At 28.0% G+C, this 57,671-nt stretch carries 57 protein-coding genes (2 of these 57 running past the window's edge); 16 read left to right on the top strand and 41 right to left on the bottom strand.

The features are described 5' to 3' along the window. From dcuC to H5J23_RS05420, 4 genes are all read left to right on the top strand, one after another. A protein-coding gene (dcuC, locus tag H5J23_RS05435) for a C4-dicarboxylate transporter DcuC (protein WP_185891247.1) crosses the window boundary here: on the top strand, positions 1–1,084 show its 3' portion. It extends 281 nt beyond the left edge of the window; 1,084 of the gene's 1,365 nt are visible here — the last part of the coding sequence; its start codon lies off the left edge, out of view; its stop codon occupies positions 1,082–1,084. Between the two features lie 23 nt (positions 1,085–1,107). Next, positions 1,108–2,202: a M20 family metallopeptidase gene (locus tag H5J23_RS05430; protein ID WP_185891245.1), complete on the top strand. Its 1,095-nt coding sequence runs from the start codon at positions 1,108–1,110 to the stop codon at positions 2,200–2,202. 69 nt (positions 2,203–2,271) lie between these two features. After that, the gene (locus H5J23_RS05425) at positions 2,272–2,898 is read left to right on the top strand and encodes an MBL fold metallo-hydrolase (protein WP_023049787.1); all 627 of its coding nucleotides are present in this window, start codon (positions 2,272–2,274) and stop codon (positions 2,896–2,898) included. A gap of 11 nt (positions 2,899–2,909) precedes the next feature. Continuing rightward, positions 2,910–3,854 carry an NAD(P)/FAD-dependent oxidoreductase gene (locus H5J23_RS05420; RefSeq protein WP_023049786.1) on the top strand — a complete coding sequence of 315 codons (945 nt, stop codon included), beginning with the start codon at positions 2,910–2,912 and terminating at the stop codon, positions 3,852–3,854. Between the two features lie 35 nt (positions 3,855–3,889). Here H5J23_RS05420 and H5J23_RS05415 read toward each other — a convergent pair whose 3' ends face one another. From H5J23_RS05415 to H5J23_RS05385, 7 genes are all read right to left on the bottom strand, one after another. Beyond that, entirely contained in the window at positions 3,890–6,001 is a 2,112-nt protein-coding gene (locus tag H5J23_RS05415; RefSeq protein ID WP_040406036.1) for a glutamine synthetase III, read from the bottom strand. Between the two features lie 116 nt (positions 6,002–6,117). Further along, a complete protein-coding gene (locus H5J23_RS05410) occupies positions 6,118–6,882 on the bottom strand; it encodes an IclR family transcriptional regulator (protein ID WP_023049784.1) in 765 nt (254 codons plus the stop codon). Positions 6,883–6,893: 11 nt separating this feature from the next. Continuing rightward, a complete protein-coding gene (locus H5J23_RS05405) occupies positions 6,894–7,739 on the bottom strand; it encodes a S1 RNA-binding domain-containing protein (protein WP_023049783.1) in 846 nt (281 codons plus the stop codon). Positions 7,740–7,760: 21 nt separating this feature from the next. Next, on the bottom strand, positions 7,761–9,002 hold the full coding sequence (locus H5J23_RS05400) for a hypothetical protein (RefSeq protein WP_185891243.1): 1,242 nt from the start codon (positions 9,000–9,002) through the stop codon (positions 7,761–7,763). A gap of 110 nt (positions 9,003–9,112) precedes the next feature. Beyond that, positions 9,113–10,129: an alanine:cation symporter family protein gene (locus tag H5J23_RS05395; protein ID WP_255494354.1), complete on the bottom strand. Its 1,017-nt coding sequence runs from the start codon at positions 10,127–10,129 to the stop codon at positions 9,113–9,115. Beyond that, complete coding sequence (locus tag H5J23_RS14210; RefSeq protein ID WP_185891242.1) at positions 10,089–10,649, bottom strand: alanine:cation symporter family protein; 561 nt, start codon at positions 10,647–10,649, stop codon at positions 10,089–10,091. Before H5J23_RS14210 ends, H5J23_RS05395 begins: the two co-directional genes overlap by 41 nt. Positions 10,650–10,748: 99 nt before the next feature. Beyond that, positions 10,749–12,125, bottom strand: coding sequence for a tyrosine phenol-lyase (locus tag H5J23_RS05385; protein ID WP_023052256.1), 1,377 nt, complete (start codon positions 12,123–12,125; stop codon positions 10,749–10,751). 428 nt (positions 12,126–12,553) lie between these two features. Between H5J23_RS05385 and H5J23_RS05380 the strand changes: the two genes are divergently transcribed. Together H5J23_RS05380 and H5J23_RS05375 are read left to right on the top strand one after the other, a co-directional pair. Then, positions 12,554–12,832 (top strand): LysO family transporter, encoded by a 279-nt coding sequence (locus tag H5J23_RS05380; protein ID WP_185891240.1) that lies wholly within the window; start codon positions 12,554–12,556, stop codon positions 12,830–12,832. After that, complete coding sequence (locus tag H5J23_RS05375) at positions 12,833–13,432, top strand: lysine exporter LysO family protein (RefSeq protein WP_185891237.1); 600 nt, start codon at positions 12,833–12,835, stop codon at positions 13,430–13,432. 23 nt (positions 13,433–13,455) lie between these two features. On the opposite strand, the gene H5J23_RS05370 is transcribed toward H5J23_RS05375, so the two are convergent. From H5J23_RS05370 to H5J23_RS05350, 5 genes are read right to left on the bottom strand one after another with little or no spacing between them, the layout of a single operon-like run. Continuing rightward, a complete protein-coding gene (locus H5J23_RS05370) occupies positions 13,456–14,976 on the bottom strand; it encodes a hypothetical protein (protein ID WP_023051102.1) in 1,521 nt (506 codons plus the stop codon). Between the two features lie 18 nt (positions 14,977–14,994). Next, positions 14,995–15,708 carry a diacylglycerol kinase gene (locus H5J23_RS05365; RefSeq protein WP_040407514.1) on the bottom strand — a complete coding sequence of 238 codons (714 nt, stop codon included), beginning with the start codon at positions 15,706–15,708 and terminating at the stop codon, positions 14,995–14,997. A gap of 10 nt (positions 15,709–15,718) precedes the next feature. Next, the gene (ybeY, locus tag H5J23_RS05360) at positions 15,719–16,183 is read right to left on the bottom strand and encodes an rRNA maturation RNase YbeY (protein WP_023051104.1); all 465 of its coding nucleotides are present in this window, start codon (positions 16,181–16,183) and stop codon (positions 15,719–15,721) included. A gap of 11 nt (positions 16,184–16,194) precedes the next feature. Further along, the gene (locus H5J23_RS05355) at positions 16,195–18,264 is read right to left on the bottom strand and encodes an HD family phosphohydrolase (RefSeq protein WP_023051105.1); all 2,070 of its coding nucleotides are present in this window, start codon (positions 18,262–18,264) and stop codon (positions 16,195–16,197) included. Positions 18,265–18,278: 14 nt separating this feature from the next. Next, positions 18,279–20,741 carry an ATP-dependent DNA helicase gene (locus tag H5J23_RS05350; RefSeq protein WP_023051106.1) on the bottom strand — a complete coding sequence of 821 codons (2,463 nt, stop codon included), beginning with the start codon at positions 20,739–20,741 and terminating at the stop codon, positions 18,279–18,281. A gap of 266 nt (positions 20,742–21,007) precedes the next feature. On the opposite strand from H5J23_RS05350, the gene rpsT reads away from it, so the two are divergent. Next, the gene (gene rpsT, locus H5J23_RS05345; protein WP_023051107.1) at positions 21,008–21,268 is read left to right on the top strand and encodes a 30S ribosomal protein S20; all 261 of its coding nucleotides are present in this window, start codon (positions 21,008–21,010) and stop codon (positions 21,266–21,268) included. A 64-nt stretch (positions 21,269–21,332) separates the two neighbouring features. Further along, positions 21,333–21,839: an HAD family hydrolase gene (locus H5J23_RS05340; RefSeq protein ID WP_023051108.1), complete on the top strand. Its 507-nt coding sequence runs from the start codon at positions 21,333–21,335 to the stop codon at positions 21,837–21,839. 14 nt (positions 21,840–21,853) lie between these two features. On the opposite strand, the gene H5J23_RS05335 is transcribed toward H5J23_RS05340, so the two are convergent. From H5J23_RS05335 to H5J23_RS05305, 7 genes are all read right to left on the bottom strand, one after another. After that, positions 21,854–22,963: a YibE/F family protein gene (locus H5J23_RS05335; RefSeq protein WP_185891235.1), complete on the bottom strand. Its 1,110-nt coding sequence runs from the start codon at positions 22,961–22,963 to the stop codon at positions 21,854–21,856. Positions 22,964–23,020: 57 nt separating this feature from the next. Beyond that, on the bottom strand, positions 23,021–23,281 hold the full coding sequence (rpsO, locus tag H5J23_RS05330) for a 30S ribosomal protein S15 (RefSeq protein WP_023051110.1): 261 nt from the start codon (positions 23,279–23,281) through the stop codon (positions 23,021–23,023). Positions 23,282–23,390: 109 nt separating this feature from the next. After that, a complete protein-coding gene (ftsH, locus tag H5J23_RS05325; protein ID WP_023051111.1) occupies positions 23,391–25,577 on the bottom strand; it encodes an ATP-dependent zinc metalloprotease FtsH in 2,187 nt (728 codons plus the stop codon). Next, positions 25,567–26,907, bottom strand: coding sequence for a tRNA lysidine(34) synthetase TilS (gene tilS / locus H5J23_RS05320; RefSeq protein WP_185891233.1), 1,341 nt, complete (start codon positions 26,905–26,907; stop codon positions 25,567–25,569). The genes ftsH and tilS overlap by 11 nt, the downstream gene beginning before the upstream one ends. Positions 26,908–26,990: 83 nt before the next feature. Continuing rightward, the gene (locus tag H5J23_RS05315; RefSeq protein ID WP_185891231.1) at positions 26,991–28,646 is read right to left on the bottom strand and encodes a B12-binding domain-containing radical SAM protein; all 1,656 of its coding nucleotides are present in this window, start codon (positions 28,644–28,646) and stop codon (positions 26,991–26,993) included. An 18-nt stretch (positions 28,647–28,664) separates the two neighbouring features. Continuing rightward, on the bottom strand, positions 28,665–29,621 hold the full coding sequence (gene mltG / locus H5J23_RS05310; protein ID WP_023050068.1) for an endolytic transglycosylase MltG: 957 nt from the start codon (positions 29,619–29,621) through the stop codon (positions 28,665–28,667). 75 nt (positions 29,622–29,696) lie between these two features. Next, positions 29,697–31,283 carry a DEAD/DEAH box helicase gene (locus H5J23_RS05305; RefSeq protein WP_185891230.1) on the bottom strand — a complete coding sequence of 529 codons (1,587 nt, stop codon included), beginning with the start codon at positions 31,281–31,283 and terminating at the stop codon, positions 29,697–29,699. Between the two features lie 211 nt (positions 31,284–31,494). Between H5J23_RS05305 and H5J23_RS05300 the strand changes: the two genes are divergently transcribed. Continuing rightward, positions 31,495–31,881: a PG0541 family transporter-associated protein gene (locus tag H5J23_RS05300; RefSeq protein ID WP_023050070.1), complete on the top strand. Its 387-nt coding sequence runs from the start codon at positions 31,495–31,497 to the stop codon at positions 31,879–31,881. Between the two features lie 42 nt (positions 31,882–31,923). Here H5J23_RS05300 and H5J23_RS05295 read toward each other — a convergent pair whose 3' ends face one another. The 6 genes from H5J23_RS05295 to H5J23_RS05270 all read right to left on the bottom strand — a co-directional run bounded on the left by H5J23_RS05295 (position 31,924) and on the right by H5J23_RS05270 (position 36,701). Then, positions 31,924–32,073 carry a hypothetical protein gene (locus tag H5J23_RS05295; protein WP_023050071.1) on the bottom strand — a complete coding sequence of 50 codons (150 nt, stop codon included), beginning with the start codon at positions 32,071–32,073 and terminating at the stop codon, positions 31,924–31,926. Positions 32,074–32,096: 23 nt separating this feature from the next. Beyond that, the gene (gene feoB, locus H5J23_RS05290; RefSeq protein ID WP_185891228.1) at positions 32,097–34,298 is read right to left on the bottom strand and encodes a ferrous iron transport protein B; all 2,202 of its coding nucleotides are present in this window, start codon (positions 34,296–34,298) and stop codon (positions 32,097–32,099) included. 10 nt (positions 34,299–34,308) lie between these two features. After that, entirely contained in the window at positions 34,309–34,536 is a 228-nt protein-coding gene (locus tag H5J23_RS05285; protein ID WP_023050073.1) for a ferrous iron transport protein A, read from the bottom strand. Positions 34,537–34,629: 93 nt separating this feature from the next. Then, complete coding sequence (locus H5J23_RS05280) at positions 34,630–34,851, bottom strand: FeoA family protein (protein WP_023050074.1); 222 nt, start codon at positions 34,849–34,851, stop codon at positions 34,630–34,632. A 97-nt stretch (positions 34,852–34,948) separates the two neighbouring features. Next, the gene (locus H5J23_RS05275; protein ID WP_257162814.1) at positions 34,949–35,893 is read right to left on the bottom strand and encodes an ATP-binding protein; all 945 of its coding nucleotides are present in this window, start codon (positions 35,891–35,893) and stop codon (positions 34,949–34,951) included. Position 35,894: 1 nt separating this feature from the next. Next, on the bottom strand, positions 35,895–36,701 hold the full coding sequence (locus H5J23_RS05270; protein WP_023050076.1) for an ATP-binding protein: 807 nt from the start codon (positions 36,699–36,701) through the stop codon (positions 35,895–35,897). Between the two features lie 119 nt (positions 36,702–36,820). Between H5J23_RS05270 and H5J23_RS05265 the strand changes: the two genes are divergently transcribed. After that, positions 36,821–37,174 carry a hypothetical protein gene (locus tag H5J23_RS05265; RefSeq protein ID WP_185891224.1) on the top strand — a complete coding sequence of 118 codons (354 nt, stop codon included), beginning with the start codon at positions 36,821–36,823 and terminating at the stop codon, positions 37,172–37,174. A 32-nt stretch (positions 37,175–37,206) separates the two neighbouring features. Here H5J23_RS05265 and H5J23_RS05260 read toward each other — a convergent pair whose 3' ends face one another. Then, the gene (locus tag H5J23_RS05260) at positions 37,207–37,467 is read right to left on the bottom strand and encodes a hypothetical protein (protein WP_023050078.1); all 261 of its coding nucleotides are present in this window, start codon (positions 37,465–37,467) and stop codon (positions 37,207–37,209) included. Between the two features lie 144 nt (positions 37,468–37,611). On the opposite strand from H5J23_RS05260, the gene H5J23_RS05255 reads away from it, so the two are divergent. Further along, positions 37,612–37,986, top strand: a complete 375-nt coding sequence (locus tag H5J23_RS05255) for a C-GCAxxG-C-C family (seleno)protein (RefSeq protein WP_185891222.1) — start codon at positions 37,612–37,614, stop codon at positions 37,984–37,986. 72 nt (positions 37,987–38,058) lie between these two features. Next, on the top strand, positions 38,059–39,276 hold the full coding sequence (locus H5J23_RS05250; protein ID WP_221892802.1) for an IS256 family transposase: 1,218 nt from the start codon (positions 38,059–38,061) through the stop codon (positions 39,274–39,276). A gap of 220 nt (positions 39,277–39,496) precedes the next feature. Here H5J23_RS05250 and H5J23_RS05245 read toward each other — a convergent pair whose 3' ends face one another. From H5J23_RS05245 to H5J23_RS05235, 3 genes are all read right to left on the bottom strand, one after another. Further along, a complete protein-coding gene (locus H5J23_RS05245) occupies positions 39,497–39,853 on the bottom strand; it encodes a hypothetical protein (RefSeq protein WP_185891219.1) in 357 nt (118 codons plus the stop codon). Positions 39,854–39,919: 66 nt separating this feature from the next. Further along, entirely contained in the window at positions 39,920–41,260 is a 1,341-nt protein-coding gene (locus tag H5J23_RS05240; RefSeq protein ID WP_185891217.1) for a deoxyribodipyrimidine photo-lyase, read from the bottom strand. A 23-nt stretch (positions 41,261–41,283) separates the two neighbouring features. Beyond that, a complete protein-coding gene (locus H5J23_RS05235) occupies positions 41,284–41,682 on the bottom strand; it encodes a thioesterase family protein (RefSeq protein ID WP_185891215.1) in 399 nt (132 codons plus the stop codon). 109 nt (positions 41,683–41,791) lie between these two features. Here H5J23_RS05235 and H5J23_RS05230 point away from each other — a divergent pair, with 109 nt between their 5' ends. Beyond that, the gene (locus H5J23_RS05230) at positions 41,792–43,453 is read left to right on the top strand and encodes a LytS/YhcK type 5TM receptor domain-containing protein (protein ID WP_023050083.1); all 1,662 of its coding nucleotides are present in this window, start codon (positions 41,792–41,794) and stop codon (positions 43,451–43,453) included. Next, on the top strand, positions 43,454–44,185 hold the full coding sequence (locus H5J23_RS05225; RefSeq protein ID WP_185891213.1) for a LytTR family DNA-binding domain-containing protein: 732 nt from the start codon (positions 43,454–43,456) through the stop codon (positions 44,183–44,185). It abuts the gene before it with no gap. Positions 44,186–44,214: 29 nt separating this feature from the next. Here the strand turns inward: H5J23_RS05225 and H5J23_RS05220 are convergent, their stop codons facing one another. The 6 genes from H5J23_RS05220 to H5J23_RS05195 form a co-directional block, all read right to left on the bottom strand. Further along, positions 44,215–45,612: a carbon starvation protein A gene (locus H5J23_RS05220; RefSeq protein ID WP_023050085.1), complete on the bottom strand. Its 1,398-nt coding sequence runs from the start codon at positions 45,610–45,612 to the stop codon at positions 44,215–44,217. Positions 45,613–45,724: 112 nt separating this feature from the next. Continuing rightward, positions 45,725–46,474, bottom strand: a complete 750-nt coding sequence (locus H5J23_RS05215; protein WP_185891211.1) for an EI24 domain-containing protein — start codon at positions 46,472–46,474, stop codon at positions 45,725–45,727. A 90-nt stretch (positions 46,475–46,564) separates the two neighbouring features. Further along, positions 46,565–47,197 (bottom strand): OmpA family protein, encoded by a 633-nt coding sequence (locus H5J23_RS05210; protein ID WP_023050087.1) that lies wholly within the window; start codon positions 47,195–47,197, stop codon positions 46,565–46,567. Positions 47,198–47,299: 102 nt separating this feature from the next. Then, complete coding sequence (nox, locus tag H5J23_RS05205) at positions 47,300–48,634, bottom strand: H2O-forming NADH oxidase (RefSeq protein WP_185891209.1); 1,335 nt, start codon at positions 48,632–48,634, stop codon at positions 47,300–47,302. Positions 48,635–48,792: 158 nt separating this feature from the next. After that, positions 48,793–50,340, bottom strand: coding sequence for a YfcC family protein (locus H5J23_RS05200; protein WP_255494352.1), 1,548 nt, complete (start codon positions 50,338–50,340; stop codon positions 48,793–48,795). Between the two features lie 28 nt (positions 50,341–50,368). Further along, a complete protein-coding gene (locus H5J23_RS05195; RefSeq protein WP_040406546.1) occupies positions 50,369–51,727 on the bottom strand; it encodes a Sapep family Mn(2+)-dependent dipeptidase in 1,359 nt (452 codons plus the stop codon). 112 nt (positions 51,728–51,839) lie between these two features. Between H5J23_RS05195 and H5J23_RS05190 the strand changes: the two genes are divergently transcribed. Further along, positions 51,840–52,637 (top strand): MerR family transcriptional regulator, encoded by a 798-nt coding sequence (locus tag H5J23_RS05190; RefSeq protein WP_185891207.1) that lies wholly within the window; start codon positions 51,840–51,842, stop codon positions 52,635–52,637. Between the two features lie 35 nt (positions 52,638–52,672). Here the strand turns inward: H5J23_RS05190 and H5J23_RS05185 are convergent, their stop codons facing one another. From H5J23_RS05185 to rbr, 4 genes are all read right to left on the bottom strand, one after another. Then, on the bottom strand, positions 52,673–53,473 hold the full coding sequence (locus tag H5J23_RS05185; RefSeq protein WP_185891205.1) for an MBL fold metallo-hydrolase: 801 nt from the start codon (positions 53,471–53,473) through the stop codon (positions 52,673–52,675). A gap of 80 nt (positions 53,474–53,553) precedes the next feature. After that, positions 53,554–54,420, bottom strand: a complete 867-nt coding sequence (locus H5J23_RS05180) for a DMT family transporter (protein WP_023050093.1) — start codon at positions 54,418–54,420, stop codon at positions 53,554–53,556. 12 nt (positions 54,421–54,432) lie between these two features. After that, a complete protein-coding gene (locus H5J23_RS05175) occupies positions 54,433–54,843 on the bottom strand; it encodes a DUF1499 domain-containing protein (protein WP_185891203.1) in 411 nt (136 codons plus the stop codon). A 104-nt stretch (positions 54,844–54,947) separates the two neighbouring features. Next, positions 54,948–55,526, bottom strand: a complete 579-nt coding sequence (gene rbr / locus H5J23_RS05170) for a rubrerythrin (RefSeq protein ID WP_023050095.1) — start codon at positions 55,524–55,526, stop codon at positions 54,948–54,950. 117 nt (positions 55,527–55,643) lie between these two features. Here rbr and H5J23_RS05165 point away from each other — a divergent pair, with 117 nt between their 5' ends. Next, a complete protein-coding gene (locus tag H5J23_RS05165) occupies positions 55,644–56,156 on the top strand; it encodes a nitroreductase family protein (RefSeq protein ID WP_023050096.1) in 513 nt (170 codons plus the stop codon). 29 nt (positions 56,157–56,185) lie between these two features. On the opposite strand, the gene H5J23_RS05160 is transcribed toward H5J23_RS05165, so the two are convergent. Both H5J23_RS05160 and H5J23_RS05155 read right to left on the bottom strand, forming a co-directional pair. Beyond that, a complete protein-coding gene (locus tag H5J23_RS05160) occupies positions 56,186–56,692 on the bottom strand; it encodes a pyridoxamine 5'-phosphate oxidase family protein (RefSeq protein ID WP_023050097.1) in 507 nt (168 codons plus the stop codon). A gap of 102 nt (positions 56,693–56,794) precedes the next feature. Beyond that, positions 56,795–57,671 carry the 3' portion of an ABC transporter ATP-binding protein gene (locus H5J23_RS05155; RefSeq protein WP_185891201.1) on the bottom strand. Its footprint extends 824 nt past the window's final position, so the window shows 877 of its 1,701 coding nt (coding positions 825–1,701); its start codon lies beyond the right edge, outside the window — the gene reads right to left on this strand; the stop codon is at positions 56,795–56,797.

Here is a 57,671-nt window from a genome sequence, read left to right as displayed (position 1 = left end):
CAGTAAAGCACTAGTTAAAATCACAACTAAACCTATGAAAAAATTAAATTCACCATATTTAGTTCTAGCTCTTACTTATATTCTTGGACAAATTTTAAATATTTTTATTCCGAGTGCTTCTGGTTTAGGAGTTTTATTAATGGTTACTGTTTATCCTATTCTTGTTTCTCTTGGTGCTAGTCCACTTTCTGCAACAGCTGTTATTGGAACTACTGCTTGCTTAGATTTGGGGCCTGCATCTGGAAATTCTGTTCTGGCTGCTAAAACAGCAAATTTAGATGCTGCTCTTTATTTTGTTAAATACCAACTTCCTGTTGCTATTTTTGTTATAATTGCAATTGCAATAACGCATTATTTCGTACAAAAAATTGGAGATAAAAATTCAACTTATGATGATTTTGGAGTAAAAACTAAAAGCTCTATAGATGAAGAGGATAGTAATGTTCCTAATTTCTATGCTATTTTTCCCATAATCCCACTTGTTGTTATTTTAGCATTTAGCTCTCTTTTCAAAAGTTCAATAAAAATGAATGTTGAAGTTGCTATGCTCTTAAGCATTATCGTTAGTATGGTTATTGAAGGAATCAGAAAAAAAACCTTTAAAAATACTATTAGTGAATTAAAAATAATTTTCAACTCTATGGGTTCACAATTTGCTGCAGTTATAACTCTAATAGTTGCTGGTCAATTTTTTGCTTATGGTTTAACTAAAGTTGGAGTTATTAATAGTATTATTGATTGGACTAAAAATGCTGGCTTAGGTGTTCAACCTATGATTTTAGTTATGACGGCGGTTATTTCAGCTTCGTCTGTTATTATGGGTTCTGGAAATGCTCCATTCTTTGCCTTTGCTGCTTTAGCACCAACTGTTGCAGCATCTGTTAATATTGACCCTGTTGTTATTGCCATGCCTATGCAACTTGCGTCTGGTATTGCAAGAAGTGTTTCACCTATTACTGCGGTTATTGTTGCTGTTTGTGGTATTTCAGGTGTTTCTCCATTTTTAGTTGTTAGAAGAACTTTTCTTCCTATGTTAGTTGGACTTGTTGTACTTCTCATCTCTAACATGGTTTTATTTGGTTAATATAAAATTTAAGGAGGATTTTTATGGATTTAAATACTTATTTAAAAAATTTAGAAATACTTGTTAATGTAGACTGTGGAAGCAATACTCCAGAGGGTTTACAATTTGTAACTAATTTTTTTCAAAAACTTTATAAAGATTGGATTGTTGAATATCATGAACTTAATGGAATAAATCCTGTTCTTGTTATTAAAAATAGAGATGTTGATAATTTTGATTTTCTTTTTATAGGTCACAATGACACTGTATTTCCTGAAGGAACTGCAGCTCAAAGACCATTTAAAATAGAGGGTGATATCGCAACTGGGCCTGGAGTTTATGATATGAAATCAGGACTTTTATCTATGTATGAGGTTGCAAAAGAATTTAAAGATAGCTCTTTAAATATATGTATAATAATAAATACAGATGAGGAAATTAGCTCTTTAATATCTAGAGAATTAATTACAGAAATGGGAAAAAAAACAAAATATGCTCTAGTTTTTGAACCCGCTAGAAAAAATGGAAATATGGTTTCAGAAAGAAAAGGGCTAATTAAGTATGAAATTACTTTTAATGGAAAAGCTACTCATGCTGGAATAGCTCCTCAAAATGGTATAAATGCTATTGTTGAAGCATCTCATTGGGTTTTAGAGATTTCAAAATTACAAAATTTAGAATTAGGGAACTCTATTAACGTTGGAATTATTAATGGTGGATTTGGAGTAAATACAATACCTGATAAAGCTATTATAAAATTTGAAGGGCGATCACATGATATAAATCATTTTGAAAATATAGAAAAAACCTTAAATAGATTAAAAGAAAATCCATATGTTGAAGGTATTAATGTTGAAATAAAAGAGATTGGTTATCGACCTCCTTTAGTTCTTAATCCTTTATCAAAGGAACTTTTAGATAAATTTGAAATAGTTAAAAAACAATTAAAAATTGATTCTAATTGGGAAAAAACTGGTGGTGGATCTGATGCTAATTTTTTAGGAATTCTCGGAGTTGGAGTTCTTGACGGAGTAGGACCTGTTGGTGGAAACTCTCATGAAGCTTCTGAATATTTAGTTATCTCATCTATTGAAAAACGTATTGAGATGGTAAAAGAAGTTTTAAAGATGTTTTTATAAATATTTTCATGGAAAAAAATACTAAAATAATGTATAATTATGAAAAAGAATATATTGGAGGTATTTTTAATGAAAATTAAAGCCTTTCCTTTGGGAAGCTATATGACGAACTGCTATTTGGTTTGGAATGACAACAACGAAGCTTCTCTTTTTGATTGTAGTGATTCTAGATTAGAAAATATTGTATCTTTTATAAAAGATCACAATTTAACTCTAAAAAATGTTATTCTTACTCATGGTCATGGTGATCATATTGGCGGAATAAATGAAATAAAACATCTTTTTCCTAATGTTCACATTTATATTGGAAAAGAGGAAGAGAAATTTTTAACTGATGCATCCTTAAACTTATCTTATGCTATTCAAGGATATGACTTTGCATATACAGGTGATTTTACTCCTATAAAAGAGGGAGATTCTATTTTTGGTTTTGAAGTTATTGATACTCCTGGTCATACAATTGGTTCTAAATGTTTTTATAACAAAGAGTCTAATTTTATGATTTCTGGGGATACACTATTCAGAAGAAGTTATGGTAGATATGATTTACCTACTGGTAACTTATCACAATTACAAAGAAGTTTAAAAAAGATTTGTGAAACTTATCCAGAAGATACTATAGTGTATAGCGCCCATACTGAACCTACTATTTTAGGCGAGGAAAAAAGAGTATTAAAATCCCAAGGAATGTTTTAGGAGGAATTAATATGGAAAACAAAGTTTATGATGTTGTTATTATCGGTGCTGGACCAGCTGGTCTGACTGCAGCACTTTATGCTGGAAGATCTAATCTTTCTGTTTTAGTTATTGAGAAGCCAAATACTGGAAGTCTTCTTATGGCCCATAAAATAGAAAACTATCCTGGTATTTTAGGATCACCTACTGGAAAAGATATCTATACTCTAATGAAAGAGCAAACACTTAAATACAATGTTGAATTTGTTAATGCTACATTTTTAGCATTTGATTTATTTGGAGAGCATAAAATTGTAAAAACAGATATTGAAAATTTCCTAGGAAAAACTGTTATAATTGCAAGTGGATGGGCAAAAAATGGATCTAAAAAACTTCCTGGAGAAGAAAAGTATCTAGGAAAAGGAGTTTCTTACTGTGCAACTTGTGATGGCGCTTTTACAAGAAATATGACTGTTTCTCTTTTTGGAAAAGGTAAAGAAATTGCTGAAGAAGCTCTATTTTTAACAAAGTATTCAAAAGAGATTCATATGTTTATAACTGATAACTGTGATGATAGTTGCGATAAGGCTCTTATGGAAACATTAAAAGCCAACGAAAAAGTTAAAATGTATTATTCAAGTGAACTAGTTGAAATTAAGGGAGATGAATTTGTTGAAGAGGTTATTGTTAAAATCAATGGTACTCATGAAACTTATCCTACTCAGTTTGCTTTCTTATACTTAGGAACAAAATCACTTAAAGAACTTTATGGTGAAGTGGCATCTCTAGATGAGCAAGGTTATATTATTACTAATGAAGCTATGCATACATCTATTGAAGGAATATATGCTGCTGGAGACGTTAGATCTAAACATATTAGACAAGTTACTACAGCTACATCAGATGGTACAATTGCTGCCTTAGAAGCGATTAAACATGTTTTAAAGAAACATAATTTAAAAGCACAATATAGTTAAAAAAAGTCAGAGTAAAACTCTGACTTTTCTATTTATTATAATTTAAATAGCATATCTTCGTAAGTTGGTACAGGCCAAACTTTCTTTTCAACTTGATGCTCTAGTAAATCAATAATATCTCTTAGACATTTAAGCAAAGGAATTATTTCTTTATTTAAATAAACTACTTTTTCATATAAATCTTCAATTTCATTAGCTACTACAAGTTGTGACTCTAATTGAGCTAAATAATCTTTCAAACGATTTTTTCCAGCTAATAGTTTTACTAAATGAGCTTTATCAGCCACTAAGAACTCATCATCTCCTAAAACTTCTCTTAATGACAAGATACTATTTGATATCTTAGCTGCATACTCCATTAAAGCTGGATATATCTCATTTCTAGCTATTCTAACCATTGAGCTTCCTTCGATATTAACTTGTTTAATATAACGCTCACAATAAACCATATATCTTGCCTCTAGCTCTTCTGGTGATAATACCTTGGCATTTTTAAATAACTCTACTATATTTTCTTGTTTATATATTCTCAATCCTTCTAGTGTATTTTTTAAATTTTTTAACCCTCTTTTTTCTGCTTCAATTTTCCAACTCTCATCATAACCATTTCCATTGAATATAATTCTTTTATGCTTTTCGTATCTATCTTTTATAAGTTCGATTATATCCTTTTTTAAATTCTTAGAATCTCTTCCTTCTAAATAATCGGCATACTCTTTTATTATAGTTCCAATAATTGTATTTATTATAAATGTTGGTGTCGATGCCGATGCACTTGAACCTGGCATTCTAAACTCAAATTTATTTCCTGTAAATGCAAAAGGTGATGTTCTATTTCTATCTGATATATCTTTTGGTATTTTTGTAAAGTTTTTTACACCAAACTCCATATTTTCTTGTGCTTCGTTTACAGGAACTATTTTTCCTATATTTTTTAATATTTCTTCTAACTCTTCCCCTATGAAAACCGAAATTATTGCAGGAGGTGCTTCGTGTCCACCTAATCTATGGTCATTTCCAGGAGTCGCACAAGAAGCTCTCAAGACATCTTCATATCTATCAATTCCCTCTAAAACTGCTGTTAAAAATACTAAAAACTGAAGATTATTTTTTGATAAAGAAGATGGATCTAATAAGTTTTCTCCCAAATTTGTTGATAATGACCAGTTGCAATGTTTTCCAGAACCATTAACTCCTTTAAATGGTTTCTCATGTAATAATGCACTTAATTTATGTCTATCTGCAACCTTTTTTATTATATCCATAGTCAATTGATTCTGATCAACAGCTACATTTGCTGTTGTAAACATCAATGCAATCTCAAACTGATTAGGAGCTACTTCATTATGTTTTGTTTTTGCCATTATCCCTATTTTCCATAATTCCGTATCTATCTCATTCATCACTTTTTCAACTTTTTCTTTTATACTTCCGTAGTAATGATCATTTAACTCTTGACCTTTTGGTGGTAAAGATCCAAATATTGTTCTACCTGAAAGCATTAAATCTTGACGTTTTTCCCAAAATTTCTTCTCTATTAAAAAATACTCTTGCTCTAATCCTAGAGTGTTTGTTATTGACGTTACATTTGATTTAGGGTCTAGTATCTTTTTTAATCTTAGTGCTTGCTCTGATATAAAGTCTATTGATCTTAATAAAGGTACTTTTTTATCTAATGCCATCTGGTTATATCCAATAAAAGCTGTTGGAATATATAATGATTTAGATAATCCCTCTCCTCTTAAAAACATTGGTGATTTACAATCCCACGCTGTGTATCCTCTTGCTTCAAAAGTTGATCTAACTCCTCCATTTGGAAATGATGATGTATCAGCTTCACCCTTTATAAGCTCCTTCCCAGAGAATTGCGAAACACAAGTACCATCAGACGACATAGAAATAAACGAATCATGCTTTTCAGCAGTCAATTCTGTCAATGGTTGAAACCAATGTGTAAAATGTGTAGCTCCATTTTCAGTAGCCCAATTTTTAACTGCATTTGCTATTGAGTCAGCAAGTTCTATAGATAACTCTTTCTCTCCATTTTGAACTTTTTTAAACTCTTTAAAATACGATTCTGGTATTCTGCTTTTTAATTTATCCTCTGTAAAGCAAAATTGTCCAAAAATTTCCAGCATGTTGTTCATAAATCCTCCCTTTTTTGTTCTACATTGTCGAACGTCATTCTTCAATAAAAAATTGTTATATTAACAATATACCATTTTTATTTTTTTGTCAATAGGAAAATAAAAAAGAGGAGTTTTCACTCCTCTCGTGCTCCTAATTCGAACGATATTTTTTTACTCATAGCAACCATCTTTGGTGCCAATTTAGGTAAAATATTCATTAATTTTTCTCTTGTTGCCATTATTGATGCTGTTCCAACAAAAACATTATTAACTTTAAAAATTGGAACCGATATACAATAAATTCCTAATTCAACCTCTGATCGCTCTAAAGAATATCCATCTTCTCTAATTTTATAAATCTCTTCTATCAATGTTTCTCTATCTATTATTGTACTATTTGTATATTTATATAATAGATTTTTACTAAATATTTTATCTATATTTACATCTTTAGAATATGCTAATGCTAACTTTCCAGAAGCTGATGCATTTAAAGGAATTTTAGTTATCGATGTACTAATTGTATAATACATCGAGTCAGATTGTACTCTATCAATTAATTTTAAATGCTCTCTCTTAAATAAAAATAAATTCACGGTCACTGAAAACTCTTCTGATATCTTTACTAAATATTTATGCCCAATATTCTTTATTAAAACATCCTCATTTACAATAAAGCTTTTTTCTATAAAGGCTGGTCCTAATGAATAGTTGCTATTTTTTTCATTTTGCTCTAAATACGAGTTTTTTAAAAGTGTTGATACAATTCCATGTGCAGTACTTTTACTTAAACCAACTTTTTCACTAATCTCTTTTAATGAAAGTTCATGCACATTTTCATTAAAACAGTTCATTATATCTATTGCTCTTTGGATAGATTGTATAGTTTTCCCTTCCATAAAATCCCCTTTTATTTTAATCTAAAGAATCCTTCTTCAGTTTTTTCAATTTTTCCCTCTTTTAAAAGTTTTCCTATAGCTCTTTTAAAAGCTTTTTTACTTATTCCAAAATACTCTTTTATAGCTTCTGGTGAACTATCGTCATTAAATCTAAAGTGCGTTTTTAATATCTTCATTTTTCCTAAAATACTTTCTGCATCTTTATCCATCTGAACAAAAGCTAACTCTCTCATTGCTAAGTCTAACTTTCCATCCTCTCTAACTCTGATAACTCTAGCTTGAATCTCTTCACCTACATAGAACTTTTTAAAACACTCACTATTTGGAATTAATCCAAAATATCTATTGTCCACTGCTACGAAAACACCAATTTCAGGATTAATTCTATATACTGTACCTTCTACAAAATCATTTTTTTGATAATCTTTATTTGGCATTAAAAAACTATATATTTTCATTGTCGCAGATAGTCTTCCTTTACTATCCTCATATATTCCAACTAAAACCTCATCTCCTGGTTTAACTTCTCCTACCATTTGGGCATGTGGTAATAGTAATTCTTTTTTTAGTCCCCAATCTAAGAATGCTCCCAATTTTTCATTTGTATCTGTTACATACAGCTTTCCTATTGTTCCAACTGTTAAAGCTGTTTTTCTTAAAGTTGCTGTTAATCTATCTTCCGAGTCTCTATATATCATTACATCTAGCTCATCACCAATATCTAAAACTTTACCCTCTAACTCATTGTTAGGCAGAAGAATATTATCTTTTGAGTCTCCTGTTCCTGCATCTAAATGTGCTCCTTTGCTGCTGAAGTTATTAATCTTCATTGTTTGTCTTTTTCCTACTTTTACCATTTTACCTTTCTCCTTACTATTTTACTCCAAATAGTTTCCAAATAAATTAAATTTCTCTTCCATTTTATGAGGATAGTTTTTATAATAATACTCAAAAAGTTTTATTACAGGTTTAAAATCCTCATAACTTTCTAATATTCTTAAATACTCTTTTTCTATACTAATTAAAGAGTAATAATCACTTTTTTCAAACATTTTAAATAATCTATTAATTATATCTATTACTTCTTTAAGAGGAACTTCTATTCCTTTTCCAATTATAAGTGCCTCTATATAAAAAGTTCTACTTTCATTTTTTTTCTCAAAGTACTCTGATAATTTCCCTAGGTTATATAATAGTTTAAATTTCTCTTCATTATTTTTAATAATTTTCTTTTCATAAATCTTATTTAATTTTAAATAAATATTTTTTAACTCATTATTTTTTTTAGAATTAATTAAAATTTTTCCTAAGCTATAGAGCGTATGTAATTTTTCCTCTAAAGTTACTGCTTTTTTCAAAATTAAAAAATATAATTCAATTCCTTTTTCTATATCAGACTCTATATAAATTTCTGCTAAAATATTCAGACAATTATTTTTTATAACTCTATTCTTTATAATTTTTAAATACTCATTTATTTCATTCTCTATATTTAAATAGTTTTTTTCTTTATCTTTATAAAGTGAAAACAGATATAGATAATATATTTTATCATTCCTCTTTAAAATTTGATTTGCTAAAATATCATCTTTATATTTATTAAACAGTAAAGATATTATCTCATACTTTTCATGTTTTGCACATAAATTTATAAAAATTTCAAATTCTTTTTCATATTTTTTAATTTCTGTAATTCTTTGAAAAAGTTTACTATACATTCTTCTAGCTTCATTTGTATTTTCTAGTTTTAAGTACATCTCTGCTAAATCAATTATATATTTAATTTGATCTATTTTTGACACCTTTAAAATTCCTTCTTCAACTAACCATTTATTATTTATTTCTCTATCTTTTATAACTTTATCTAAATATTTTTTAGCTTGTTCTTCAGAAGTTTCTATAAAGCTCTCATAAGTTATTGTAAGCTCTTCACCTAACTCTTCAACTATTCTCTTTAAGTTTTTATAAAAAATAACACTCATTTTTTTACTTAAAGATTTTCGACCACTTTCAACCATTCCTAAGTATGTCTTAGAAACTTTATCCCCTGTTATATCTTCTTGTTTAATTTTATAATGTTTTCTATATTTTAGTATCTTTTCTCCTGGCGATAAAAACATACTATTCCCCCTTAAAATAAAAAACTGTTTATTATAGAATATCAAATTTTACATATTTTTACAATAAAAAATACCTTAGATTAGTCCAAACTCTAATCTAAGGTATTACTTTACTCTTTTTCTAATAATACTGTTTTATTATTTTTAATATAAATTTCTTCATAATCATCTAAAGAATCTAATGCTATTTTAGACATTGGAACTATTGCAATGATATTAAATACTGTCATTAATGCCACTCCCAAGTCTCCTAATTCCCATACAAACAGATACTGAGCCATTCCACCTACAAACATCATAATTAATGCTAAAATTTTATATGCATCTTGAGCCTTCATTTTATCACCAAATAAAAATGCTACATTAGATCTTGCATAGAATAATATTCCTAAAAATGTACTAAAACTAAATAAGAATAATATTACTGCAACTAAAGGTGTTCCAATACTTCCTATATGATAATCCATACAACTTTGAAGTAAATCCATCCCCATTTTTCCATCTCTAATTGATTGTGGTGCTAAAAGCATTGTAAATGCCGTACAACTACAAACAACTAAAGTATCTATAAAAACACCTAAAGCTTGAATTAACCCTTGTTCTACAGGATGATCTACATCTGCTGCTGCCGCTGCACATGGAGCTGAACCACTTCCAGCTTCATTTGAAAACAAACCTCTTTTTACTCCCTGCATTAATACTGCTCCAAATCCTCCTGCAACTATTTGCCTAGCACCAAAAGCCTCTTCAAAAATTTCTAAAAACATTCCAGGAACTGAACCAATATTTTTAATCAATATAAAAAGTGTTAAAGAAAAATATAATATTGCCATTATTGGCACTAATTTATTTAAAACATCTGCTATTTTATCTTTTCTTCCTTTTCCAAATAAAACTATTGCTCCTAAAGCTGTCATTGCAATTGATGTATAAAGTGGTGATATTCCAAAAGCATTATTAAATGATTCTGAAACGGAGTTAGAAACTATTTGTGTTATTCCAACCCAAGTTATTAATCCAGAAATTGCAAATAAAATTCCACAAAGTCTAAAATTAGAAGATTTTTTATAGTATCTTTTTCCATTTTTAGATACAACATCTGAGTCTTTTTCCAAATTTTTTTTCAAATGGATCGTCCTCTCTAGATTCAGCAATAACCTCCATTCGATTCATAAAATAAGCTGGTCCACCTCTCCACCCACCAAACAAAGGATCTTTTTCTTTATAAATTTGAGCTAATGTACTCTCTATGAATGCAGTATTTGATCCTATTATAGCTGCTATCCACATCCAAAATATTGCTCCAGGTCCTCCAAAAGACACTGCAGCTACTACGCCAGCTAAATTCCCCATTCCCACTCTAGAAGCTGTAGCTATAAATAGAGCTTGTAATCCAGAAATAGCTTCCTTATCCTCTTTATTCTTACTTTTTAAAACTATCCTTATCATCTCTGGAAATAATCTAAAAGATAACATTCTAGTTTTAATACAATAATATATTCCTGTAGGAATTAACATTAAAACTAATAAACTTAAACCAATATTTGCTTCACCAACATTAAATAATATTATATCACCCCATAAAAACCCATTCAATGCACTAACTGCTGTTTTCAACGGTGATAATAATGAATCTATAAACCCCATCACATACCTCCTAATTTTATTTTAGTAGAAAGTTTTATGTAGGTATTTCTAGATTAAAATATCCTAAAGTTATCTTTAGGATATTTTAATTTTTATTATCTATTTCTGTGAAAATCTTCCTGTAAAAAATCTTAAACAAGCTGGTTCATACTCCCACTTTAATCCTTTTATTTGCTCTTTATTTTTGTACAGTTCTATTATTGTATCTGCTACATAATCTAAGTGAGCATATGTATAAACTCTTCTTGGAATTGTTAATCTTACTGTTTCTAATTTAGGATAATGATTTTTTCCTGTTTTTACATCCCTTCCTGCTGATATAATTCCTCTTTCCATTGTTCTAACACCAGAATGCTCATAAATAGATGCTGCTAAAGCTTGAGCAGGAAAATCATCTTGAGTTAAATGTGGTAAAAATGCTCTTGCATCTAAGAAAATTGCATGTCCTCCATAAGGTTTTACCATAGGTACCCCTGCTGCATCTAGCTTTTCTCCTAAATATCTTATTTGATTAACTCTATGACTTATATATTCATAGTTTACAGCCTCTCTAAGTCCAATTGCCATAGCTTCCATATCTCTTCCTGCCAATCCACCATAGCTAGGCATTCCTTCAAATTGAACTACTGTAGCTGTCGCTTGTAGATATAATTCATAATCATTCATACATAAGAATCCACCGATATTAGTTAAACAGTCTTTTTTTCCACTCATTGTACATCCATCACCATATGAAAACATCTCTTTTACAATATCTTTTATAGATTTATCTGCATATCCTTCTTCTCTTGCTTTTATAAAATAAGCATTTTCTATACAACGAGTTGCATCATACATAATCTTAATTCCATGTTTATGAGCTAGTTCTGAAACAGCTTTTATATTAGCCATTGATACCGGTTGTCCTCCAGCTAAGTTAACTGTAACTGCCAAACAAACATATGGTATTTTTTCTGCCCCCACTTCATCTATTAATGCTTGTAATTTCTTTAAATCTACATTACCTTTAAATGGTAAATCTATTTGAGAATTATGAGCTTCATCTATTATAATATCTCTGAAAGTCGCCCCATTTCTTTCTTGATGAAATCTTGTAGTAGTAAAATACATATTTCCTGGAACATAGTCCCCTGGCTTAATTGTTAATGTTGATAAAATATTTTCTGCTCCTCTTCCTTGGTGAGTTGGAACTACATATTTAAATCCAAAAAGTTCTTGTACTGTTTTTTCTAAATGGTAGAAGTTTCTACTTCCTGCATAAGCTTCGTCTCCCAACATTAACCCAGCCCACTGAGCATCACTCATGGCATTAGTTCCAGAGTCAGTAAGTAAGTCTATATAACATTCATCTGATTTTAATAAAAAAGTATTATATCCAGCTCTTTCAATAGCCTCTTTTCTCTCTTCTTTAGTCATAATAGCCATATTTTCAACCATTTTTATTTTATATGGTTCTGGTGCAAATCCTTTTGACATAATAATTCCTCCTCATTTATTTTTTCTTGTTGATAACATATATACTCTATTTTCTTTTTCATGTCAATAACTCTTATTTTAGAACATTTTTAGTTATTTGAAATATATTTTTCATTATAATCACAAGAAAATTCCTTTGATTATATTTAAAATAAACCTTTTTATGGTTATTTTATAAGAAAATAGTAATTCTCACTCTTTCTAATTTCACATAAAAATAATTATTCTTATTTATAATGATTTAATTTTTAAAAATAAAAAAAATTTATTTTTATTTTTTACATAAATTTTAATAAAAAAAATAAATTAATTTTATTTTTTTATTTTTTATTTTTTTCAAACCTTTTAAAGGTTTATTTTTTACAAAATTTGATTTTTATATAATCTTTATGGTAAACTCCTACTATATTTAATATCTAGGAGGAATTATGATAAGAATTTTATTATATATTTTCATTATAAGCTGTGGGTTTTTATTAAGTAAATACCAATTAATACCTTTAAAATTAAAAATGAAAACTGCTATTTTACAATCCTTTTCTCTTTTCTTTTTATTAGGAGTTATGGGTTATAAAATTGGTAGTGATAACAAAATTATAAAAGAATTTCCAAATCTTGGATTACAAGCTATTGTTATTGCATTATTCTCTATTTTAGGAAGTATTTTTATTACTAAATTTTTTTTTAGAAAAAGAGGTGACAAATAGATGCTGGGAATTTGTTTATCAATTATTTTGGGAGTTATTATAGGATTATTTTTTCAAACTCCATTTTTATCTAATTCATCAGATACTTTTATCGATTTAGGTCTCTGCTTACTTTTATTTTTCGTTGGAATCGATATTGGAGATAACTCTTCTGTATTTTCTAATTTAAAAAAATATGGTAAAAAAATATGGCTTCTTCCTATATCCACAATTTTAGGTTCTCTTTTAGGTGGAGTTGTCGGCTCTTTATTTCTTCCTATCTCTATTGGAGAAGGTCTTGCTGTTTCTTCTGGTCTTGGTTGGTACTCTCTATCAGCCATTGAATTAACAAAAATAAGTCCTGAACTTGGAAGTGTTGCCTTTTTAAGTAATGTTTTTAGAGAGGTTCTTGCAATTTTAACAATTCCTCTTATTGCTAAATCCATTGGAAGTTTCGAATCTATATCTACAGCTGGTGCTACAGCTATGGATACTCTTCTTCCAGTTATAAATAAAAGTAATAGTTCTGATATATCTGTTATTGCATTTTTTTCAGGCGTTGTTCTAACTACATCAGTGCCTGTATTAGTTCCACTAATTGTAAATATATTTAAATTATAAAAGGACATGAAATTCATGTCCTTTTAAAATAATATTAAATCATATATATCTTGTATTCTATATGGACTAGGAAGCTTTGTCTTCAAATTTTCCCAAACTTTCGAAAAAGTTTCTTGATCCATATCTTTTATTTGATTATATGCTTGAGATTTATATAAAATATCTTCTCCACATTTTTTTATTGCATTTAATATTTGAGATTTAATCTTTTTATAATTTTCATCTGTTATTAAAATTAAACTATAATAATCTGCTAATAACTCTCTTTCCACACAATATTCAAGTGTTAAGATTTTTCTTATAATTGTTCCTAAATAACCAATTGATAAATTTTTACTAAACATTCCACTTCTTTCACCTTCAACCTCAATAAAAGGTAAGAATATATCTTGGTAGTGGTAATCTTGAACTGATTTTGTAAAAAATAAAAAACTAGAAAAAATAGTTTTTTTCTTTATCTCTTTTCTTAAAAAACTTTTATCAACTTGATAAACAGCACCAACATGTGGGAAAAGAGAAACTGTCAAATCTTCAGAGTGACAAAAATTAACTATATTTTCTTCATAAACTTTATTAGCTTTAATTTTTCTAATAAAATAATCTGCTTGGAATAATTCATTAGTTAAATTATCTACTTTAAATAGTGCATTAAAAACCCTATTATTATCTAACAAAGTATTTTTTGTATCATTTGATAATTTACTTAATAAATTTTCAAATTTTGTACTCTTTACAAAATTTTTTATAAATCCCTCATCTATTTGAGGTGATATTTCAACATTACTTGTTATTAGTAGCGTATTACTATCTTTTATTACTTTCCCCTTTTTTAACTCTTTTAAAAAAAATGATAAATACTCATTTTTAAACTCAATAAAATATTGTTTCTCAATATCATCTAAATTTAATTTATCTAAAATTCTATCATAGTTAAAGAAATCTAGAAGGTTTATAATCCCATCTCTATTTATTCCTACAGCATTCCAAGTACATGTATATGGAATAAATCCTCTCTCCTTGTCAACCATAATACTTACAAACTGAGCAATTCCACCACCTAAAGAATGTCCTGTTATTGATATCTTTTCTTTAGGAATTTTAAACTCATCATAAATTTTATTAAACACTTCTAAACCATCATAAAATTGTACAGGTTTAACTCCTAAACCAATTTTTAAATCATTTTCTATAAAGTCTTTGTAAGCATCTTCTATAGGATATTTCTCACTACCTCTATAAGAAATAACATATTTATCATATTTAATATTTCTAAAAACTACACTATAAAATCCTGTTGAATCTCTTTCTAAATCAGAAGCTCTCTTACTTTCTACATAAAATATCTCCCAATTATGAAGAATATCTTTAAAAAAATCATAAAATAAATATCTTGTATTTGAATTTGAAAAATAAAATCCATCACTATCTAATTTTAATGAATCATTCTCTCTGTAAATTTGATCTAAATTTTTTTTATAATCCTCTTGAGAAAAATTACAATAAGAGAGTACACTAAGCAACAGATAGTCTTTAGCTCTTTGCATTATATACCTCCTAATATTTTAAACTTTTAATAGAGATAGAAAAAGATATGTAACACCCATTCCTATTGCGGCACCTATTACGGTTTCTAAAACTGTATGTATCTTACCTTCTACTCTTGATTGTAGAACTAAAATTAAAAGAAATAGAGAAAGATAAAATACTCTAACATCATGTGTTAAAAAAAATATTCCCATGAAAAGCGCTCCACCAAGAGCGCTATGTCCACTAGGAATTCCTCCTCTTAAAGGAGTTCCTTTTTTAAAAATACTTTTAATTGCTATTACTAATACTACTATAAATATTATTATAAATATTATTACATTTGCATAAGATTCTTTTAATAAATCAAAAAAATTATCAAACTCACCAGCTATTCTTTTATGAAATACTAAATATCCAACTATTAAAGCATTACTTGCTGCTATAAAAACAGCTCCTGCTCCAACATCTTTAGCTCTCTTTGCCAAAATATTATATTCTGGTGAAACTAAATCTACAAAACTTTCTATAGCAGTATTTAAGAGCTCTGCTGCTAAAACAAGGGACATACTAATTGATAACACAATTAACTCCATTCTGCTTACACCTAGAAAAATTGAAATCATTAAAACTAATATTGTACAAAAGGCATGAAATTTCATATTTCGTTCTGTTCTAATAGTTTCTATTATTCCTTCTATTGCTACATTAAAACTTTGTGTTACATCTTGTTTATTCCCCTTATCTTTCATCAGCCCCTCCTTAATCTCTTGTATGACCAAATTTTCCTAAAATCTCTTCTTCTCTAGCTCTCATCTCTTTTTTATCTTCTTCTTCTATATGATCATATCCTAAAAGATGTAGCATTCCATGAGTTAGAACATAAAAAAATTCTCTTCTAAATGAATGATTATATTCATTACATTGCTCTTCAACTCTCTCTAAAGATATTATTATATCTCCTAATGTATCATATGGCCCAATCATATAATCCTCTGTTTCATGATATGCAAAAGATATAACATCTGTAGGTCTATCTTTCTCTCTAAAATCTCTATTTATTCTTTGAATCTCTTCATTTCCAACTAAAGCTACAGATATATAAACTGGCTTTTCTGATTCAAACTCATCGTTTAAAACTTCATAAATATACTCTTTTACTTCTTCTTCATTTATAATTTCATTATATCCCTCTATTTCTAGAGAAAAATCTAATACTACTTCCATATTAACTCCTTTTATTTTTGTCCTGGATATTTTATTCTGACATGATGAATACTCATTAAAACTTTTGTGAAAGTTTTAATAATTATTTCTATCTCTTTAAATGTCAACGCTGCTTCAGATAATTGATTATCTTCTATTTTAGAATTAATAATTTTTCTTAACATATTTTCAATAGTTATTGGTGTTTTCTCATCTAATGACCTTACAGCTGCCTCTATTGAATCTGCTAGCATAATTATAGCCGATTCTTTACTTCTTGGAATTGGTCCTCCATATTTAAAATCCTCCTCTATAACAGTTGGATCTAATTGCTTTGCTTTATTATAAAAATATGCCAACATTGTTGTTCCTTGATGCTCAAACATAACATCTCTAATCTCTCTTGGAATTTTATACTCTCTTCCTAGTTCGTTACCATCCTTAGTATGTGATGTTATTATCAAAGTGCTTAAAAACGGAGATATTTTTGAATGAGGATTCTCTCCACCTTCTTGATTCTCTACATAAAATTTAGGTCTTTTCATCTTTCCTATATCATGATAATATGATGCCACTCTTGCAAAAATAGCATTTGCTCCTATTGCTTCCGCTGCCGCTTCTGATAAAGTTGCAACCATCATTGAGTGATGAAATGTTCCTGGAGCTTTCATAGATAAAAGCTTAAGTAAAGGATGAGATAAATCTCCTAATTCTAAAAGTCTAAATGTTGTTAAAATATTAAATGTTCTTTCAAAATATGGTAATACTGCTATCGCTAACATTCCTGAAAGTAATCCTGAAACAACAATCTCTCCACTTTGTAACACAATTAAGTTCTGCTCTCTTCCTATAAAATAAGTTAATAACAGATATAAGAAGAATTTTGTCACTGCTAATTTCATTCCTAAAGCAATCAATTCCTGCCTTGTTGTAACTTTCTCTATCAAATAAGATCCCATTAAACAAACCAAAAAAGTTACAATAATAAATATAGGATCATATCCTACAATTGGAAATAAAAATGTAATTGCCATGAGTGTTGCTAAAAAAGCAAAGTCTTTTGCAAAAAGTATTGCCATTAAAAAATACATTGTTTCAAAAGGAACAAAATATAAATGATCTGGTTTTGTAAATCTATAGGCTAAAAACCCTATTGTGTATATCAAAAATAGACTTCTGTATATACTCTTATTTAATATATTTTTTTTAAATTTATTAGCCAACAAGGGATAAAATATAACTGTTAAAATAATCGTGTACAAAAAGTTTGCCAAGGAAAAACCTAAACTTTTTTTATAAGAATAAATTCCAACAGCTTCTAAAAGCTTTGCTCTACTATCAGTTATAATATCTCCTTTTTTAACAAGTAAAGTTCCTGCTTTTATATCTAAAATTTGGTCATCTATTTGTGAAATTTTTTCAGCAATAGAGTTCTTAGTTTTAGTTTCATCGTATATATAGTTTGCTGTTAAAAAATTTTCAACAATTTTTTTGTCAAACTCTGGAAGCTCCAAAAATAATTCATCATTAGGAGGAGAAATTGTTAAACTTCCTTTTTCTCTTATAATACCCGTTGCATATGCCTTTGTTAAAAATCCAATAACTCTTTCTTTTGTTTCTAGTAATTCTTTTTTATTCAATTGGGTTAATTCTGTTATTAATTTAGGCGGTAATTGTTTTCCAATTATATCTTCAACTCTATCTAGGTATAACTTATTTTTCTTAAAGTTTTTCTTTAATATTTCATCAAAAAGATACTCAGCTCCTGATATATAAACAGTTCCCGCTTGTGGTACATATATATACTCTTTTTTAGAATTTTCCATAAGATTTTTTATAATATCTTGTTTTTTGTCTCTATCATTAAAAAGAATACTTTTAGGTGAATAAATATCATTTATTGCTACGTCACCCACATCATACTTTTGTCTATTTACTATATAGCCACTTTTTGAACTAATAACTATTAGCATTATCATTAAAATTAAATAAAAAATCTTCTCTTTTAAATGATGATCCTTAGTATATAATTCAGCATCGTCTGCGTTTTTCCTATTAATCTTAAAAGTTAAACTTAGACCAAATAGCTCAATTTTTTTCATATTAGTTACTCCTTTTAGGTTTTAGAAATATCTTTTAAAATCTCTTCTTTACTCAGTATTTTTATATTTTTAGTAGGGATAGCTTCTTTAAAATATTTTCCATAACTTTTTGTTATTACTCTATTATCTAATATTGTAACAATTCCTTTATCACTTTTGCTTCTAATCAATCTTCCAATTCCTTGTTTAAATTTGATTACAGACTCTGGAATTTGATACTCTACAAATGCATTCTTATTTTGTTGTGTTATATTTTCAATTATTGCTTCTGTTACTGGATCGCTTGGAACCTTAAATGGCAATTTTATTAAAACTACCGAACTTAATTGCTCTCCTTTTATATCTACACCTTCCCAAAAGGAATCTGTTCCAAATAAAACAGGATTTTTTATATTTTTATATAAATTTACGAGCTGTGTTCTCGGTGCTTGTCCTTGAATTAAAAGATTTAATCCAGCATTTTCTAATTCATCTTTTATCATATAATACATATAGTTTAAAGTACTATACGAAGTAAATAGTATAAAACATTTTCCTGAAGTTTTCAATATTAAATTTTTTAAAAAATCTTTAATACTATCAATAAATTTAGGGTCACTTGGATTCAATAAATCTTTAGGTAAATATACAGTCATTTGATTATTATAGTCAAATGGTGAATGAATAACTTTTTCTAAAGTTTTTTCTTTTAAACCTATACTTTCTTTAAAATAAGAAAAATCATTTCCTATTGCTATTGTTGCAGATGTAAAAATCATCTGTTTCAAATTTGCATATAGATTTTTATCTAATTCTCCATCTATTTTTAAAGGAGTTGCAACTAACTTAGAATTACTTTTTTTCCCATTTACTTCTGCCCAATATATAAATTTATCATCATCCAGTGAATTTATAAATTTTAAATTTTCAAAAAATCCATCTAATCTATCTATATATCTAGAGAAATCACTTATATACCCCTCTTTATCCTCAATATCTTTAATTTTACCTAAAATTGTTCTAACTTTTTTTAAGTAAGATGATAAATCAACAACAAACTCATCTTTTAAATTATCTAATTGATTATAAAAAACAGCTTTTTCAAACTCATTCTTTTTTAATCTATAAGTTATACTACTCATTTGTCCTTTAGAAAAAATTTCAATTATAAAATTAAAATATGCTCTACCTGAATTAAATAGATTTCGATGTCTTAATTTAATATCATTCTCTAAATCTGATTCAATTCCTTTTTTTCCATCATAATCACAACTTTTCAAATAATTTATAAAAACATCTAGACTTCCTGTTCCTCTTTTTTTAGATTTTTCCATTGTGTATATTTGATTCATAGTTTTCGTAAAACCATATTTAGAAATTTCATAAGAAAAATAATCTCTCGCTACTTTTTCTACATTATGTGCCTCATCAAATACTGCTAATTCATATTCTGGTAAAATTGAATACTCTGTATTAAAACCTATTTCTTTTCTTATTGCTAAATCAGAAAAATACATATGATGATTAGTTATTAGTATATCTGCTTTTTTCTTTTCATCTCTTGCTTTTAAAAAATAACATTCTGATTTAAATGCACATTTATTTCCTGCACACATATCACTTTCACTTTGGAAATGTTCCCAAATTGAATAGTCTACTTCAAATGGTAGCTCTGCCTTATCTCCAGTCTCAGTTTTACCACCCCATTTTAAAACCTCTTTAAATTGAGATTTTTGACTTTGACTATATTCTTCAAAATCAACAATATCTCCAGTAGCTACATTATGCAATTTTCTATTACATAAGTAATTTCCTCTTCCTTTAACTAAAACATAATTAAAATCACCTTGTATAACTTTTTTAGCTATAGGAATATCTTTATTTAAAAGTTGTTCTTGTAAATTTATTGTATTTGTACTTATTACAACTCTTTTTTTATTTTTTATACTCCACTCTATAGCAGGTATTAAATAACCTAATGTCTTTCCTGTTCCTGTTCCTGCCTCAACAATTACTTTTGTCTCTGTATTTAGTCCATTCTCGATAACCTCAGCCATCTCTAACTGCTCATTTCTATATTCAAACTCTTTAAATACATTTGCCAAAAGACCATTTTTTTCAAAATACGGTTTTATATCTATCTTTATATTTTTCTTTTGAATTAACTCCACTATAACATATATATCTGATACTTTATTATCTATGATATAAGACCCACCATCTAGTTTATTTGAGTATATAGCTGCAATCTCTACATCTGGATCTGATGGATATAAATGGCCTGATGGATGATTATGGATTATTACCTCACCTTTTCTCATTCCTTTTAATATAGCAGGTACTGAATACTTATTACCTCTTGCTAATACTTCGACTTCTGTTACTACTCCTTCTTCATCTGGAATCCCTCTGAAGAATACTTCGTTACCATCGACTTTTTCTATCTCTAGCCTCATTTTATCTCTAGCTTCTAAAGATATTTTATCTTCTATATTCATTCTTATCCTTTCTTTGTTTATTATATTCTCACTACAATATAATACTCTTTTTTTGAGAAAATATAAATTATTTTTTTATTTATCTTCTTTTTTCCTAATAAATATGTTAAAATATTCTAGGTCCATTGTAAATATTGTGTCTCTTTTTATGCTTACCTGTCAAATTAAAATACTTGTACTTCGTACGATATTCATATTGACATAAAGCGTTATTTATGTTATTATGTTATGAAAATTTTATTTAAAATTAAAGGGAGGTTTTTGATTTGGCACATTCAAAATCAGCAAAAAAGAGAGTTTTAGTAGCAGAGAGAAACAGAGAGAGAAATCAAGCTGTAAAATCTAGAGTAAAAACAATGCTTAAGAGAGTTTTAGTAGCAGTAGAAACTAAAGAGGTTGAAGCTGCAAACGCTGCTTTATCAGTAGCTTATAAAGAGTTAGATAAAGCTGTAAGCAAAGGAATTATGAAAAAGAATACAGCATCTAGAAGAAAAGCTAGATTAGCTGCAAAAGTTAACGCTTTATAATCGATGCTATTAAAGTAAAACTGGGGACATCCCCAGTTTTATTTTTTATTTTTGAGGAGGCTTTATGATTAAACTTATTGTTTTAGATGTTGACGGAACTCTTACTGATGGTAAGCTTTATGTAACAAATCTTGGTGATGAAATGAAAGCTTTTAATGTTAAAGATGGATTAGGAATTACCCAAGCTATTTCTCAAGGTAAAGAGATTGCTATCATCACAGGAAAAACATCTCAAATAGTTACTAAACGTTGTCAAGAACTTGGAATAAAAGAGATTCATCAAGGAATTAAAAATAAAATAGCAACTCTTGATTTAATATTAGAAAAATATTCTATTTCTTATGATAATGTTGCTTATATGGGTGATGATCTAATTGATTTGGCAGTTATGAAAAAATGTAAACTAGCAGGAGCACCTAAAGATTCAGTTGAAGAAATTCTTAATATTTCTGATTTTATTTCAACTAAAAATGGTGGAGATGGAGCTGTTAGAGAATTTATAGAATATATTTTAAAAAAAGAAAATTTATGGAATAATGTAGTTAACCACTTTGTTCCCACAGAACAATAAAAAATAGCTGAAATTCAGCTATTTTTTTTTGTAAATATAATACAGCATAAATAGGAAGTTATTGGCACTGCAACTAAAATTCCTATACTTCCTGCAAAAGCTCTTATAATATCAGCTGCTACTGATTCAAAATTTAAAATTCTAATTAAAGGAAATTGTTCTTTTTGTAAATATATGAATAAAGTTGATAATATTCCACTTCCTATATACGCTAATATTAGCGTATTTACCATTGTTCCTATAATATCTTCACCTATTCTCATTCCTGATTCAAAAATGTCTTTTTTAGTTATATCAGCGCTTCTCTTTCTTAATTCTGTAAGGGCTGAAGATATTGACATAGATACATCCATTACTGCTCCCATACTTCCTAAGATAACTCCAGCTGATATTATTTCTCTAATTTTTATTCCCTGAAGTAATGTTGAATAATTTAATGCCTCTACTGAAACAAAACCTGTCATAGCCATTTTATATGAAAAATACATTGATACTATTCCTGCTATTACTACTCCTGAAACTGCTCCTAGTATTGCTACTAATCCTTTTTGAGAGAAGCCTGTTGTCAAAAATATTGTAATTGTTGAACATAATAAAGCACATAAGGTTGAAATCAAAATTGGTGAATAGCCATTTGATATCATTGGTAGAAAAATATTATATATTATCCCTACTACTATTACTAAGGATAAAATCGCCTTTATTCCTTTATATCTGGCAATTATAACTGTTAACAATACAAATATACCTACTATTAAAAATATAGAGTCTCTTTTATCAATATCTACTATATAGTATGTATTATCACCTAATTCTCCATGCTCTTTATACAATACTACATTTTCATTCTCTCTTATAAAAATATTATAAGCTTTCTCTAAATAAACTGGCGATTGAATTAAAATCTCTTTATTTTCATCTTCACCTTCTAATATTCTTACTCTATATTCTTCAATCTCTTTTATCCCATCCTGTCCATTATACCCACTTTTTTTTGTACTCTCTAAATATAAAATTCTTCCTTTTATATACTCTTCTTGTGTTTGTTTCTCATTATTCTCTATCTCTTGAGCTAATATTCCAGTGGAAAATATTATTAAAAATAATAATAAAAAATTTTTCATACACTCTCCCCATTTTATTTTATAAAAAAAAACGAGGAAGACTTCCTCGTTTTAATATTACTTTCTGATTCCTAATTTAGCAATAAGAGCTCTGTATCCTTCGATATCTTTGCTCATTAAGTAGCTTAAAAGTCTCTTTCTTTTTCCAACCATTTTTAATAATCCTAATCTTGAGTGGAAGTCCTTCTTGTGAGTTCTTAAGTGATTAGTTAAGTGGTTGATTTGTGCAGTTAAGATAGCGATTTGAACCTCTGTAGATCCTGTATCTTTCCCGTCTTTTCCGTAAGCGCTGATGATTTCTGCTTTGTTTATAGCCATTTTATTTCCTCCTGAATATTTAATATCTAAGCCAAGGTTTACGGGGCTTAATCGTAAATCCTAGCATAGATTGTTATTATTATAACACAATATCTTATTTTAGTAAAGTCTAATTTTCTGTCTTATCCTCTTTTTGATCTTCTAAAACTGACTGAGAGGCTTTCTGTTTTAATTCTTCTCTTAATTTATTTTCTTCTTCTTTTAAGTCTGCTAATTTTTCTTCTATTCTGTTTTCTTCTTCTAATCTTTCAACAGTTTTTCCTTTTAACATCTCATCTAACTCTTCACCTGTTATAGTCTCTAATCTTAACAATGCCTGAGTTATATTCTCTAATGTTTCTCTATTTTCAGTTAAAATCTCTTTTGCTTTATTATAAGCTGTCGTTACTAATCTTCTTATTTCATCATCTATCTCTTTTGAAGTTGTTTCTCCATAAAGCTTTTGTTGGAACATATCTCCATCACGAGTAGCATCTAACATTATTGGTCCAAATTTATCACTCATACCATATTTAGTTACCATAGCATGAGCTATTGCTGTAGCTCTTTCTATATCGTTACTAGCGCCTGTAGTTATGTCTCCAAATACAACTTCTTCTGATGCTCTTCCTCCTAAAAGTGTTACAAGCTCAGATAAAAACTCATTTTTTGATTTTAAATATCTATCCTCTGTTGGAAGAGTCATTGTATACCCAAGAGCAGCCATTCCTCTAGGAATTATTGTAACCTTGTGAACTGGTTCTGTATGTGGTGACAATCTTTGAGTCATAGCATGACCAACTTCATGATAAGCAACTATAATTCTTTCCTTTTGAACTGCCATTCTTGATTTTCTCTCTGGTCCTATTGTAACTTTTTCAGAAGCTTCTTCTAAATCAGACATATTTATTTCATCTCTACCAGCTCTTGCAGCCAATATAGCCGCTTCATTTAACATATTTGCAATATCCGCTCCTACAAATCCTGGCGTTTTTCTTGCTATTACATCAAAATCAACATCTGATGCAAACTTTTTATTTCTTGAATGAACTTTTAAAATAGCCTCTCTACCCTTTATATCAGGTCTATCAACTACTACTTGTCTATCAAATCTTCCTGGTCTCATTAAAGCTTTATCTAGTATTTCAGGTCTATTTGTTGCAGCTAATACTATTATTGTTTCATCGCTTCCAAATCCATCCATTTCTACTAGAAGTTGGTTAAGTGTTTGCTCTCTCTCGTCGTTTCCTCCACCTTGACCACTTCCTCTTTTTCTACCTACTGCATCAATCTCATCTATAAAGATTATACATGGAGAGTTTTTTCTAGCTTTAGAAAATAAATCTCTAACTCTTGAAGCTCCAACTCCAACAAACATTTCTACGAATTCTGATCCTGACATACTAAAGAATGGAACCCCAGCTTCTCCAGCTACAGCTTTAGCTAAAAGTGTTTTACCTGTTCCTGGAGCACCTAGCAATAAAACTCCTTTTGGAATTTTAGCACCTAAATTTTTAAATTTATCAGGCTCTTTTAAAAATTGAACAATTTCCTCTAATTCAACTTTTGCTTCATCTATTCCAGCTACATCAGCAAAAGTAACTTGAGATACATTTTCACCATTTTCTTTAGCTTTAGATTTACCCATATTGAAAACTTGTGGTCCTCCACCGCTTCCTTTATTCATTTTATTAAGCATAAAAATCCAAATTCCAATTAACAGTAACATCGGGAACCAAGATGCTAGCATATTTAATAAAAATGGTAACTCTTGTGGTGGTAAAGATTGTATTTGGATATTTTTATTCTCTATTAAATCAACTAGTTGTAAATCTCCTCCAAGTCTATCAGTTATCATTCTAGCTTTTACTGCAGATGCATCTTTTTCAGCAGTATATCCATATATATACCCTTCTCTTTCATCTACTCTAACTAACTTATTATCTTTTACATCTTGTAAAAAATCTGTGTAACTTATTGTTTTTACATTTGTTGAATCTGACTTAGAAAACATTGTTGGAAGAGATAAAATTATTGTTACTATAAATAATAACATCACAAATCCTTTTAAGTTAAATCTTCCTCCTAACTCTCTTGAGTCATTTGAATCTTTATCTTGTTTTCCTTTATCTATACCCTCTTTTAATTTTTCTTTAATTTTTCTTTTTCTTTCCTCTAACTCTTCTTTTTCTTTTTCCTCATTTGATTTTTTGTCATTGTTTTTCTCAGCTTCATCATCGTCGCTTTCATCTTTTTTTGGCTCCTCTTCAATGAAGTTATACAATGCCATTTTTTCATTATCTTCTCTATTCTTCATCTTGCCTCCTTATGATTAGCTTAATTCCCTTTTTATTTTCTTCACCCTTAAAACTCTCGCTCTTTTTTACGCCTGAAGCCCAAACGATTTCATCGTCTTTTAATATTAATGGTATTTCTCCCCTTAAATCTTTTGGAATTTTCTCATTTATAAAAACATCTTTTAATTTTTTATATGATTCCATTCCTAAAGGTCTTATCTTATCCCCATCCTTTCTCATTCTAATCTCTATAGTGTCACCTATTTTTAAATTTGTTAAAAATTCATTTTTACCAAAACTTTTATTATCCTCTATAGCTTCTACAACATAGCTATTAAAAATGATTTTAAACGGTATTTTTTCTGTAACTAGTTTATTAACTTTTTCTAATTTATCTTTTTTTTCCTTTTCTATCCAAATATTTTTATATTGTTTTTTCAATATAAAACCTTTTTCTAATTTTATTACCTTACTTCCATTAGTATTCAATAATTTTATAATGTTTCCTATTTTTTCTCTTGAACCTTCTAAATTATATTTTTTTAAATACTCATTAATTATCTTTCTTTGAATATAATTTTCTTCTAATTCAATTAAATCTATATTTAAAGACCATCTATTATCTTTAAAATCTTCGTATTTTTTTAAATCAATTTCTAGAATCTTATTCACTTCTTTAATTTCTGAAATCAAATTAAAAATTTTGTCTTTAAAATTATTGTTGTATCTTTTTTCAATCCAAGGTATCAAATCTAATCTTATACTATTTCTTGTAAAATCATTTTCAAAATTAGTTTCATCTATTCTATATTTAATTTTATTTTCATCTAAGAATTTTAAAATATTATTTTTATAGACCTCATTAATTGGTCTAATAATATTTTCTCTATTTGGAATTCCTTCTAATCCTTCTAAAGATGAACCTCTAATAAGTCTAAATAGAAATGTTTCGATTTGATCGTCTAAATTGTGAGCTATTGCTATTTTATTACCCGAAATCTTTTTCAATATATCTTTAAAAAATTCATATCTAATAAATCTTCCAGCTTCTTCTAAACCTATATTATTTTCTTTAGCAATCTCTTCTATCGAAGCTCTTTTTACAAAAATTGGTATATTTAATCTCTCACTACATTCAATACTAAATTTTTCATCTGTGTCTGAATTTTCTCCTCTTAACAAATGATTAACATGAGCTAAAACAAACTCAAAATTTATCTCTTTTTTAGCATAATTTAGAGCTTCTAATAAAAATACTGAATCTGGTCCTCCTGAAAAACCAAGAACTATTTTGTCGCCCTCTTGTATTAATTTTTCATCTTTTATTTTTTTCAAAATTTTTTTTAACATAATTTTATCCTTTAAAACAGTATTTTATAGAATTATACCATATAGAGCCTCTTTTTAAAACTCTTTTTACCTCTTATTTTTAACTAAAAAGTTTCTAAAATTGTTTTTTTCTTTGTATAGTTAAAAAATATTTCAATCTCTCCATTTTTGTTATTTAATACATCATAATTAAATTTTTCAAACTCAGTCTTTTTATATCCCTCTCTTGAAGATATAAAATCTTTTTCAATTATTATATTATTATATTTTTCTTTATCTTTATTAGAAATGAACCATTCAGGATATACACCTGGCTTTCCTAAAAGTAAATAATCTAATTTTAAATACTCTATAAAAATATTTTTTCCTTGAAAATTTTTCTCTTCAAAAAATTTAACTAAATTATTAAAAATAGTTACAACTTTATGACCTAGCCCTAACAAATTTTGTTTATCATAATAATTTGAAATATCTTCAAAAAAGTCAAATGGTCTATTATAATAATTTTCTATTATAAACTTTACTGAATACTTAAACTTCTCAGAATTATAATAGTAATCTAACATTTTTTCTACATTTTTTAATTTTACTAGCTCTTCATATTTTATAAAACAATTAGAAAGTACTTCATATGGAGGAAATTCTATATATTTATAGTCATACTTCTCTATTTCACTAGCTATTTTTGTTCCACTTAAAATTTTTAAGAATCCAAGTTGAATCATTTCAGCATCTAAATCATATACATAATCAAATGAATCTTTAAACGTATCATATGTATCATATGGTAATCCTGCTATTAAATCCACGTGTAAATGAATATTTTTAGATATCGCTTTAATATTATTTCTTAGCCTTTCTAACAAGTTTCTTCTATTTATACTATCCATTGTTTCTTTATTAATACTTTGAACTCCCACTTCAAATTGGAAATATCCATCTGGAACTTTCTTTAAAAAAGCGATTATTTCCTCATCAAAAATATTAGCATTTATTTCAAAATGAAATGTTACTCCCTCTTTATAATTTTCTAATAAATATTCCCAAATTCCTAAATATCTATCTTTTCTTAAATTATAAGTTCTATCTACAAATTTTACTAATTCTACTCCTGAATCTAAAAATCTTTTTAAGTCACTTTTTACTCTCTCTAAAGATAGATATCTAACACCTTTATCTATAGATGATAAACAATATGAACAACTAAAAGGACATCCTCTACTTGATTCATAATATAAAATCTTTATATTTTCTTTTAATTCTTCGTCATTATATGGAAATGGTATTGTATCTAAATTTTCTATTGGAAATTCATCACCTAAATATGCAAACTCTCCAGACTTTAAAAAAGCTACTCCTTTTTGATTCTTATTTTCATTAGTTAAAAAATTTAAAAGTACCTTTTCTCCCTCTCCTACTAAAACAAAATCAATAGATTTATTTTCTATCAATGATTCCTTTGCATTATAACTAACTTCTGGTCCTCCAAGAGTCACTGTTATATGAGGCATTATCTTTTTTAGCTCTTTTATAATACTAAAAACATATTCCTTGTTCCATATATATGTTGAAAAAATGTAGTGATTTCCATTTAACCTAAACAGATCTGTTATTATACTTTGAATTTGATTATTTATATTGCTTTCATATAACTCTATTTTTAAACTACTATATTTTTCAACGTAATTCTTTAAATATCTAATTGCTAAGTTTGTGTGAATAAACTGACTATTTATTCCAACTAAAACTACTTTCTCCATAATTTATATCTCTCCTAACTACTTATTACTTTTTTTCTGAACCTCTAGATGTTCCTTATATGTTTTTGTAAATGTATGTTTTCCATTACTAGTTACTACAAAAAACAAATAATCCGTCTTAGCTGGATTTATTGCTGCCATAACAGAGTTATAATCTGGATTAGATATTGGCCCTGGTGGCAATCCTTTATACATATATGTATTATACGGAGAATCTATCTTCAAATCTTTATAATACATTCTTCTTTTAGTGTAATCATATATATAGTTTACCGTTGCATCTGAACCTAAATTCATCCCTTTTTTTAAACGATTATAAAAAACTGATGACATTAAAGGCTTTTCATCTTTTAATTGTGCTTCTCTTTCAATAATCGATGCCATAATTAATTCCTGATAAAATTTTTTCTTATCAGGATATTTTTCTGGAGGAAACTTTTTTAAAAATTCTCCTGTCATTGCTTTTACTATCTCATTTTCATTAGTATCTACTGAAAGATAGTAAGTTTCAGGATATAAATACCCTTCATAGTTCCCATTTGGTGTTAAATATGGGAAGTCTTTTATATTTTCTAGCGCTTTTTTTAATCCTTCCTCTGTTCCAATACCTCTATCTTGAAGTAATTTACCTATCTCTTTTATTGAATATCCCTCTGGAATCGTCAAAATAGTATACTTAACTTTCCCCTCTTCCATCATTTGAAGTATATCTTTATATGAATATTTTCCATCAAATTCATAAAATCCAGCTTTTATATTTTTACCTGAATTTTTTTCATATTTTAAAAATATTTTAAAAATAATTGATTTATCAATTCCCAATTTATTAAAAACACTAGTTAAACTTGTACCTTGTTTTAGATTAACTTGAACTTTATAATCTCTTTTTTCCTCTATTTTTATTGAATAAAATTTAAAAAGAGCCACTGGTATTGTTATTATCAAAAATAACAATATTAAGATTTTCTTTTTCATAACACTCTCCCATTTTTATGTTGAAAAAAGCTGTACTTTGGTTTCCCTAGTTACAGCTTTTTTATTTTTATTCAATTACTTTCTTGATTGTTTTGCCTTTTCGATTAAAGGTTTCTTTCCTTTTCTATCTTTTTGGAAAATATCAACTATTGTTTCAGCCTCAACAAATGGAACAGAAACAAATGAGAAGTTCTCATATACTTCTACACCTTTTAATTTTGATTCATGAACTTTAGTCTTTTTAGATATTAAGTCAACTAATTTTCTAGGAGTCATTTTATCTTTCTTACCAAGAGCTATAAATAGTCTTGTCTTTCCTGTTTTATCAAGTGAAACACTCTCTATATCAGAGTAGTTTGTTTCCTCTAATTCCTCATCATAGAAATTCTTTAATATAGCTGCTATAACTTCAATTGGAGTTGTCTCTTGAGTTAATAATTCTTTTGCCATATCATAGTAAGATTCTGCATCTCCATTTGATATAATGTTCTTAACACTATCAAACAATCTAGTTTTCTTAGCTAAGATTACATCCTTTACTCCTGGAACTTGCTCTTTTTTAATCTCTGTTTTTGTTATTCTTTGAATTTGAAGTAACTTTCTATACTCAGATGGAGTTATAAATGTTATTGCTGTACCTTGTTTTCCAGCTCTTCCTGTTCTTCCAATTCTATGTACGTAACTTTCTGCCTCTTGAGGAATTGCATAGTTTATAACATGTGTTAAATCATTTACATCTATACCTCTTGCTGCTACGTCTGTTGCAATAAGAATATTTAAGTTTTTATTTTTAAATCTTCTTAAAGTAACTTCTCTATGATTTTGACTGATATCTCCGTGTAATCCTTCAACATCATATCCTCTATCTTGTAATTTTCCTACAAGCTCATTTACATCATTTTTAGTTCTACAAAAAACAATTCCATAGAAATCTAACTCGATATCAATTATTCTGCATAAAGCCTCAAATTTATCTTTCTCTTTTACTTCAAAGTAAATTTGCTCTGTTAAGTTTGTTGTTAATTCTTTTTTCTTAACTGCTAATACTTCATGCTCTCTCATATGAGATTTTGCTATTTTTAAAATTTCTGCTGGCATAGTTGCTGAGAAGAATAACATTCTTTTATCTTCGTTAGTTTGAGTTAAGATATGCTCAATATCCTCAACGAATCCCATATTTAACATCTCATCTGCTTCGTCTAATATGAAATAATCAATGTTATTTAATTTTAAAACCTGTCTGTTCATTAAATCCATTACTCTTCCTGGAGTACCTACAACAATATCAACACCTTTGTTAAGTTGTCTTTTTTGTTGCTCTAATGATTGTCCTCCATAAACTGGAATTATTTTTAATTTTCTTCCGTGTGCTAATGAGTTCATCTCTTCAGCTACTTGAACTGCTAACTCTCTTGTTGGCGCTAATATTATAGCTTGTACATGTCCTGTACTTTTCTCTATTTTTTCAAGAATTGGTAAAGAGAACGCTGCAGTTTTTCCTGTTCCTGTTTGTGCTTGACCAATTATGTCCTTTTCTCCATTTAATAATGCTGGTATAGTTAAAGCCTGTATTGGACTTGGCTGTTCAAAACCTTTTTTTTCTAGAGGCTTTAAAGTTTTTTCAGTTAAACCTAAATCTCTAAATGTTAATATTTTTTCCATATTCACTTCCTTAAATTATTTATATTCATTCATTAGATTATAACATAGATTTATAAAAATGTGTACTTTTTTTAAATTTTTATTTATTAGTTATGAGTTGTTTTTTTACATGTTCTTATTCTGTAAGAATTTTTACCATATTCATATATTGATTTTTTAAAAAAAATATAGTAATAAAGTATTAATCATATTTTATAGGAGGCGGTCTTTTATGGTTGTTGATAGAAAAAATACAAAAAGAGTAGTTATATATATTAATGATTCTCAAAAAAATAATCTACAGACATTTTTACATTCAATTGGTTTTCATTACTATACTATTCAATCTAAACTAGAAGGTAGCTGGGAACATGGAATTAGACACTTAAATAACCATGTTTGGCCTGGATCTGAAGCTGTTTTTCACCTTATCGTATCTGGTTTCAAAGTAGAGTTACTTTTAAAAAAATTAAAAAGCTTTAGAATGGGACTTCCTGATAATGTAGTTATGGCTGTTTTAGTTTGTCCTTTAGACGATTTTATCTATAATATGATGAGTGTTGATATTGAACCTGATGATTCAACCGAAAAAGTTCATTGGTTAAAAGATGATGAATAATAAAAAGGAGTAATTCGATGAATTACTCCTTTTTATTTAAAATTAATGTTTACATTTATCTTTTAAACTACAATTCCCATTTTTGCCTTTTGAACAGCTACATCCACTTTCACCTTTTAACATTTTATATAAACTTTTTAAGGCTATTCCTCCAATTATTGCAACTATCCCTATTAAAACTAAAGTTTTCATATTTGCCTCCTCAGATAGAAAAGTTAAAAAAACAACTTTCCAATTTGGAATACAAGTGTTGACACGATGTATGGTACTACTAATAACATCCCTATTATAAATCCTGTAAACTTATATCCAAACTCTTGTTTTATAGCTCCTAATGTTACAACACAAGGAACTACTAATAAAATAAATACCATAAATGAATATGCTCTTAAAGGAGCTAACTCATCTGTCCACAACATTTTTGTAGCTGCTACAACACCGCTTCCTTCCTCTTCAATCTCAGATTCATCAGGAACACTAAACAGCCCCTTAACATCTAAACTAACAACACCAAGTATCGAATCTTTAATAGCCACTCCTAGCCCTGCTAATTGATCAACAGTATCCTCTATAAATGTCGTTTCATGATTTACCTCATCTTCAATCTCTTGAGCATCCTTATCTCCTACTAATACTTGTGCCATAAATCCTACTACTATCTCTTTTGCTGCTAAACTAGGTGGTATTGCTGCAACTGTTTCCCATCTATCCGCAAATCCTGTTGGCTTTAGAACTCCTTGGAACGTTTTTCCAAATTTAGCCATATAAGAGTTTGCAGTATCTCCATTATTTGGAAAATATGTTAATGCCCATAAAATCATTAGCATCCCCATTATAATTGTTGTAGCCTTTTTTAAATATGATCCAGTTCTAGTCAATGTTGATTTTACAATAACTCTTAAACTTGGCACTCTATACGGTGGTAACTCTATCAGCAACGCTCTTCCCTCGGCCTTAAACATTTCAAAATTCTTTAAAGCTAATCCCGTTAAAATAGCCACAACAATTCCTAATACATATAATGACATTACAACCATTCCAGCTTTAGCACCAAAGAATGCTGCTGTAAATAATCCATATACTGGAAGTCTAGCACCACATGACATAAATGGTGCCATCGCTGCTGTCAGTCTTCTTGATGATTCGTCCTCTAAAGTTCTTGTAGCATAAATTGCTGGAACTGTACATCCAAATCCTAATACCATAGGAACAAAGGCTTTACCATTTAATCCTAATTTTGTCATTATTTTATCCATTAAAAAAGCAACTCTAGACATATAACCACTTTCTTCTAATATTGCTAAGAAGAAATATAAATATAACATAAGAGGAACAAACACAACTACTCCTCCTACCCCTCCTAAAATTCCATCCATAACTAATGATGCTAACCAATTAGGAGTATTTTCATCTATTAACATACTTACATATTTACCTATATAATCATTTACAAATCCATCAACCCAATCGATTAAAGGAGCTGATCCATTAAATACAGTTCCCATTAATCCTACTATTATTAAGAAAAATATTGGTAACCCTAAATATTTATTTAATAGAACTCTATCAACCTTATCTGTAAAATCTAATCTAGATTTTATTGAAGTTGTAAATGTTTTAGCTAATATTCCTTTAACTGTTCCATATCTTCCTTCTGCAAATATAGTTTCAATATCCTCATCGTGATCATCTTCAAGCTGTTTTGTAATTTTTAATATACTACTATCCTCTTCATATTTATACTCTGTTTTTAAAATTTCTAATAAATGCTTATCTTGCTCTAATAATTTTATTGCTAAAAAGTCCATTCCAAATTTTTCAGAAGCTTTTTGTAACTTTTCATCACAATTTATTTTACATTTAACTTCTCCAATAGCTTCCTCTAAACATTTATCAAATAACAATGTATATTTTTTATTTTCTTTAGATTCTTTTGCTATAACTAACGCTTTATCAAGCAACTCTTGAACCCCTGTTCTTTTTGTTGCAGATGTCATTATCACATCCATCTCAATCATATCTACAAATTTTTTAACATCTAATTTATAATTTAACTTTTCAAATTCATCATAAAAATTTAAAGCCATAATCATCGGTTTTTCTAATTCTTTTAATAACATTGTTAAATATAAGTTTCTCTCTAAGTTTGTAGAGTCAACTATATTAATTATAACGTCTGGTTTTTCATTAATTATGAAGTCTCTAGTTATAGTTTCTTCTAAAGTATATGGACTTAAACTATAAACTCCTGGCAAATCAATACATTGAATTTTTTCACCTTTATACTCAAACTCAGCCTCTTTTTTCTCAACTGTTACACCAGCCCAGTTTCCTACTTTTAAATTTGAACCAGCTATTGCATTTATTAATGCTGATTTTCCTACATTTGGATTTCCTGTAAATGCTATTTTTATCATCTTTAATCTCCTATCCATCTATCTCTATTTCAATATTTTGTGCATCTTGTTTTCTTATAGCGATATTTGTTGATTTTACAATAAACTCTTGTGGGTCTCCTAAAGGAGCATTTCTTTCAAGTTTTATTATCTCTCCAGCTGTTACACCCATATCAACTAACCTTTTTTTTAATTCGCCAATTTTCCCAATTTTGACGATTTTAGCTGATTCTCCTCTTTTTAACTCTGTTAATTTCATTCCAAGCCTCCCAACTTATTAGTTATAAATATATTTTGAAACTCAAAATATATTTGGAAAATTTAAATCACAGTAGATAACTGTGATTTAATATTATTCATTGTCAATTATTATCTTATTTGCTAATCCAAAATTTAAAACATACTTAGTGTCATTTATTTTTACTATATAGTTACTTTGATCATCTCTTAGTAAGCATATTTTATTTCCTATACAAAATCCTTTTTCTGTTAGTCTATTCTTATCTTTATCTCTTCCCTTTATCTCTTTTATAACAAACTCTTTATTTTGTTCTGCAAAAACTAATGGCGTCATAGAATAAACCTCCTAGTATTATTTGTTATTTATACATGAATTATATTCCACTAAATAACATTTGTCAAGGATAAAACTTTAATAATCAAAGTTTTCTTTAAACAAATAGATCTTTTATACTATTTAACATTACACTTCTTACATTTGGACTATCTTTTGCCAATTCCTCTATCATCTTTTTTACTTTTAAACGTTTTGAATTATCACTTGTTTCATATGGACAGTCATTATGTAAAATTGGTAATCCTAATTTTTTTGCATACCTGATTGTTTCTTTTTCTTCCACATATGCTAAAGGTCTAATAACTTTCAACCCATACTCCTCTGAATGATAAGCAGGTTTCATTACCCCCATATTTCCTTGATATAAAATATTTAATAAAAACGTTTCTATTATATCATCTTTATGATGACCTAATACTAACTTATTTATATTTTGTTTCTTCATCTCTTTATACAGAAGCCCTCTTCTTACTCTTGCACACATAAAACATGGATTTTTTAAATCTTCATTAGTCAAAATACTTTCACCTATTGATGTCTCTATTACTTGTAATTCTACTCCTAATTTAGAGCAATAGTCTTTTATATCACCATATTTCCCACCCTCTTCAACTGGATGAATATGAATTGGAAATAATTCAAAATTTATTCCCGATATTTTTTTTATTCTTATTAAAGCATTTAAAACTGTTAAACTATCTTTTCCTCCTGATATCCCAACAGCAATTCTATCGCCCTCTTCAATCATATTGTAATCATGCATTGCCCTTCCTATTGGGCTCCATAATGTTTTTTCAAAACCCTTATCTTGAATAAACGATAAAATTTCTCTATCATCTAATTTATTTAAATTTATTTTTAATCCTGTTTGTTTATAAATTTTATCAATTAATTTTATTATTTTATTTTCAGTATACGTTATCTCTATTTTTATTTCATCTTTTAAATTATTAATTAAAACTATATTTTCTTTAACTTCAAAAGTAAAAGATTGAAATGTGTAGCCATTTAACTCTTTTATATTATCTATTTTTAACACACTACTCTCCTTTTTTTGCTTCAGATACATACCCTAATACATAATCTAAATTTATATTTTTCATCGAATTAAATATACTTTGCTTTATCTGAGGATTTGTTTTCTCTAAAGTCGATAGTAGATTTTTAATCTCTTTTCTCTTTGAATCAACTTTCCCAGATTCAATTGGACAGCCACAAGCCATTGCCATAATTTCATTTTTTTTCGTGAAATTTATAATATCATTTTCTTTTATATAAATTAATGGTCTTATTAACTCTAATCTTCCACTTGTTGATTTTACTTTAGGAATCATTGTTTTTGTAGTCCCTGCATAAAACATATTTATTAAAGTAGTTTCTACTAAATCATCAAAATGATGTCCTAAAGCTAATTTATTATATCCTAACTCCTCTACCTTGCTGTAAAGAACTCCTCTTCTCATTTTTGCACATAAAAAACAAGGACTATCAGGAGACGATTCAAAGGCCACTTCCCAAACATTTGCATCAAATATTTCACATGGAATTCCAAGCTCTTCTAAATTAATTTTAAATTGCTCTAAATCCATAGATCCAAATCCTGGATTCATTGATATAAAGGCTACTTCAAAATTTTTACTTTTATCTCTTTTTAATTCTTGAAATAATTTTGATAATAATAAACTATCCTTTCCACCTGATACTCCTACAGCTATTTTATCTCCATCTTGTATTAAATCAAAGTCTTTTATCGCCTTTGTAAATTTCGACCATATTTTCTTTCTATAAGTACTTCTTATTGAATATTCAACCATTTCTTTTTTTGTTTCAAAAACTTTTTCTTCCATTAATCCTCCAACAATATAGTATAGACTTTTACTCCATTATACCATGCTTGCAAAAAAATTAACAATTCTTTTTTTTTGTGCTAAAATGTGTTATTCGAACAAATGAGGTGATTAAATTTATGAATAATATAGAAAAAAATGTTTTAGAATTTTTAAAAAGTGGAATGGTTTATAGTGATGGTGCCATTATGAAAAATTTAGGTATTGATTCTATTGAACTTGAAGAAATATATATCTCTCTAACAAACCAAGGATATTTAGAGAGCTATGATGATTTTCTTAAAAGAAATCCTGATTATGAAAAAGGAGAAGATGAAATTTCTTGTGGTAGTTGCTCTTCTGGAGGGTGTTCTTCTAAAGGTGGGTGCTCTTCTGGAGGATGTTCATCTGGAGGATGTTCTTCTAAAGATGAAGATATCGATTATTCTAAGATTAAAGTTTTAACTGAAAAAGCTTTTACTTACACATATTAAGAACTTAAAAGGAGAACTACAGAGTTCTCCTTTTAAGTTAATTCCAATTCTATTCGATATAAAAAATTATGTAATTTATTGTAAAACTTGCAGTATCCCCATGTAAAAATTAAAAAAAATGTTGAAACTATAACAGCCTCTTTAGTTACATTGTTATTTTTTATTGAAAATAATAATCCAAAAACAAATAATAAATAATAAATAACTGAGAACTTTTTTAAAATCTCATATAAAATTTCTGTAAAAATTCTAAAAATTGAAACCGCAACCAATCTATATTTTCTTAATACCATAACTTCCCCCTTTATGATATAAATTTATAATACTTTACTCCTTTATCAACTATTTTTCAAATTGATTTTATTTATACTAATCATTGACACCAGTACTTTTGAATAATATAATCAATTAGGTATTCTATTTTAAAGGAGTGTTTTATGAATAAAAAAGTAACTTATGTTAAAGGACAGTTAAATTGTGCTGAATCTATTATTGATTCATTTAATAAAAATAACAATACTGAAATTCCTGTTGCTTTAGGAAGCGGTATGGGAACTGGAGCAACTATTGGTAGCCTTTGTGGTGCTGTTAATGCCGCTGTTCTTGTTATTGGCTATCTTAAGGGTAGAGAAACTTATCAAGAAGAGAATAAAGCTAGATCTTTGGCTAATGATTTACTAAAAGAAATTAAAAATAAGTTTAATTCTGAACTTTGTGTAGATTTGAAAAAATCAAATGTTAGTTGTAGCGAAATTGTTAGCTTCACTTATGAAAAATTAGAAGAAATTTTAAGTAAAAATGGGTCTAATTAAATATTTGTGTAAACCTTCAAGTTGGGGTAATATTAAATTATCTAACTTGGAGGTTTTTTTATGAGAAGAAATATGTCTGAAGAAGAAAAGCAAAAAAGAATTAAAGTGAGAGAATTTTTGAAACAAAATCCTATCTCTAGTCCTGATGATCTTAATACTTTTTTTAAAGATATGATGAAGGTTATGATAGAAGAGTTTTATCAAGGAGAGCTAGAAGAGGAGTTAGGATATACTAAGTATGACTATCGAAATAAAGATTCTAACAACTCAAGAAATGGCTATAGCTCTAAGAAACTTAAAAGTAGCGCTGGTGAAATTGAGGTTAATGTTCCCCGTGATAGAAATGGCGAATACGAACCTCAAGTTGTCAAAAAACATCAAAATACAATTGGGCAAGACTTAGAAGCTAAAATAATTTCTATGTATGCTAAAGGAATGACAACTAGTGATATTGAGTCACATATCGAAGAAATCTATGGTTATCAAGTTTCGGATAGTTCTATTACTAGAATTACTGATAAGATCCTTCCTCTTGTTAAAGAATGGCAAACTCGTCCCTTAGAGGCAGTTTATCCAATTGTTTTTATGGATGCTATCCACTATCATGTAAGAAGTGAAGGACAAATTGTAAAAAAAGCTGTATACATAGCTATTGGAATTAGTTCATCTGGAGAGAAAGATGTTATTGGAATGTGGGTTGGAGAAAATGAATCTGCTAAGTTTTGGCTTAGTAAACTGAATGAACTTAAATCAAGAGGAGTTGAAGATATATTAATTGCTTGTGTTGATGGACTTATAGGGTTTGCCAATGCTATAGAAGCTGTCTATCCTCAAACTCAAATTCAGCAATGCATAATTCATCAGATAAGAAGTTCTACACAATTTGTATCATATAAAGATATAAAGGCTTTAATCGCTGATCTAAAGCTAGTGTATAAAGCGACTACAGAAGAGAGCGCGCTATTAAACTTAGAGTTATTCGACGAAAAATGGGGTAAAAAATATCCAAAGATTGCAATATCTTGGAAAAATAACTGGTCTAGATTATCAACATATTTTAAATATCCTCAAGAAATAAGAACCTTAATTTATACTACAAATACAATCGAAGGATACAATAGGCAGCTAAGAAAAGTCACAAAAAACAAGTCAGTTTTCCCAACAGATGATAGTTTACTAAAGATGCTTTACTTAGCAACACAAGACATTACTAAAAAATGGACAAGCCGTCAAAGAGATTGGGGGCAAATGATTTCACAATTTCAAATATATTTTGAAGGAAGAATTTAAAATTAAGCGTATGAATTTATAAAATTAATAAAGTGGAAAATTCGTCCACTTTGTTAAAGTTACACTAAAATATGTAAAAATGGATATTTAAAAAGGGATGACTTTAAAAAAAATCATCCCTAAAAAATATAAAATATTACTCTAATTTTTTAGAATTTACACAAAATTTGAAGAAGACTCGTAAAAATTAAAGGAGTAGAATATCTACTCCTTTTCTATTTTAGTTAGCAACTTTTTCTTTTATTGCATCTACGCCTTCATCTATCTTATCTTTTGCTTTATCTCCAGCCTTATCTAACTCTTCCCCAATTTTATCAGTTGCTTTTTCAACAGTTTCAACTGCTGATTTAGTTGCATTTTCAGCATTCTCTGTTACAGCTTCCTGAACTGCATTCTCTGTAGATGGCTTTTCTGTCATTTTTTGTGCATTTTCATCAGTAGAAACTTTATCTCCTGGAACTGATGTTGACTCTGTTGTTGTAGGTGTTGCTGCTGGTTTTGCTTCTTCTTTTTCACCTGAACATGCTAATATAAATACACTTAATGCTAATAATGAAATCAACTTTATTTTTTTCATTTTAACTCCTCCTTAAATTTTAAAGTGTTATATACTATTGTTGTTCAAACAGATTACTTTTCCTTTTTATTTTAAATATTTTTCTACATATTTTTCTATATCAAACTTTCTTTTTAACCCATCGCTATTCATATATCTAACTTTACCAAATACCTCCCTCTCTTTCCATGCTCGATCATGCTTTCCAAAACACCAAGCAACTCCTGCATAAGAGTTAGGATCTCTTCCATCATAAAAATATTTATTATTAAGCTTTATTGCTATTTCATATGCTTTTTGGGGAGTAAGACTCCATTCTAATATTTTTTTACACCAGTACATCCTCATATAACTATCCATATATCCCATATCTAACATCTGTTTTTGACACGCATTCCAATATTTATCGTGTGTTTTAAACTCTTCCAACTCCTTTTCACTATAAATATATTTTCTTTTATCATTTGCATGTTTTTCTAATGTTTTATAAGCCCACTCATATGTTATTCCTAGCCAATTATCATAATTTTTATTATAGTAGACAAAATTAATTGCTAATTCCCTTCTTATTATAACTTCTTCTAAAAAACTATTTTTTTCATTAATCAATTCATTACTTAATTTTTCAATATTATGTTTAATTTCTACAGGAGATATTTGCCCAAAATGTAAATAGGGTGATAATTTCGAACTTCTTTCATTATCAGGTCCTTTATTTAAATAAAATTTTAAATCATTTTTTATAAAACTCTCTAAAATTTTTACAGCTTCCCTCTCTCCCCCTAAAAAACCTCCATCTAAATTTTTTTTTATCTTTGGTATATATTTATCAGAACAGTCTAACTCCTCTAGAACATTATCCAAATTTTCTATAAAAAAATATTTTTCTTCATTAAAACTTTCTTCATTTAAAGTTTCTATTTTTCTATATTTATCTCTTAAAGTTTTTGCACTATACTCCTCTTTAGTACTAACTAACTCCACAGGAATGATAACATTACTTTCAATCTCTAAAATTGTACTATCTATACATTTTAGCAATTTCTCTTTTACTTCCCTTTGGTTTTTCAAATAACTTTTATCCCAAATAACAACTTTTGCTTTTTTACAGACTTTAATTATATTTTCTAAAGGATCTCCTTCTAATAAAATAAACTTGATACCTTTTTGATCAAGAGATTCTTTTACATCTTTTAAACCTTGTAGCATAAAATCGTAATGTCTTTTAGATGCTTCTGGATAACTGTTTAAATAATTAAATACAACATAAAGAGGTATTTTATTTTTTTGAGATAAATATATTGCTTCATTTAAAGCAAAATTATATCTCGTTCTTTGACTTTCTTGCATCCAATATATTATATGTTGTCCTTCTGCTTTCTTATCATTTTTTAAATATTTTATTCTTGAATCTTTAAATAAACTCATATGCACACCTCATAATATTTATATTATAAAAAGATTTTTTCTAATTCATTTAAAAACTCTTGAGAGAATCTTGCTACCTTTTTCTTTCCATAATCAAAAGCTACAATGATTGTACTCCCCTCTAATACAACTCCTCCCTCACTTTTTTCTACGCTATATATAAAATTTAATGATGTTTTTTTTATATCTATATTTTTTATTATTATTGTCAATTCATCTCCTAAATATACCTCGCCTTTATAATAAACATGTGCATCTTTTTGAATTGTACCGACATTGTCTCCAACATTTATTTCAGTTACTCCTAAACTTTTAAACAGCTCTATTCTAGATTGTTGAAATAACAACAACGCTCTTTCATTACCCATATGTCCTCCATAATTTATATCTGATATTGTAACTTTATAATTAACTGAAAACATGATACTCCTCCTTAAATATTTTTTTATCTATTATAACAATTATTTTCTCTCATTTGTTAATTTTCTTTTTTATATGATATAATTAATATCATAATTTTGAGGTGTTTTAATGTTTGAATTAGCTCATAAACTTTTCAATACCCTCGGGTATATAATAGCTATCGCTTTTTTCTTCTCTCGATTTAAGAGTGCTCGTAGTATTTTTAGTAGAGAAAAATATACAAAAAAAGATATGCTTCTACTCTCGCTTACTTTTTCTAGTTTAGCTATCTTAGGAACTTATATTGGTGTTGATTACAAGGGAGCCATTGCTAATACAAGAAATATTGGTGTTGTCGTTGGTGGGATGCTTGCTGGTCCTGAAGTTGCTATAATCTCTGGTATTGTTGCTGGTATCCATAGAGCTTCTGTTGGTGTTAGCAGACTAACAGCTATTCCATGTGCTATAGCTACTATTCTTGGGGGATTTATAACAAGCTATTTATATAAAAAAGCAAACTCTAACAATAGATCTCTTTTGGGATTTTTTGCTGGTGTTTTTGTAGAAAACTTAAGTATGCTTTTTATACTTCTTTTTGCAGAAGATAAAATTCTTGCTATGGATATTGTAAAAAATTTATACCTTCCTATGATTTTTATAAATGGAATTGGAGTCGCCGTTATCATTATAATTACTGAAGAGATTTTAGAGGAGAAAGAAAGAGAAGCAGGAACACAAGCTAAACTAGCTCTTGAAATTGCTAATAAAACTTTACCCTTCTTTAAAAAAGGAGAATCTCTAGATAGTATCTGTAAAATTCTTTTAGAGTCCTTGAAAGCTGAGATTGTAGTTATAACTGATAAAGAAGTTATTATTGCTAATGCTTCTAAAAATAACAATCTTTGTCTTAAAGATAGAGAGATTCAAAGTGAAGGCACAAAAAAAGTTTTAAGTTCTGGTGAGATTTTAATTTTTGATAGAAATAGTGAATTTAATGATTTTTCCTATTCTGAAGAAGGTATCAAGTCTTGTATAATCGCTCCTCTTTTTCAAGATGAAAAAGTTTCTGGAACTTTAAAAATTTATTTTAAAAATGAAGAAAATATTACAGCACGAAAAAAATATTTAGCTATTGGTCTATCCCAATTAATTTCAACTCAATTAGAAATTAGTAAAATGGAAAATTTAAAAACTATGGCTAGAGATGCTGAATTAAAAGCTCTTCAAAATCAGATAAATCCACATTTTTTATTCAATGCTTTAAACACTACCGCGTCTTTTGTAAGATTTAATCCAACTAGGGCAAGGGAAATAATAATAGATTTATCAACTTATTTAAGATACAATCTTGAAAATTCTGTTAATTTAGTTCCAATAAAAAAGGAATTAGAACAAGTTAAAGCTTATATCAATATTGAAAAGGCACGTTTTCATAATCGATTTGAAATTATTTATGATTTTGATGAAGATTTAGATACAATAAAAATTCCCAGTTTAACAATTCAACCTCTTGTTGAAAATAGTATTAAACATGGTATTTTAAAACAAAGAGAAAGTGGAATAGTTAAAATTTCTATAAAAAAAGTTTATTTGAAATGTTTAGTTTCCATTGAAGATAACGGAGTTGGAATCGATCAAGATATTATTAACAATATTAATAAAAAAATTGAAAAAAATATTGGTCTAAAAAATGTTCACAATCGTTTAAAACTTATATATGGTAAAGGTTTATTAATTGAAAAACTTGAAAAAGGAACTAAAATATCATTTTATATAAATCAGGAGGAATAGATGCTTAATTGTGTAATTATTGAAGATGAATTCCCTGCTAGAGAGGAGTTAAAATATTTTATTAATAACAACAATAATTTTCAAATCAATAAAGAGTTTGAAAATCCCATAGATGCCTTAAAGTATATTGAAGGAAATAATGTCGATGTTGTTTTCTTAGATATAAATATGCCAGAATTAGATGGGATGAGTTTAGGTAAAATCATACATCGATTTAACAAAAATATAAAGTTAGTTTTTATAACAGCATATAAAGATTTTGCAATAGATGCCTTTGAAATTAAAGCTTTTGATTATATTCTAAAACCTTATTCTGAAGAAAGAATTATAAAAGTTTTAAATAATTTAGTAGAAGAACTTAATAAAAATGATAATGAAAATCTAATTAAAGATTTTAATATCAAAAAAATAACTGTAAATCTAGATTCTAAAATGGTTGTTTTATCTACTGATGATATACTATATATTGAAGCTGATGAAAAAGAAACTCATATTTTTACAGCATCTAATATGTATACATCTAAATTGAAAATCTCACAACTTGAAAATATTTTATCAGAAAATATCTTTTTCAGAGGACATCGTTCTTATATTGTAAATATTGATAAGATTGTTGAAGTAGAACCCTGGTTTAATGGAACTTATATCTTGAAAGTTTCAAACTGTAACTTTAAAATTCCTGTTAGTAGAAATAAAGTTAAAGAGCTAAAAGAGATATTAACTATAAAATAATAAAAAGGAGCTTTTTAAGCTCCTTTTTATTATGCTTTAACAGCCTCTTTTTTATTTATCTTCTTTAAGAATAATCCTAAAGCAACTATTGCTCCTGCTATACCAACTACATATCCTATTGTTTCTGATAATCTAAATCCTTCTGGTGCTATTAATATATATGTAGTAACAACTGCTGTCATAAATACTCCTGGAATTGTTGCAATCCAGTGATTTTTTCCTTCATTTGCTAAATAAACTGCTCCTGCCCATAAAGCTATTGTAGCTAATGTTTGATTTGCCCAAGCAAAATATCTCCAAATTATTGCAAAATCTATAAAACATAATCCAATTCCTACTGCAAATAATGGTATTGCAATTATAAATCTATTTTTTACAGGCCCTTGCTTATAGTTTATTGCATCTGCAATAGCTAATCTAGCACTTCTAAAAGCTGTATCTCCAGATGTTATTGGACATGCTACAACTCCTAATAGTGCTAAAGCTCCTCCAACTTTACCTAAAATACTATTTGATATTGTATTTACTACAACTCCTGCTGGACCAGCATTCATTAATCCTTCTGTTCCTCCAAAGAATGTCATCGCTGCTGCTGCCCAAACTAGTGCTATAACTCCTTCTGCTATCATTGAACCATAAAATATTCTTCTACCTTCTTTTTCATTTTTCATACATCTAGCCATCAACGGAGATTGTGTTGCATGAAATCCTGATATTGCTCCACAAGCTATTGTTATAAATAAATATGGATATATAGATGTTCCTTTTGGATGAAGATTTACCATTGAAATTTCTGGAATATTATATCCTTTTAAAATTAATCCTCCACCAATTCCAATTCCCATTATTATTAATGATGCTCCAAATATTGGATAAATTTTTCCAATTAACTTATCTACAGGAAGAACTGTTGCTAACATATAATAAGCTACTATTACTGCTACCCATGTCAATGTATTTATACTTGTCATACTTGCTAAAATTCCTGCTGGTCCATTTACAAATACAACTCCTACTAATACTAGTAAAACAACTGAGAATACTCTCATTATTTTTTTTGCATTATCTCCCAGATAATGACCTACAATCTCTGCTATTGTTGCACCATCATGTCTAACAGATAACATACCTGATAAATAATCATGTGTTGCTCCTGCAAATATACATCCAAAAACTATCCATAAAAATGCTGCTGGTCCCCATAAAGCTCCTGCTACTGCACCAAATATTGGTCCTAATCCAGCTATATTTAAAAACTGAATTAAAAAAGCTTTCTTCCAATCTAATTCAACATAATCTACTCCATCTGCTAAACGCACTGCAGGAGTTTCTCTGTTTTCACTTACTCCAAATACTTTTTCAACATACTTTCCATAAATTACATAACCTAAAATTAAAGCTATTAATGATCCTATAAAACTAATCATTTTAAACCTCCCTTTTTTTGATTTCTTTTCACAATAGATTATAATACTATTTCGGAAAAAAAATAACTCTTTTAGAATAAAATGATTATTTTAATACTTAAAAAGCTTTTTTTTACTCCTTAATTACATTTTGGAGCTTCAAAATTTTCAATGTTGTCATTGTAAAAGCAACAATACTAATAATAGGTCCTATAACTATACCTATAACAGGGATAAAATATATCAACGTAAATATTCCTCCTCCTAAAGTAAATACCATTCTATTTTCCTTCATAAATTTGGCACTCTCTTCTGGAGAAAATCTATGTCTTTCTAAAGTGTAATCAACAAAATTATACGATATAAAATAACTTTGTATTAAAAAAATCAAAATAGGAACGATTAAGTTTACGATAGGTATAAAACCTAATAAAATTACAATAAAAGTGTAAATTATTTCTTTTACAAAGCTTTTACTTGCTATTTTTATACCTCTAAGTATAAAATTAAAATTTTCTTTTAAAGTAAATCCATATTCAGTTCCTTCTTGATAGTTTTCAATTTTTTCTGAAATATAGCTAAAAAATGGAGCCAATATACCTAAAAGTATTGTTTTAAAAAAGAAATATTCAATAGCTACCATTATTGTTCTAATTATAAAAATAATAAGCCATCTAAATAAACCTGCATAACTCTTAACATCAAAAATAATATTTATTTTATTGAAGATCCAATCTCCAATATAACCTGAAAGCCAATAAAAAAATATTAATATTATTATCCCTACAACTCCTCCTATAAAATATCCCCATGATAATTTTAATTTTTTTATAATTCCGGGAGCTTTTAAATAACTTTCTAACATTAATCTTATTTTCTCCATTTTAATTCACCTTCTCTTTTTTATATATCTACTATTTTTTTTTAAATTTCTTCTACAAATTAAAAAAAGGCTAAAAAGCCTTTTTTTTAATTATTGTTGGTATATATTTATTTCTACTCTTCTATTTAATGCTCTTCCTTCTGGAGTAGCATTTGAAGCAACTGGATTTCTATCTCCATAACCTATGCTAGAAATTCTACTTGGTGATACACCTTGTGCCGCTAAATAGTTAGCTACACTTTGGGCTCTTTGTAGTGATAAATTTAAATTTGAGTTAGGATTTCCTGTGTTATCAGTATATCCTGAAACTTGAATTTTTGTCTCTGGATATTTATTCATAATATATGCTATTGAATTTAATGGTGCATAGAATCCACCGTTTAAAACAGCACTACCACTCTTAAATGATGATTCTCCTGGTAATCTTAAATTTATATTATCTTTATTGTTAGTAACTGTTATATTTGTACTGTTTAAAGCATTTAAGAACTCTTTATACTGAGCATCTTTGTACGCTCCCCATCCTAGTCCTGCTAAAGCTCCTATTCCAGCTCCTATCAAAGTTCCCTTTGTATCTTTTCCAACTAGCTGACCTATTAGTGCACCTGCTGCTGCACCTTTTACAGTACCACTAGTTTTTTTATTTGTTGGTGTTGCTGAGCTACATGCTCCTAATAAAGATGTTGTTAATAATAACATAGCCATTATTTTTTTGTTTCTCATTGTTGTTCCTCCTGTAACTGATACTATACTCTATTATCTAATATCTCTAGTTACATGTCAAGAAAGTATATTATTTTTATTAACTCTATCTATTTATATGTTCTACTTCGCTCCTAATGCTGCCATAGTAATATAGTTGTATGGTTGATTAAAATGAGGTAAGAAGAATATATCTAATAATTTTATTTTATCTATTGTCACTTTTTCTTGAATAGCTAATGAGAACATATGAATTCCCATAGAAATATCTTGTCTTGATGCCATTTGAGCACCTAAAACTCTTCTTGTATTTTTATCGTAAACTATTTTTAAAAATACTTTATCATTATCATGCTCTATAAATCCAGGTTTTTGTAAATCTGCAAACTCTGTGGCTACAGCATCATATCCTAATTTTATAGCTTTTTCTAGTGTTAATCCTGTCGAAACCATGTTTAATCCATAAATTGAAATTCCATTTGACCCTTGAACACCTATACTTTCAAGTTCTGTTCCACACACATTATGAGCTGCAACAATTCCTGAACGAACTGCGTTTGTTGCTAAAGCTATATAATTTGTATCTTCTATAGAATTATCATATATTGTTGCACAATCTCCTATAGCATAAACATCATTTAAACTTGTTTTTTGAGTTAAATCAACTTTATAAGCACCATTTCTAAATAGTTCTAAAGCTTCTTTTCCTAAGATATTATTTGGTATAAATCCAACTGCTAAAATAACCATATCTGCTTTATATGTTTTTTTATCAGTTATTACTTCTTCTACTTTGTCTGTTCCTTTTAACTCTAAAACTTTCTCTCCAAAATTTACATTTATTCCATTTTTCACAAGGTTTTCTTTCATCATTTCTCTAAATTCTAAATCATAGTATCCCGATAAACAACTATCACTTAAATCAACTAGCTCTACATTTTTTCCACATCTTTGGAAAGCTTCTGCTAATTCAACACCTATGTACCCTGCTCCAACTACTACAATATTCTTTAAATCTTGATTTTCTAATTTTTTTATTACATCTTCAGCATGTTGATATAACTTAACAAATTGAACATTTTTTAAATCCTTACCTGGAATTGGTAAATCTATTGGCAATGAACCTGTTGATAATATTAATTTATCATAACTTTCCGACACTTCAATACCATCTTTATTTATTCCATATACAACTTTATTTTCAAAATCTACTTTTTTAATTTCAGTTTCCATATGAACTTTGGCTCCATTACATTCTAATTTTTCTTTAGAAGAGTAGAATAATCCTTCAGGCCCTGATATTTGTTTTCCAATCCATAACGCCATTCCACACCCTAAAAAACTGATGTTTGAATTTTTATCAAATACTACAACCTCTTCATTTGGGTAATTTGATAAAATTGTGTTGATTGCCGCTGTTCCAGCATGATTTGCTCCAACTACTACTATTTTACTCATCTCTTTTGCCTCCTAAAATTCATTTTATTTGATATTCAATCAAAGTATACCTTTTCAGTATTGTAAAGTCAAATTTTTTTAGAGTAAAATATGACCCGTCATTCTAGTATTTTTTAATCAAAAAAAAACACAGAAGGATAAACCCTCTGTGTTTTTTATTAAATTAATCCTAAAAATTGTGATACTGAAATTAATATACATCCTGCTGCTAACATTGTTATAAATATCTTTAATACAAATTTTAAATATCTATCATATGGAACATTAAATAACTCTAAAGTTCCCATGGTTGTTGCACTGGGATAAATTCCAGACATAAAATTTATACCTAGTGTAAATGCTGATATCAACATTATCTGTCCACCTATAACTCCTACATTGGAATTTTGAAATAATGCCATTGCAACTGCTCCAAGTATAGGCATTGTTATTCCTGCTACTCCACTTGTTGATTGTAAGAAACATCCAATTCCAACATATGCTAAAATTGTAGCCACTGAGAATGCCCAAGCTGGTATTCCTTGTAATGCTGATTGAATCCAATATACAAACGTTACTGACATTCCTGAAGTTTTACTTCCCATTAAAACAGATATTCCATTAGCTATTGCTAAAACTAATACAACCCCTAATAAATCTTTCGCACCTGATGCAAATTCTTTTACAAATTTATCTTCAGGAATTTTATTTATAAATCCTATTAAAATTGATCCTAAAAAGAACACAAAAGAAAACTCTCCAAAATACCAATCTCCAAGAGGAGTGATGTATTTAGCTCCTAATATATCTCCTAATAATGGTATTTTTGCTAATAAATATATCGGTGCATTTATAATATCTTGAAAGTTAGATCCATCTGCAAACTTAATTTCATACCAAGGCATATAACCTAATATTAATAAAACTATAATTCCTATTAATACCATAATTGACCAAAATCTTTTCTTAGTTAATTCAGGAAGATGTCCTTGCTCGTGAGTCATAGTTTTTACATCAATATCAGCTACAAGAGATTTTTCTTTATTTTTTTTAACTTCATTTGCATACTTAACTGTAAAAAATAGTCCAATGGCATAAAGAAGTACAAATAAAATTAATCTCAATACCATTCCACTTCCTAAAGAAAGCTCGGGATTTCCAATTGCACCAATAGCTGCTCCTGTTGAAAATGGATTTACAACACTCGCCATATTACCAGCTGTTGCTCCAACTGTTAAAACAGCCAATCCTGTTATCACATCATATCCTGCCAAAACAAATAAAGGCACTATAACAATTGAAAATGCGGGTATCTCTTCCCAAAATCCAAACACACTACCAAAAACAGCAAAAACAAACATTAAAATTGCTATTAAAGTAGTTCCTGTATATTTTTTTAGCAACGCTCCAATTCCAGCATCCATTGCACCTACAGAATTTATTAATCCTAAAAAAGCTCCAGCCATTAAAATTGCAATACTTACTGAACTTGATTTTTCAAATCCTTGTATTGGTGCCATTAAAATATTCCAAATTCCTGCTGGCTGACGACCCAAACCTTTTACTACTTCTCCAGCATCATTAACAACAGCATTATAGATTACTTCTTTTACACCATTATTACTTACAACAACTGATTGTGGAACTATCCAAGTTAAAGCCCCTGTTATTACTAAAAATATAAAAACAATAGTATATGCACTAAACATCTTTCTTTCTTTTTTCAATGTTCTCAATCTCCTCTAGCAATATTTTTTAAACTCTAAATTTTTCAAAAGCTTTCATATATATTTTCATAGCCATTTTCATATCATCTAAAATTATATACTCATTAGGTTGATGCTCTGTCTTAGGACTATTTGGTAAAACATATCCGAATGCCACACAATTATTTATCGCTCTTGCGTATGTTGCTCCACCTCCAGCTATCGGCTGAGATTCCATATCACCAGTTACTTCTTGGTACGCTCCCATTAGTGTTTTTACTAACTCTGAGTCAAGAGGAGTATATATAGACTTTAAATAATCATGTTGAGAGTACTCAAATCCATATTCCTTTGCTTTTTCAGTTAAAGTCTTAACAATTATTTCTTTATCATAAGTAACTGGAATTCTCATATCTATACATAAAATCTCATTCTCTGGTGTAAATTCAATTTTACCAACATTAAATTTCAACTCTCCCGAGTGCTCATCTTTAACTTCTCCAAATATTGGCTCTGCAAAGTTATATCCAATTAAATTCTCAACTATAAATTTACCCGATTTTGTTTCTACTCCACTTAAACTCAAAGCATGTAGATATCTGTTTATAGCGTTTACTCCAGTTTCAGCTACTTGAGCATGAACACTTTTTCCTATAATTTCAATTTTATTATCTTTTTCTGTATACTCATATTTTAATTTATCCAAAGCTTGCACTAATCCTGCTGTTTTTTCAACTAAAATACTTGAAGGAACTGAGTTAAAAGCATCACCACCTTTAAATACCATTCCACTTTGATTTTTTGCTGTTAATTTACATTGTAATAATCCTTTTTCAGCATATATTAAAGGAAATTTAGAATCAGGTGTAAATCCAACTGTAGGCATCTCCTCTTTTTCAACATATCTAGGCATGTCTCTCCATAAATTTTCTTCATCCGTTCCAAATATAAATCTCACTCTATAGTTTAAATTAAAACCGCAATCTAAAAGTGTTTTTAAAGCATAAATAGCTGCTAATGTTGGGCCTTTATCATCTTGTGATCCTCTTCCATAATATTTACCATCTTTTATTATTGGCTCAAATGGAGGATTTTCCCACTTATTTAAATCTCCTGGAGGTACAACATCTAAGTGTCCTAAAACTCCAACTAATTTTTCTCCTTCTCCAATTTCAGCATACCCATAATATCCTTCTGGGTCTATAAACGTCTTTAATCCTAACTCCTTACAAATATCTAACATTGTTTCTAGAGCTTTTTGAATATCCTCGCCAAAAGGGAATCTATCATCGTTCTCTTTCAAAAAACTAGGAATTGAAACTATTCTGTCTAAATCCTTTAAAAATTTAGGAAAATTTTCTTCCATCTTCTTATACAATCTTTCTTTTTCTTGAATTTTTGTGTTCATTTTTCCTCCTATATGCATTTTTATTTGTTGTGTGTTGCTATTTGTAGATATTTATCATATCTGCTATAATTATATAGTATAAAGTATACTTTATAGTCAAGGGGGTAATTTATTGAAACTTTATAAAATTAGTGAAATTGCTAAAACATTTAATATAAGCAGAGAAACTCTTATCTATTATGATACTATAAATTTATTTAAACCAGCATATATTGATCAAGAGAATGGTTATCGATACTATAATGACGAAAATATCTCTGATTTATACTTTATAAGTATGTTAAAAAAAGCTAACTTTTCTTTAAAAGAAATTAAAGACTATATCAAATGTAAAAATACATCTGATAGTATTGAACTACTTAATAAAAAACTACAACAAATTAAAGATAAAATATCAATTCTTCAAAATTCAGCAGAATTTATTTCAGACAAGATTCAAGAGATTGAAAATATATCTAATCAAGATGGCTGTACTCCTTTTCTTGAAACTTTAAATGATGTCTTTGTTTTTCAAATAGAAATTTCTGAACCAAAATCTGAAAAAGAACTCATTGAAGGAATTCATACTTTAAATGAACTTCGAAAAAAATATAGTTTAGAAAAAGCTAAAAGAATAACAATTTTAAAAAAAGATGATATTTTAAAAAATGAATATTTTAAAATAGATCGAATTGGAGTTATTGCATCTAGTGTTTCTAATCATTATATTGACTTCAATTTAGTAGTTTCAATTTATCATAAAAACTTCACTCAAAAAATAGGTGAAAGTTACTTCAAACTACTCAAATTTATAGATGAAAATAACTTTAAAATTTTGGGTGATTCTATCGAAACCTTTAGTGATGTAATTGTTAATGCTGGAAATTGCATGGGACAAACCATAAAAATATCAATACCAATAGAAAGCTAGTTCGTTATGAACTAGCTTTCTATAAATATATTTTTTTAAATTTCTAATTTACTTCCTGTTTGAATTTCAAAAACTTGAAATCCACTATTTTTTTCAAGTTTTTTAATTCCAAATTCACCAGTACAATGACATGGGAAAATAGTATTTATACTTGTTTTATTTAAGTATTCTATCAAATCATCTATATATTTCTCATTTTTATTTAAACTAGTTCTACTTGATAGATGAAGCCCACCTATTATACTATGGATCTCAACTTTTTCTGTTTTACATTGCTCTAAAATATTCTCTATTCCTATATGTGCACATCCAACAAGCAGAGTATTAATATTATTTTCTTTTATTATCATATGTAACTCATGTTTAAAACTATCTTTTTCATACTCACCATTTTCATTTTTCATATAAAGATTTTCATTAATTGGATTATCACTTTTCTTATCAAAACAATGAAATAAATATATATTCTCTAAATTAAATGTATTTTGAATAAAATTAAATCTTTCAACATCTAAGTATTCATAGGGTATACCTATATCTATATACGCTCCTAATATTTTTTTATAATGTTTATCAAAATAATACTCACTACAATATATTTTAGCTTTCTTATTTTTTTTTAAAAAATATGGTAATCCTCCACCATGATCTTTATGACCATGAGAAAGGACTAAATAATCTATTTCCTCTAGATTAATTCCTATTTTCTCTGCATTTTTCCAAAATTTTTTACTTTCACCTACATCAAATAATATCTTTTTTCCATTTGTTTTTATGTACAAAGAGAGGCCATGCTCCTTTGCTAAATCTTTATTTAAACTTTTATTTTCTACCAAGACCTGTATCTCTATCTTATATCCCTTCCTTTTTTATTTATTAAAAATAATTATATTGTTTTTAAACTTAAAAATCAAGATTATAATATAAAAAATATCGTAATTCCAACAAAAGATATTAAAGCACCTATCCCCTCTAATATACTAACTTTTTCTTTAAAAAATATAATTGATATAGGAATTATTAATATCGGGCTTGTTGCTGCTAAAGTGCTTACAATTCCGACATTTGCATATTTCATAGCTTCTACTAATGCAGTTACTCCTAAAGTTGCCACAATAGTCCCTAAAACTATATATATCATACCTTTTTTATTTAAAATTCCTTCTTTTATATTTGACCATTCTTTTTTTAAAGAGATATAAACTATAAAAGCTAAAATCGCTGGTATTGTTCTAACTTGAATTGTTGCAAAAGAATCATAATCAATAGAACCTAATCTGGTAAAAACAATTCCTAAGCTTTCTCCTAACATTGCTAATAAAGCATATATAAATCCAACTTTTGAAAACTCTTTATCATTTTTCTTTTTCAATATAACAATAGCTATTCCAATTATTGTTAATAGCATTCCTAAAACTTTAAATCCTTCTATTTTTTCTCCTAGTATAAAAAAGCTTAAAATCGAAACAGCTATCGGACTAAATGTCATAACTAATAAAGTTATTCTTGGTCCTATTTTAATATATGATTTATATAAAAAAAAATCTCCTAAAAACAAGCCAAACAATCCTGAAATTGATAAAAATTTAAATGATTCCTTTGTTACATCTAAAGGTAAAACTAACCCTCTCTTCACATACGTTATTACTCCTAAAAACAACATAGCTATAACTAATCTTATCAAATTCACTGCTAACGTTCCTGTTTCTTTACTTGCTCTCTCTAAAAATACAGAGCTTCCTACCCACCCAAATGCTGCAGCAAGTGCTAAACTTTCACCCAATTTAATTCCCCCTTATTTTAACTCTTCCCTTATCTTTTCCATTCTTTTTCTATTTACTCCAAAATCATACCATCCTGTTTGAGCTGCTGATCTTATATTTATTACATTTTTTTCTGGTTCTATCTCAAAATCTGCTATATCTTCAAATCCAAAAAATTTACTATAAAAAGCTACTTTTAAAAAATTTCCCTTATCTTCTAAAATTTTACCTTGAAATTTTTCTATTACTTTTATAAGTTTTTCTTTCACATTTCCCTCTTTATCATCTATAGATATTGGTTTAATATAATGTTTTGTATCTTTTGCCTCACTTGAAACACAATTCGGTGTACTTGGACATTCTTTTAACATGATTTTATCGCTCCCCTCTCCTAGTAAAATTGAAAAATAACAAGCAAAAATTATTATTAATTTTCTCTTCATAATTTCTCACCCCTTTATTTTTAGTATACCTTATTTTTCTACTAAAAAACAATTTTTTTACAATAAAAAAAGTGGAAAGAAATTTATCTCTCCACTTTGATATTTTAGTAATTAATACACTCTAACTCAAACTCTTTTTGCTTCTCTAAACAAGATGGGCAAACTTTTGGTGCCTCTATTCCTTCGTGAACATAACCACACTTTCTACACTTCCATCTTACATCGTTATCTTTTTTAAATACATGATCTTCTCCTAAATTTTTTAATAATTTACGATATCTTTTTTCATGTAATTTCTCAACTTCTACAATAACTTTAAATGCTGCTGCAACTTGAGGAAATCCCTCTTCTGTAGCAACTTCTGCAAATCCAGGGTATAACTCTGCCCACTCTTCATATTCTCCTGCTGCCGCTTCCTCTAAATTTTCCATAGTTGTTCCAACTATTCCTGCTGGATAAGTTGCTGTTATCTCAACTGGTCCACCTTCTAAATATGAGAAAAATCTTCTTGCATGATACTGCTCATTTAAAGCTGTTTCCTCAAATAATGCAGCAATTTGCTCATAACCTTCACTTCTAGCCTTATCTGCAAATAGTGTGTATCTCTGTCTTGCTTGAGATTCTCCTGCAAAAGCTTTTAATAAATTTTGTTCAGTTTTAGTTCCTTTTATAGATTTACCCATTGGTATCCCTCCTTTGAATTCTTTCTTGAATATTGTTCAAAATTTTTTTGATTTTCCTTTTTATTTTTTTATTTATATGTTAATATTAAAAAAATACTAATCTAAACAGGAGGATTTATGGATTTTTTATCAAGAAGATCAATTAGAAAATATACTTCACAAAATATTGAAAAAGAAAAATTAGATGAAATACTAAAAGTGGCTTTAACTGCTCCTACTGGAAGAAATTTAAAACCATTTGAGTTGATTCTAATAAAAGAAAAAAATGCATTAAATAAGCTATCTCTATCAAAATCTATTGGATCTGCTATGTTAAAAGAAGCTAATGCAGCCATTATTGTCTTAGGTAATCCTGAAATTTCAAATACTTGGAATGAAGATGCTTCTATTGTTTCTTTCAGCATACAACTTAAAGCTTTTGAACTAGAACTTGGAAGCTGTTGGATAAATGTTAAAGATAGAAAAACAAGCGATAATACAGAATCAGAAGAGTATATTAAAAATAATTTTAATATACCTAGTCACTTAAAAATAGTTTCTATCATTTCCTTAGGTTATCCAAATGAACACAAACCTCCACATGATGATAAAGATATGGATTTTTCTAAAATTCATTTAGAGAAATATTAAAAAAAGCCAAAATTAATTGGCTTTTTTTACTATCTATGAGATTTTTTATCTCCTGTCATTTGAACAACATCTCCATCTTTTAAATTATATGCTTGTCCAAATCCTTTTACAAATCTTCCATTAACTATATTTAACTTTACTAAATGAAAATCTTGCATTTTACGAACAACTTTCATTCCTTCTCCAACTTTCTCTTCAAAAGCATCTAATATTACATCAAATTTTTCATCTCTTTCCTTAAATTCAGCTACTACATTGTATCTTAATCTCTTTCTTACTAGAACAGAAGCTGCATCTTTCTCATCTTGTAAAAACATAATTTCAAATTGAGGATTATCTTTTAAATTATCAAAATGATCTCCAATTTCACTAATGTAAATATACCCTTCTCCTTCGAAATTTAAGTATGGAGCATATGTCACATCAACATCTCCATTTTTAGATTTTGTTCCTAATATAACTGATTTAAAGTCTCCTCTGAACTCTTCTACCTCTTTTTTTATTTGTTCTTTATCAAATTTTATTGGCATCATCATAATTGTTTTTTCTCCTTTAATTTTGTTAATCAAACTATTTAAATATATGATATATTTTTTAACAAATTTTGTCAAGAACATTTTATACCTTTGTTGTATATTTTATAAATTCCCAGCTTTGTACATATTAAAAAATACACCTTTTTTATCAATTAAACTTTGAAAATCGCCCATCTCCTTAATTCCATCTTTACCTAAAACTACAATTTTATTAAAATTTTTAAGTGTATTTAATCTATGAGCTATTGAAATTATTATTTTATCTTCAAATTTCTGTAGAATATTATCCATTATTTTTTTCTCTAAAATATTGTCCAAGGCTGAAGTTCCTTCATCTAAAAATATGATTTCTGGGTCTTTTAAAAACAATCTTGCCATTGATAGCCTTTGCTTCTGCCCTGAACTTAATTCAATTCCACCTTGACCTAGTTTTGTATTTTCTTTCTTTTCTAAACTTTCTACAAATTCTTTTAATTGAGCTAATTCTAATGCTTCTTCTATCTCTTTTTTTGTCGCATCTCTTTTTACCACTTTTATATTCTCTAATATTGTTTCATTCATTAAACTGTCTCTCTGATCGACTATCGCTATTCTATTTAACAAACTTTCTCTATCTACCTCATGGATACATAAATCATTTATAAAAATTGTATTTTCTTCAGGTAAAAATGTTCTTTTTAAAAGTGAAAATATTGTCGTTTTTCCTACTCCACTCTCTCCAACAAATGCTACTTTTTCTCCTTTTTCTATAGTTATTGATAAATTTTTTATAACTTCTTGTTTATCAAATGCAAAATTTAATCCATCTACCTTTATACTATCTATATTTTTTTCTATAATTGTATTTCCATCTTTAATATTTGGAATATTCATAACTTCTAAAAATCTACTTATTCCTGTAGCTCCTCTTTGAAATACATCTACAAGTCCCATAAGTCTTAAAAGATATACTCTAAATCTATTAGTCAACAATATAAAA

The sequence above is a fragment of the Cetobacterium sp. 2G large genome (assembly GCF_014250655.1).
Taxonomy (GTDB): Bacteria; Fusobacteriota; Fusobacteriia; order Fusobacteriales; family Fusobacteriaceae; genus Cetobacterium_A; species Cetobacterium_A somerae.
This window is presented reverse-complemented; position numbering and strand designations above follow the sequence as displayed.

Coding starts and splice junctions, on each gene's coding strand:
- feoB (WP_185891228.1), bottom strand. CDS start 34,298: ATGATAAAAATAGCATTTACAGGAAATCCAAATGTAGGAAAATCAGCA.
- ftsH (WP_023051111.1), bottom strand. CDS start 25,577: ATGAAGAATAGAGAAGATAATGAAAAAATGGCATTGTATAACTTCATT.
- H5J23_RS05250 (WP_221892802.1), top strand. CDS start 38,059: ATGTCTGAAGAAGAAAAGCAAAAAAGAATTAAAGTGAGAGAATTTTTG.
- H5J23_RS05175 (WP_185891203.1), bottom strand. CDS start 54,843: ATGAAGAGAAAATTAATAATAATTTTTGCTTGTTATTTTTCAATTTTA.
- H5J23_RS05415 (WP_040406036.1), bottom strand. CDS start 6,001: ATGAACAACATGCTGGAAATTTTTGGACAATTTTGCTTTACAGAGGAT.
- H5J23_RS05340 (WP_023051108.1), top strand. CDS start 21,333: ATGATTAAACTTATTGTTTTAGATGTTGACGGAACTCTTACTGATGGT.
- H5J23_RS05210 (WP_023050087.1), bottom strand. CDS start 47,197: ATGAGAAACAAAAAAATAATGGCTATGTTATTATTAACAACATCTTTA.
- rpsO (WP_023051110.1), bottom strand. CDS start 23,281: ATGGCTATAAACAAAGCAGAAATCATCAGCGCTTACGGAAAAGACGGG.
- rbr (WP_023050095.1), bottom strand. CDS start 55,526: ATGGGTAAATCTATAAAAGGAACTAAAACTGAACAAAATTTATTAAAA.
- H5J23_RS05270 (WP_023050076.1), bottom strand. CDS start 36,701: ATGGAAGAAAAAGTTTTTGAAACAAAAAAAGAAATGGTTGAATATTCA.
- H5J23_RS05225 (WP_185891213.1), top strand. CDS start 43,454: ATGCTTAATTGTGTAATTATTGAAGATGAATTCCCTGCTAGAGAGGAG.
- H5J23_RS05260 (WP_023050078.1), bottom strand. CDS start 37,467: ATGGTATTAAGAAAATATAGATTGGTTGCGGTTTCAATTTTTAGAATT.
- H5J23_RS05195 (WP_040406546.1), bottom strand. CDS start 51,727: ATGAACACAAAAATTCAAGAAAAAGAAAGATTGTATAAGAAGATGGAA.
- H5J23_RS05235 (WP_185891215.1), bottom strand. CDS start 41,682: ATGTTTTCAGTTAATTATAAAGTTACAATATCAGATATAAATTATGGA.
- H5J23_RS05375 (WP_185891237.1), top strand. CDS start 12,833: ATGCTGGGAATTTGTTTATCAATTATTTTGGGAGTTATTATAGGATTA.
- nox (WP_185891209.1), bottom strand. CDS start 48,634: ATGAGTAAAATAGTAGTAGTTGGAGCAAATCATGCTGGAACAGCGGCA.
- H5J23_RS05365 (WP_040407514.1), bottom strand. CDS start 15,708: ATGAAAGATAAGGGGAATAAACAAGATGTAACACAAAGTTTTAATGTA.
- H5J23_RS05245 (WP_185891219.1), bottom strand. CDS start 39,853: ATGAAAAAAATAAAGTTGATTTCATTATTAGCATTAAGTGTATTTATA.
- ybeY (WP_023051104.1), bottom strand. CDS start 16,183: ATGGAAGTAGTATTAGATTTTTCTCTAGAAATAGAGGGATATAATGAA.
- H5J23_RS05335 (WP_185891235.1), bottom strand. CDS start 22,963: ATGAAAAATTTTTTATTATTATTTTTAATAATATTTTCCACTGGAATA.
- H5J23_RS05410 (WP_023049784.1), bottom strand. CDS start 6,882: ATGGAAGGGAAAACTATACAATCTATCCAAAGAGCAATAGATATAATG.
- H5J23_RS05420 (WP_023049786.1), top strand. CDS start 2,910: ATGGAAAACAAAGTTTATGATGTTGTTATTATCGGTGCTGGACCAGCT.
- H5J23_RS05240 (WP_185891217.1), bottom strand. CDS start 41,260: ATGAGTTTATTTAAAGATTCAAGAATAAAATATTTAAAAAATGATAAG.
- H5J23_RS05315 (WP_185891231.1), bottom strand. CDS start 28,646: ATGGAGAAAGTAGTTTTAGTTGGAATAAATAGTCAGTTTATTCACACA.
- H5J23_RS05355 (WP_023051105.1), bottom strand. CDS start 18,264: ATGAAAAAAATTGAGCTATTTGGTCTAAGTTTAACTTTTAAGATTAAT.
- H5J23_RS05405 (WP_023049783.1), bottom strand. CDS start 7,739: ATGGTAAAAGTAGGAAAAAGACAAACAATGAAGATTAATAACTTCAGC.
- H5J23_RS05220 (WP_023050085.1), bottom strand. CDS start 45,612: ATGATTAGTTTTATAGGATCATTAATAGCTTTAATTTTAGGTTATGTA.
- mltG (WP_023050068.1), bottom strand. CDS start 29,621: ATGAAAAAGAAAATCTTAATATTGTTATTTTTGATAATAACAATACCA.
- tilS (WP_185891233.1), bottom strand. CDS start 26,907: ATGTTAAAAAAAATTTTGAAAAAAATAAAAGATGAAAAATTAATACAA.
- H5J23_RS05165 (WP_023050096.1), top strand. CDS start 55,644: ATGGATTTTTTATCAAGAAGATCAATTAGAAAATATACTTCACAAAAT.
- H5J23_RS05160 (WP_023050097.1), bottom strand. CDS start 56,692: ATGATGATGCCAATAAAATTTGATAAAGAACAAATAAAAAAAGAGGTA.
- H5J23_RS05380 (WP_185891240.1), top strand. CDS start 12,554: ATGATAAGAATTTTATTATATATTTTCATTATAAGCTGTGGGTTTTTA.
- H5J23_RS05385 (WP_023052256.1), bottom strand. CDS start 12,125: ATGTCAAAAGGATTTGCACCAGAACCATATAAAATAAAAATGGTTGAA.
- H5J23_RS05295 (WP_023050071.1), bottom strand. CDS start 32,073: ATGAAAACTTTAGTTTTAATAGGGATAGTTGCAATAATTGGAGGAATA.
- H5J23_RS14210 (WP_185891242.1), bottom strand. CDS start 10,649: ATGGGGTTTATAGATTCATTATTATCACCGTTGAAAACAGCAGTTAGT.
- H5J23_RS05255 (WP_185891222.1), top strand. CDS start 37,612: ATGAATAAAAAAGTAACTTATGTTAAAGGACAGTTAAATTGTGCTGAA.
- H5J23_RS05370 (WP_023051102.1), bottom strand. CDS start 14,976: ATGCAAAGAGCTAAAGACTATCTGTTGCTTAGTGTACTCTCTTATTGT.
- H5J23_RS05350 (WP_023051106.1), bottom strand. CDS start 20,741: ATGAATATAGAAGATAAAATATCTTTAGAAGCTAGAGATAAAATGAGG.
- H5J23_RS05300 (WP_023050070.1), top strand. CDS start 31,495: ATGGTTGTTGATAGAAAAAATACAAAAAGAGTAGTTATATATATTAAT.
- H5J23_RS05285 (WP_023050073.1), bottom strand. CDS start 34,536: ATGAAATTAACAGAGTTAAAAAGAGGAGAATCAGCTAAAATCGTCAAA.
- H5J23_RS05430 (WP_185891245.1), top strand. CDS start 1,108: ATGGATTTAAATACTTATTTAAAAAATTTAGAAATACTTGTTAATGTA.
- H5J23_RS05230 (WP_023050083.1), top strand. CDS start 41,792: ATGTTTGAATTAGCTCATAAACTTTTCAATACCCTCGGGTATATAATA.
- H5J23_RS05305 (WP_185891230.1), bottom strand. CDS start 31,283: ATGGAAAAAATATTAACATTTAGAGATTTAGGTTTAACTGAAAAAACT.
- H5J23_RS05400 (WP_185891243.1), bottom strand. CDS start 9,002: ATGTTTTTATCGCCAGGAGAAAAGATACTAAAATATAGAAAACATTAT.
- H5J23_RS05425 (WP_023049787.1), top strand. CDS start 2,272: ATGAAAATTAAAGCCTTTCCTTTGGGAAGCTATATGACGAACTGCTAT.
- H5J23_RS05280 (WP_023050074.1), bottom strand. CDS start 34,851: ATGACGCCATTAGTTTTTGCAGAACAAAATAAAGAGTTTGTTATAAAA.
- H5J23_RS05215 (WP_185891211.1), bottom strand. CDS start 46,474: ATGGAGAAAATAAGATTAATGTTAGAAAGTTATTTAAAAGCTCCCGGA.
- H5J23_RS05265 (WP_185891224.1), top strand. CDS start 36,821: ATGAATAATATAGAAAAAAATGTTTTAGAATTTTTAAAAAGTGGAATG.